Annotated in this window: 63 protein-coding genes and 1 pseudogene (1 of these 64 only partly in view); 12 read left to right on the plus strand and 52 right to left on the minus strand. The window is 57.3% G+C overall.

The window, feature by feature from the left end; translation table 11 throughout:
- Together LG294_RS12375 and LG294_RS12380 are read right to left on the minus strand one after the other, a co-directional pair.
- Positions 1 to 413, minus strand: the 5' portion of a protein-coding gene (locus LG294_RS12375) for a LacI family DNA-binding transcriptional regulator (protein WP_404286149.1). The gene continues 613 nt to the left of window position 1, outside the view; the window shows 413 of its 1,026 coding nt (coding positions 1-413); the start codon lies at positions 411 to 413; its stop codon lies beyond the left edge, outside the window.
- Between the two features lie 394 nt (positions 414 to 807).
- Positions 808 to 1,779: a LacI family DNA-binding transcriptional regulator gene (locus tag LG294_RS12380; protein ID WP_404286151.1), complete on the minus strand. Its 972-nt coding sequence runs from the start codon at positions 1,777 to 1,779 to the stop codon at positions 808 to 810.
- A gap of 178 nt (positions 1,780 to 1,957) precedes the next feature.
- Between LG294_RS12380 and LG294_RS12385 the strand changes: the two genes are divergently transcribed.
- From LG294_RS12385 to LG294_RS12400, 4 genes are all read left to right on the plus strand, one after another.
- Complete coding sequence (locus LG294_RS12385; protein WP_404286153.1) at positions 1,958 to 3,430, plus strand: glycoside hydrolase family 32 protein; 1,473 nt, start codon at positions 1,958 to 1,960, stop codon at positions 3,428 to 3,430.
- Entirely contained in the window at positions 3,427 to 4,332 is a 906-nt protein-coding gene (locus LG294_RS12390) for a carbohydrate kinase (protein ID WP_404286155.1), read from the plus strand. The genes LG294_RS12385 and LG294_RS12390 overlap by 4 nt, the downstream gene beginning before the upstream one ends.
- 93 nt (positions 4,333 to 4,425) lie before the next feature.
- Positions 4,426 to 5,664, plus strand: coding sequence for an MFS transporter (locus tag LG294_RS12395; protein WP_404286157.1), 1,239 nt, complete (start codon positions 4,426 to 4,428; stop codon positions 5,662 to 5,664).
- Positions 5,665 to 5,784: 120 nt separating this feature from the next.
- On the plus strand, positions 5,785 to 5,931 hold the full coding sequence (locus tag LG294_RS12400; protein ID WP_404286159.1) for a fumarylacetoacetate hydrolase family protein: 147 nt from the start codon (positions 5,785 to 5,787) through the stop codon (positions 5,929 to 5,931).
- 63 nt (positions 5,932 to 5,994) lie between these two features.
- Here the strand turns inward: LG294_RS12400 and tsaD are convergent, their stop codons facing one another.
- From tsaD to coaA, 7 genes are all read right to left on the minus strand, one after another.
- On the minus strand, positions 5,995 to 7,077 hold the full coding sequence (gene tsaD / locus LG294_RS12405) for a tRNA (adenosine(37)-N6)-threonylcarbamoyltransferase complex transferase subunit TsaD (protein WP_404286160.1): 1,083 nt from the start codon (positions 7,075 to 7,077) through the stop codon (positions 5,995 to 5,997).
- Positions 7,074 to 7,547 carry a ribosomal protein S18-alanine N-acetyltransferase gene (rimI, locus tag LG294_RS12410; protein ID WP_404286162.1) on the minus strand — a complete coding sequence of 158 codons (474 nt, stop codon included), beginning with the start codon at positions 7,545 to 7,547 and terminating at the stop codon, positions 7,074 to 7,076. Before rimI ends, tsaD begins: the two co-directional genes overlap by 4 nt.
- Complete coding sequence (tsaB, locus tag LG294_RS12415; protein ID WP_404286164.1) at positions 7,544 to 8,221, minus strand: tRNA (adenosine(37)-N6)-threonylcarbamoyltransferase complex dimerization subunit type 1 TsaB; 678 nt, start codon at positions 8,219 to 8,221, stop codon at positions 7,544 to 7,546. The genes rimI and tsaB overlap by 4 nt, the downstream gene beginning before the upstream one ends.
- A complete protein-coding gene (gene tsaE / locus LG294_RS12420) occupies positions 8,214 to 8,792 on the minus strand; it encodes a tRNA (adenosine(37)-N6)-threonylcarbamoyltransferase complex ATPase subunit type 1 TsaE (RefSeq protein WP_404286166.1) in 579 nt (192 codons plus the stop codon). The genes tsaB and tsaE overlap by 8 nt, the downstream gene beginning before the upstream one ends.
- Complete coding sequence (alr, locus tag LG294_RS12425) at positions 8,785 to 9,984, minus strand: alanine racemase (protein ID WP_404286168.1); 1,200 nt, start codon at positions 9,982 to 9,984, stop codon at positions 8,785 to 8,787. The genes tsaE and alr overlap by 8 nt, the downstream gene beginning before the upstream one ends.
- Before the next feature lie 145 nt (positions 9,985 to 10,129).
- Positions 10,130 to 10,495, minus strand: a complete 366-nt coding sequence (gene mscL / locus LG294_RS12430; protein ID WP_404286170.1) for a large conductance mechanosensitive channel protein MscL — start codon at positions 10,493 to 10,495, stop codon at positions 10,130 to 10,132.
- A gap of 122 nt (positions 10,496 to 10,617) precedes the next feature.
- Positions 10,618 to 11,595 (minus strand): type I pantothenate kinase, encoded by a 978-nt coding sequence (gene coaA / locus LG294_RS12435; protein WP_404286172.1) that lies wholly within the window; start codon positions 11,593 to 11,595, stop codon positions 10,618 to 10,620.
- Between the two features lie 149 nt (positions 11,596 to 11,744).
- Here coaA and glmS point away from each other — a divergent pair, with 149 nt between their 5' ends.
- The 5 genes from glmS to LG294_RS12460 all read left to right on the plus strand — a co-directional run bounded on the left by glmS (position 11,745) and on the right by LG294_RS12460 (position 20,296).
- Positions 11,745 to 13,616 carry a glutamine--fructose-6-phosphate transaminase (isomerizing) gene (gene glmS, locus LG294_RS12440; protein ID WP_404286174.1) on the plus strand — a complete coding sequence of 624 codons (1,872 nt, stop codon included), beginning with the start codon at positions 11,745 to 11,747 and terminating at the stop codon, positions 13,614 to 13,616.
- Positions 13,617 to 13,707: 91 nt separating this feature from the next.
- On the plus strand, positions 13,708 to 14,058 hold the full coding sequence (locus LG294_RS12445; RefSeq protein ID WP_404286176.1) for a holo-ACP synthase: 351 nt from the start codon (positions 13,708 to 13,710) through the stop codon (positions 14,056 to 14,058).
- A gap of 59 nt (positions 14,059 to 14,117) precedes the next feature.
- Entirely contained in the window at positions 14,118 to 15,644 is a 1,527-nt protein-coding gene (locus LG294_RS12450) for an NAD(P)H-hydrate dehydratase (protein WP_404286178.1), read from the plus strand.
- Between the two features lie 776 nt (positions 15,645 to 16,420).
- Positions 16,421 to 18,862 (plus strand): AAA family ATPase, encoded by a 2,442-nt coding sequence (locus LG294_RS12455; protein ID WP_404286180.1) that lies wholly within the window; start codon positions 16,421 to 16,423, stop codon positions 18,860 to 18,862.
- A gap of 153 nt (positions 18,863 to 19,015) precedes the next feature.
- Positions 19,016 to 20,296 carry a hypothetical protein gene (locus LG294_RS12460; RefSeq protein ID WP_404286182.1) on the plus strand — a complete coding sequence of 427 codons (1,281 nt, stop codon included), beginning with the start codon at positions 19,016 to 19,018 and terminating at the stop codon, positions 20,294 to 20,296.
- Positions 20,297 to 20,910: 614 nt separating this feature from the next.
- On the opposite strand, the gene LG294_RS12465 is transcribed toward LG294_RS12460, so the two are convergent.
- The 6 genes from LG294_RS12465 to truA all read right to left on the minus strand — a co-directional run bounded on the left by LG294_RS12465 (position 20,911) and on the right by truA (position 26,571).
- Positions 20,911 to 21,240 (minus strand): hypothetical protein, encoded by a 330-nt coding sequence (locus LG294_RS12465; RefSeq protein ID WP_404286183.1) that lies wholly within the window; start codon positions 21,238 to 21,240, stop codon positions 20,911 to 20,913.
- 208 nt (positions 21,241 to 21,448) lie between these two features.
- Entirely contained in the window at positions 21,449 to 22,786 is a 1,338-nt protein-coding gene (locus LG294_RS12470) for a UDP-glucose dehydrogenase family protein (protein WP_404286185.1), read from the minus strand.
- A gap of 126 nt (positions 22,787 to 22,912) precedes the next feature.
- On the minus strand, positions 22,913 to 24,259 hold the full coding sequence (glmM, locus tag LG294_RS12475) for a phosphoglucosamine mutase (protein ID WP_404286187.1): 1,347 nt from the start codon (positions 24,257 to 24,259) through the stop codon (positions 22,913 to 22,915).
- A gap of 162 nt (positions 24,260 to 24,421) precedes the next feature.
- Entirely contained in the window at positions 24,422 to 24,922 is a 501-nt protein-coding gene (rpsI, locus tag LG294_RS12480) for a 30S ribosomal protein S9 (RefSeq protein ID WP_404286189.1), read from the minus strand.
- Positions 24,923 to 24,960: 38 nt separating this feature from the next.
- Entirely contained in the window at positions 24,961 to 25,404 is a 444-nt protein-coding gene (rplM, locus tag LG294_RS12485) for a 50S ribosomal protein L13 (protein ID WP_404286191.1), read from the minus strand.
- Between the two features lie 309 nt (positions 25,405 to 25,713).
- Positions 25,714 to 26,571 carry a tRNA pseudouridine(38-40) synthase TruA gene (gene truA, locus LG294_RS12490; RefSeq protein ID WP_404291750.1) on the minus strand — a complete coding sequence of 286 codons (858 nt, stop codon included), beginning with the start codon at positions 26,569 to 26,571 and terminating at the stop codon, positions 25,714 to 25,716.
- A gap of 294 nt (positions 26,572 to 26,865) precedes the next feature.
- On the opposite strand from truA, the gene LG294_RS12495 reads away from it, so the two are divergent.
- The gene (locus tag LG294_RS12495) at positions 26,866 to 27,276 is read left to right on the plus strand and encodes a hypothetical protein (protein ID WP_404286193.1); all 411 of its coding nucleotides are present in this window, start codon (positions 26,866 to 26,868) and stop codon (positions 27,274 to 27,276) included.
- Positions 27,277 to 27,400: 124 nt separating this feature from the next.
- Here LG294_RS12495 and rplQ read toward each other — a convergent pair.
- The 20 genes and pseudogenes from rplQ to LG294_RS12595 all read right to left on the minus strand — a co-directional run.
- Positions 27,401 to 27,850 (minus strand): annotated as a pseudogene (gene rplQ / locus LG294_RS12500) (50S ribosomal protein L17); the annotation flags it as partial.
- Between the two features lie 84 nt (positions 27,851 to 27,934).
- A complete protein-coding gene (locus tag LG294_RS12505; protein WP_404286194.1) occupies positions 27,935 to 28,939 on the minus strand; it encodes a DNA-directed RNA polymerase subunit alpha in 1,005 nt (334 codons plus the stop codon).
- A 167-nt stretch (positions 28,940 to 29,106) separates the two neighbouring features.
- A complete protein-coding gene (rpsK, locus tag LG294_RS12510) occupies positions 29,107 to 29,508 on the minus strand; it encodes a 30S ribosomal protein S11 (RefSeq protein WP_404286196.1) in 402 nt (133 codons plus the stop codon).
- A 43-nt stretch (positions 29,509 to 29,551) separates the two neighbouring features.
- Positions 29,552 to 29,926 (minus strand): 30S ribosomal protein S13, encoded by a 375-nt coding sequence (rpsM, locus tag LG294_RS12515; RefSeq protein ID WP_096283639.1) that lies wholly within the window; start codon positions 29,924 to 29,926, stop codon positions 29,552 to 29,554.
- Positions 29,927 to 30,071: 145 nt separating this feature from the next.
- The gene (gene rpmJ / locus LG294_RS12520) at positions 30,072 to 30,185 is read right to left on the minus strand and encodes a 50S ribosomal protein L36 (protein ID WP_013349661.1); all 114 of its coding nucleotides are present in this window, start codon (positions 30,183 to 30,185) and stop codon (positions 30,072 to 30,074) included.
- Positions 30,186 to 30,320: 135 nt separating this feature from the next.
- A complete protein-coding gene (infA, locus tag LG294_RS12525) occupies positions 30,321 to 30,542 on the minus strand; it encodes a translation initiation factor IF-1 (protein ID WP_096256877.1) in 222 nt (73 codons plus the stop codon).
- 207 nt (positions 30,543 to 30,749) lie between these two features.
- Complete coding sequence (gene map / locus LG294_RS12530; RefSeq protein WP_404286199.1) at positions 30,750 to 31,580, minus strand: type I methionyl aminopeptidase; 831 nt, start codon at positions 31,578 to 31,580, stop codon at positions 30,750 to 30,752.
- A 135-nt stretch (positions 31,581 to 31,715) separates the two neighbouring features.
- On the minus strand, positions 31,716 to 32,288 hold the full coding sequence (locus tag LG294_RS12535; RefSeq protein WP_404286201.1) for an adenylate kinase: 573 nt from the start codon (positions 32,286 to 32,288) through the stop codon (positions 31,716 to 31,718).
- A complete protein-coding gene (secY, locus tag LG294_RS12540) occupies positions 32,285 to 33,589 on the minus strand; it encodes a preprotein translocase subunit SecY (protein ID WP_404286203.1) in 1,305 nt (434 codons plus the stop codon). The genes LG294_RS12535 and secY overlap by 4 nt, the downstream gene beginning before the upstream one ends.
- A 254-nt stretch (positions 33,590 to 33,843) precedes the next feature.
- Positions 33,844 to 34,296, minus strand: a complete 453-nt coding sequence (rplO, locus tag LG294_RS12545; protein WP_404286205.1) for a 50S ribosomal protein L15 — start codon at positions 34,294 to 34,296, stop codon at positions 33,844 to 33,846.
- A 2-nt stretch (positions 34,297 to 34,298) separates the two neighbouring features.
- Complete coding sequence (rpmD, locus tag LG294_RS12550) at positions 34,299 to 34,505, minus strand: 50S ribosomal protein L30 (RefSeq protein ID WP_404286207.1); 207 nt, start codon at positions 34,503 to 34,505, stop codon at positions 34,299 to 34,301.
- 3 nt (positions 34,506 to 34,508) lie between these two features.
- Positions 34,509 to 35,189 carry a 30S ribosomal protein S5 gene (rpsE, locus tag LG294_RS12555; protein WP_404286208.1) on the minus strand — a complete coding sequence of 227 codons (681 nt, stop codon included), beginning with the start codon at positions 35,187 to 35,189 and terminating at the stop codon, positions 34,509 to 34,511.
- Between the two features lie 29 nt (positions 35,190 to 35,218).
- Complete coding sequence (gene rplR / locus LG294_RS12560; protein ID WP_096283652.1) at positions 35,219 to 35,590, minus strand: 50S ribosomal protein L18; 372 nt, start codon at positions 35,588 to 35,590, stop codon at positions 35,219 to 35,221.
- A gap of 2 nt (positions 35,591 to 35,592) precedes the next feature.
- Positions 35,593 to 36,129 (minus strand): 50S ribosomal protein L6, encoded by a 537-nt coding sequence (rplF, locus tag LG294_RS12565; protein ID WP_404286211.1) that lies wholly within the window; start codon positions 36,127 to 36,129, stop codon positions 35,593 to 35,595.
- Positions 36,130 to 36,149: 20 nt separating this feature from the next.
- Positions 36,150 to 36,548, minus strand: coding sequence for a 30S ribosomal protein S8 (gene rpsH / locus LG294_RS12570; protein WP_096283656.1), 399 nt, complete (start codon positions 36,546 to 36,548; stop codon positions 36,150 to 36,152).
- A gap of 57 nt (positions 36,549 to 36,605) precedes the next feature.
- Positions 36,606 to 37,175: a 50S ribosomal protein L5 gene (gene rplE / locus LG294_RS12575; protein WP_404286213.1), complete on the minus strand. Its 570-nt coding sequence runs from the start codon at positions 37,173 to 37,175 to the stop codon at positions 36,606 to 36,608.
- Positions 37,175 to 37,519, minus strand: coding sequence for a 50S ribosomal protein L24 (gene rplX, locus LG294_RS12580; RefSeq protein ID WP_096256888.1), 345 nt, complete (start codon positions 37,517 to 37,519; stop codon positions 37,175 to 37,177). Before rplX ends, rplE begins: the two co-directional genes overlap by 1 nt.
- Before the next feature lie 2 nt (positions 37,520 to 37,521).
- Complete coding sequence (gene rplN, locus LG294_RS12585) at positions 37,522 to 37,893, minus strand: 50S ribosomal protein L14 (protein ID WP_096256889.1); 372 nt, start codon at positions 37,891 to 37,893, stop codon at positions 37,522 to 37,524.
- Positions 37,894 to 38,227: 334 nt separating this feature from the next.
- Entirely contained in the window at positions 38,228 to 39,169 is a 942-nt protein-coding gene (locus LG294_RS12590) for an endonuclease/exonuclease/phosphatase family protein (RefSeq protein ID WP_404286215.1), read from the minus strand.
- A gap of 27 nt (positions 39,170 to 39,196) precedes the next feature.
- Positions 39,197 to 39,706 (minus strand): VOC family protein, encoded by a 510-nt coding sequence (locus LG294_RS12595; protein ID WP_404286217.1) that lies wholly within the window; start codon positions 39,704 to 39,706, stop codon positions 39,197 to 39,199.
- Between the two features lie 68 nt (positions 39,707 to 39,774).
- On the opposite strand from LG294_RS12595, the gene LG294_RS12600 reads away from it, so the two are divergent.
- Both LG294_RS12600 and LG294_RS12605 read left to right on the plus strand, forming a co-directional pair.
- The gene (locus tag LG294_RS12600) at positions 39,775 to 40,614 is read left to right on the plus strand and encodes a helix-turn-helix domain-containing protein (RefSeq protein ID WP_404286219.1); all 840 of its coding nucleotides are present in this window, start codon (positions 39,775 to 39,777) and stop codon (positions 40,612 to 40,614) included.
- Between the two features lie 324 nt (positions 40,615 to 40,938).
- On the plus strand, positions 40,939 to 41,763 hold the full coding sequence (locus tag LG294_RS12605; protein ID WP_404286221.1) for an MBL fold metallo-hydrolase: 825 nt from the start codon (positions 40,939 to 40,941) through the stop codon (positions 41,761 to 41,763).
- A gap of 142 nt (positions 41,764 to 41,905) precedes the next feature.
- Here the strand turns inward: LG294_RS12605 and LG294_RS12610 are convergent, their stop codons facing one another.
- From LG294_RS12610 to rpsL, 17 genes are all read right to left on the minus strand, one after another.
- A complete protein-coding gene (locus LG294_RS12610; RefSeq protein WP_404286223.1) occupies positions 41,906 to 42,307 on the minus strand; it encodes a RidA family protein in 402 nt (133 codons plus the stop codon).
- Positions 42,308 to 42,455: 148 nt separating this feature from the next.
- Positions 42,456 to 42,743 carry a 30S ribosomal protein S17 gene (gene rpsQ, locus LG294_RS12615; protein ID WP_096256894.1) on the minus strand — a complete coding sequence of 96 codons (288 nt, stop codon included), beginning with the start codon at positions 42,741 to 42,743 and terminating at the stop codon, positions 42,456 to 42,458.
- A complete protein-coding gene (gene rpmC / locus LG294_RS12620; protein WP_404286226.1) occupies positions 42,743 to 43,012 on the minus strand; it encodes a 50S ribosomal protein L29 in 270 nt (89 codons plus the stop codon). Before rpmC ends, rpsQ begins: the two co-directional genes overlap by 1 nt.
- Before the next feature lie 2 nt (positions 43,013 to 43,014).
- On the minus strand, positions 43,015 to 43,431 hold the full coding sequence (gene rplP, locus LG294_RS12625; RefSeq protein WP_096283678.1) for a 50S ribosomal protein L16: 417 nt from the start codon (positions 43,429 to 43,431) through the stop codon (positions 43,015 to 43,017).
- Positions 43,432 to 44,223, minus strand: a complete 792-nt coding sequence (rpsC, locus tag LG294_RS12630) for a 30S ribosomal protein S3 (RefSeq protein WP_404286228.1) — start codon at positions 44,221 to 44,223, stop codon at positions 43,432 to 43,434.
- A complete protein-coding gene (gene rplV / locus LG294_RS12635; protein WP_096256898.1) occupies positions 44,224 to 44,589 on the minus strand; it encodes a 50S ribosomal protein L22 in 366 nt (121 codons plus the stop codon).
- Positions 44,590 to 44,647: 58 nt separating this feature from the next.
- Positions 44,648 to 44,929: a 30S ribosomal protein S19 gene (gene rpsS, locus LG294_RS12640; protein ID WP_096283683.1), complete on the minus strand. Its 282-nt coding sequence runs from the start codon at positions 44,927 to 44,929 to the stop codon at positions 44,648 to 44,650.
- Positions 44,930 to 44,941: 12 nt separating this feature from the next.
- Positions 44,942 to 45,781: a 50S ribosomal protein L2 gene (rplB, locus tag LG294_RS12645; RefSeq protein ID WP_404286231.1), complete on the minus strand. Its 840-nt coding sequence runs from the start codon at positions 45,779 to 45,781 to the stop codon at positions 44,942 to 44,944.
- A gap of 31 nt (positions 45,782 to 45,812) precedes the next feature.
- Positions 45,813 to 46,115 carry a 50S ribosomal protein L23 gene (rplW, locus tag LG294_RS12650; protein WP_096283687.1) on the minus strand — a complete coding sequence of 101 codons (303 nt, stop codon included), beginning with the start codon at positions 46,113 to 46,115 and terminating at the stop codon, positions 45,813 to 45,815.
- Positions 46,112 to 46,714: a 50S ribosomal protein L4 gene (gene rplD / locus LG294_RS12655; protein ID WP_404286233.1), complete on the minus strand. Its 603-nt coding sequence runs from the start codon at positions 46,712 to 46,714 to the stop codon at positions 46,112 to 46,114. The genes rplW and rplD overlap by 4 nt, the downstream gene beginning before the upstream one ends.
- Before the next feature lie 4 nt (positions 46,715 to 46,718).
- Positions 46,719 to 47,369, minus strand: a complete 651-nt coding sequence (gene rplC, locus LG294_RS12660) for a 50S ribosomal protein L3 (protein WP_404286235.1) — start codon at positions 47,367 to 47,369, stop codon at positions 46,719 to 46,721.
- 20 nt (positions 47,370 to 47,389) lie between these two features.
- Positions 47,390 to 47,698, minus strand: a complete 309-nt coding sequence (rpsJ, locus tag LG294_RS12665) for a 30S ribosomal protein S10 (protein ID WP_013349689.1) — start codon at positions 47,696 to 47,698, stop codon at positions 47,390 to 47,392.
- A gap of 398 nt (positions 47,699 to 48,096) precedes the next feature.
- Positions 48,097 to 51,798, minus strand: coding sequence for a hypothetical protein (locus tag LG294_RS12670; RefSeq protein ID WP_404286237.1), 3,702 nt, complete (start codon positions 51,796 to 51,798; stop codon positions 48,097 to 48,099).
- Positions 51,799 to 51,992: 194 nt separating this feature from the next.
- Positions 51,993 to 53,183 carry an elongation factor Tu gene (gene tuf, locus LG294_RS12675; RefSeq protein WP_404286239.1) on the minus strand — a complete coding sequence of 397 codons (1,191 nt, stop codon included), beginning with the start codon at positions 53,181 to 53,183 and terminating at the stop codon, positions 51,993 to 51,995.
- A gap of 243 nt (positions 53,184 to 53,426) precedes the next feature.
- The gene (gene fusA, locus LG294_RS12680; RefSeq protein WP_404286241.1) at positions 53,427 to 55,541 is read right to left on the minus strand and encodes an elongation factor G; all 2,115 of its coding nucleotides are present in this window, start codon (positions 55,539 to 55,541) and stop codon (positions 53,427 to 53,429) included.
- A gap of 70 nt (positions 55,542 to 55,611) precedes the next feature.
- Entirely contained in the window at positions 55,612 to 56,082 is a 471-nt protein-coding gene (rpsG, locus tag LG294_RS12685; RefSeq protein ID WP_404286243.1) for a 30S ribosomal protein S7, read from the minus strand.
- Complete coding sequence (gene rpsL / locus LG294_RS12690) at positions 56,082 to 56,456, minus strand: 30S ribosomal protein S12 (RefSeq protein ID WP_096283780.1); 375 nt, start codon at positions 56,454 to 56,456, stop codon at positions 56,082 to 56,084. The genes rpsG and rpsL overlap by 1 nt, the downstream gene beginning before the upstream one ends.
- Between the last annotated feature and the right edge of the window lie 267 nt (positions 56,457 to 56,723).

The raw sequence follows: 56,723 nt of genomic DNA on the forward strand, positions 1-56,723 counted from the left end.
GGCACGATGATTTCTCGGTGCCAGGTGGTTGCAATGATCAACCCGCCTACCTGTTGTTCAAGGAGCTTCTCCACCGCGAGCATTTCCATGCCGGGGTCATCATCGCTGGGTGCGATGAGCAGAAAGTTTCCATCTTTCCATGCCGAGCGTTGCGCTCCCTTGATCACGTCGGTAGCAAAGGGTGATGTAGCAATCTCGGTCACCAGACCGAACCAGGCGCTGCGTTTGCTAGCCAGAGTTCGTGCAGCCGCATTGGGGCGGTAGCCCAGCATGCGCGCCGTCTGGTTGATTCTCTCTCTCGTGGCTTCGGGGATATTTGCTTCCATCCGGCCATTGAGCACAAATGAGACGGTTGTTCGGCTTACGCCGGCCGCCTTGGCGACATCGGCCATGGTCACGGATTGCTGCGTCATTTCCCCTCCTCCCCGTGAGAACAATGCGAAACTGGCCGTATTGCAGATTTGCTAACACGATTCAGTAACGCGCGTTACTACGCTGAGAAATAAGGTAACGCACATCACTTACGGGTGTCAAGCAGTCAATTCTTATTTGCGCGTAAATGCAGAACCTTGCGAAGATCGCGCGCTTTCGACAGAACCGGCATCTCCCGCGGCAAGATATTTGGGCGCACGGAACTACCCAGAAACTATTCTGGGTATTCAGGAATTTGATGATCAGACGCGGTGAAGAGACTAGTCAATTCGACTCTTGGCAAAGAAGCTTCCTGAGTCACACCGGGAGGCAGTGATACTTCCTTACAGTTCGAGCCCTAAGAATATTTAGCTCCCAAGCTCGGTCAGCTTTGGTTCAGCGGGCCTTCATTGAATCGCGCTCAATCAGTGGCATCTCCACCTGATGTTCAACAGGATCCAGCTTTCCATCAAGAAGTAGCTCAACGGCGAGCGCTCCCATTTCTTCATAAGGAAGTCTGATCGATGTCAGCTGCGGACGCAGATAGCTAGCGATAATCTCATCGTCGAAGGAAAGAACCGAAAGATCCTTACCGGGAACTAGTCCTTGTTCGGCCAATGCCTGGAATACTCCCATGGCCACGCGGTCATTCGCGCAGATGACAGCATCAGGTTTGTGCCCATCGGTGAGCATTTGAGCAGTCGCCGCATAGCCGTCAGTGGGATTCCAGTCTTCGAGAACCCATTCGCCGAGTACTTCAAGTTTCGATTCTTGCAAGGCGTTGCGCAGCGAAGTGAAGCGGCGGGTGATACTTGGATAGCTCATCGGGTCATTCTCAGCATTTTGATGCGCCCCGATCAGCGCGACGCTTCTAGCACCAGTTTCCAGAACTCGCTGCACCGCACGGGCACCGGAATCCACCTCGTTCGGCAGCACCGCGGTGCAGGGGCTGTCATCAAGTCCGTTCACCAATATGGTGGGCAGACCAGTGGCTGGGATTTTTAAGTCACGTTTCCGTGAATCCATAAATCCCAGGATGAGACCATCAACGTCCCGATGAGCCATCTGCTTGATGGCTTCAGCTAGCTGATCTGGTTTCCCGAAGGTCTCTGCAATCAGCACCGTATGGCCGCGCTCCTCGGCCGCGCGGAGAATGCCGGTGATCATGCCGGACGCAAAACGTGTGACCGTGACCTGATCAGAAATCAGCCCTAGGGTTCGAGTCTTGCCACTGCGCAATGACTGAGCGGCAGCATTTGGACGGTAACCCAGTTCTTTGGCTGCCGCGCGAACTCTCTCGGTGGCCTCTACAGAAAGCCTGGTCCCAGGCTTGTTGTTCAGGATCAAACTGACTGCGGCCTTTGACATCCCTGAAGCTTCTGCGACGTCAGCTATTGTTACCCGCTTGGCTTTTTGCGTATTCACGTGTCCTTCTTGCGACTGGGTACCTGCAATTATTCGAGCCTAGCCTATTGCAGGGACGTCCCGACGCTGTTACAGTCTTATGCTAAATCCATTTAGCATATTTTGATTAAGGATGGCGACGTTGCCCGAACTACAACAACTCGCGGTCAGGCGACCTGAGCTTCACTTCGCCCCCAAGAAAAACTGGATCAATGATCCCAACGGTTTGTTCTTTGACGGCGAGCAATACCACCTGTACTTCCAGCACAACCCCAACGGAGTTGGCCACGGCTACATGTCCTGGGGACACGCGGTCAGCACCGATCTGGTGAGCTGGACCGAACTTCCCATCGCCATCCTGCACGGGGATGTCGCAGACATCTTCTCCGGCTCCATCGTTGTGGACCAGGAGAACACCAGCGGCCTCGGAGACGGAAGCACCGCGCCGATCATCGCGATGTACACCGCGGCAGCCAAGGACGAAAGCAACCAGTCCCAAGCGCTGGCCTACTCGCTGGACGGGGGCGCAACCTTCACCAAGTACGCACAGAACCCGGTATTGGACCGTGGTTCCAAGAACTTCCGTGATCCCAAGGTCTTCCGCTACGAATCCGCCCAGGGCTCGTGCTGGGTCATGGTGGCAGTAGAAGCCATCGAACGCCGCGTGCTGATCTACCGTTCGGAAAACCTCATCGACTGGACCGAGGCATCTAGCTTCGGCCCGCAAGCTGCCACCGCCGGCATCTGGGAATGCCCGGACCTCATCCAGCTGCCGGTCGCCGGAAGCGACCAGCTCAAGTGGGTCCTTCTCGTTTCGCTGAATCCCGGCGGCGTGGCAGGTGGCTCCGGAACCCAATACTTCGTGGGAGAATTTGACGGTTTCACATTCACCCCCGACAAGCAGCAGGAAGCCCATGATTCACTGGCCTTCGAGCAGCTAAGCCAGGGCAGCTGGCTGGACTGGGGCCGCGACTTCTACGCCGGCGTCAGCTTCCACGGCCTGCCGGTTCACCAGCAAACCATCATCGCTTGGATGAGCAACTGGGACTACGCCCGCGATCTGCCCCACGACGGCTGGCGCGGTTCCATGAGCGCAGCTCGCAACCTGGACTTGGTACAGCTTGGCGACGGCGGTTTTGAAATTCGTCAACGCCTTAGCGGCTTGCCCGAGTCCCCTGTACCAACCAGCGCGGTGATTACCGGCGATACGCGCATTGAACTTAGTGCACCGGCTCTTTTGGAACTGACCCTCCCCGCTGACTTCACCGGACAGGCACGGTTGATCCTGCACCGCGCAGATCACAGCGTGATCAGCGAGGTGAGCGTTGAACCAACTCTGATTCAGCACCACCGCGGCGCAGGCAAGGTTGCGCATGAGCTCTACGCTTCCAGCCAACGCATGCCGCTACCGGAGGATTCCACCGAGCTAGTCGTCCAGGTTCTTCTGGATCATGGTTCCATTGAGATTCTGGGCGCGGATGGCCGCCGCTCACTGACCGATCAGCTCACCGGCGAAGCTGCGCCAGCCTATGGGGTGCTCCAGTACTCCGGCAGCACGCGCGCAGTTGTTGGTGTGCTGCCATTGAGTGAAACGAGCTTGGAGCGCAGCGCATGAGCAGTATTACCGTCATGGGAGAATCGTTAGTAGACGTCGTCTCGGGTTTGGCCCACCCCGGTGGTTCACCACTGAACGTTGCCGTCGGTCTCGCGCGCCTAGGACATGTTGTGCAATTCCATACCGAATTTGGTCAAGATGCCCATGGGCAACAAATTGCCGAGCATCTGAAGCAAGCAGGTGTGAATGTCGCTTCCGGCTCGGTCACCGAGCGGGCCACCTCGGTGGCTCAGGTTCACGTTGACGAGCAATTAAACGCCCATTACACCTTTGATATCCACCAACAGATTCCACCAGTGGCAGCAGACGCCGTCACCGAACTATTGCATACTGGCTCCATTGCCGCGTGGATTGAACCCTCTGGGCAGAGCATCGTTGATGCCTTCTCTCATGCCGCAACTGGTTCACTGCGCAGTTACGACCCAAATCTTCGTCCAGATCTGGTGGAAGACCGCGAAGCAGCAATCGAAAGAATCGAATTGCTGATGAGACTGAGTCATATCGTTAAGCTCAGCGATGTAGACGCTCAGTGGCTCTACCCTGATCTGGATCTGTGGGACGTATTGGCGCATGTTTCCAGCCTCGGGCCAGCTTTCGCGGTGATGACTCAAGGCGGTGACGGCTGCCTAGCTGTTGCCCACGGAAATCGATATGACATCTCGGCCTTGCCGACAGACCTCAAAGACACCATCGGCGCCGGTGACGCGTTCATGTCCGGACTTCTTTACGGTGTGCTCTCGCTACCTGAACTAGCTCAAGCGCTACGCACCGGAACCGCCTCCGAACCAGCTGATATCAGGCAAGCGCTGCACCACGCGTTAACTTCGGCAGCATTAACCGTGGCACAGGCCGGTGCGAATCCGCCGTGGGTCAACGATTTCTCCCGCGCACTAGCTCACTAAGAACTTTCCAACGATTACAAAGAAACCAGGGCAAAGATGACTGGACTAAGCACAACTCTTAGAAACCCTACGTACCTTCACAGTTCCTTCTCGATGCTGCTGTTCTTCGCATCATGGGGAATTTGGTGGTCATTCTTCCAAATTTGGCTCACCAGCGAATCCAACGGTTTGGGGCTAAGTGGCGCACAGGTCGGTACCGTCTATTCGGTGAACTCGCTCGTGACGCTGTTCTTGATGTTCGGCTATGGTGCTCTGCAAGACCGACTGGGTCTGAGAAAGCACCTTGCGGTAGTGATTGCCGCGGTGACCGCGCTCACCGGACCATTCTGCATGTGGGTCTACCAGCCGCTGCTGCAGTCCCATTTCATGATGGGGGTTATTGTCGGCGCAGTCGTATTCTCCGTTGGATTCCTTGCAGGCGTAGGCCTCTTTGAAGCGCTTACCGAACGTTACAGCCGCCGCTTTAACTTCGAATACGGACAAGCGCGCATGTGGGGATCGTTCGGTTACGCCGTCGTGGCACTGGCTGCAGGCTTCCTGTTTACCATCAACCCAATGCTGAACTTCTGGATCGGCTCCGTACTCGGAGTGATTCACCTGCTGATGTTGTTGCTTTGGCGCTTCGAAGCCAAACCAGCAGCTCCTCTCCCAAGCAGCGGAAAACTGTCTCCAGCATCTACTCCGGGTTTTCGTGAAATGCTGGGCCTTTTCCGTTTACCAAGCCTGTGGCTCATCATCGTATTCGTGATGCTGTCCTGGACGTTCTACACGGTCTTTGATCAGCAAATGTTCCCCGACTTCTACACCGGGCTCTTTGAAGACCAAGAAACCGGTCAGCAAGTATATGGCATCCTCAACTCGGTGCAGGTCTTCGTTGAAGCCGCCATGCTGGGACTCGTACCTCTGCTAATGCGCCGCGTGGGCGTGCGTTCAGCACTGCTCTTGGGTGTCGCCATCATGTTCGTTCGTATCTTGGGCTGCGCGCTCGTTGATGATCCACTGCTCGTCTCCGCAATTAAGATGCTGCACGCCATCGAAACGCCGTTGTTCATTCTTCCGGTGTTCCGTTACTTCACCCTGCACTTCAACCCGGCGTTGTCTGCAACCTTGTACATGGTTGGGTTCCAAGTATCGTCGCAGATTGGAAACGTCTTGCTCTCCACACCGTTGGGCATGCTCCACGACCAGGTGGGCTACCGCCAGACCTTCATCACTATCTCGTTGGTAGTGCTGCTTGCTGGAGTCTATGGATTCTTTGCGCTGAAAAAGGACGATCAGCAAGTCATGGGTGACCCATTCATTCGTCACTCAAAAACTGCTGTTGACGCCTAACTGGGCGTTCGTTCAAGCGGGGCGGGTTGCTATGGAGACTCACAGCAGCCTGCTCCGTTAACGCGTTGTCAACCGTTCGCCAGAATCTCGCTCATGTTAATGCATCATCATCGTTCATTCATGACGCTGCGCCCGGGTACTGTCATTTTGACCGGCCTGCCTGCTAGATGTCGCCAGAACACCCCGGGCAATGAGGTCTTCTGCCGTGTTGAGGGAATTGGCGAACTCCGCAACCGGGTTATTGCAGGCTCCTACTCATCTACATGATCAACGTAATAAGCGTCCGCACCCCGAAGGGTACGGACGCTTATTGCGTCTCTAGCCAGATGCTTAGCCGCGTGGCTCCAGCACAATGTTAGTGACCGGTTGCGACGAATCGGTGGCAAAATCCAGGCCCGAAGGCTCGACGCCAGCGGCCACCAACTGAGCGCCGAGAGCCGCGACCATGCCACCGTTATCCGTGCACAGCGAGAACGGCGGAACCACCAGCGTGATGCCAGCCGAAGCGCAACGCGCAGCCAGCAGCTCGCGCAGACGCGTATTCGCCGCAACTCCCCCACCCAAGAGCAAAGTCTTCAATCCATGCTCCTGCATAGCGCGCACAGCCTTGGACGTAATCACGTCCACCACCGCCTCCTGGAAAGATGCGGAAATATCCGCTACCGGGATCGGTTCCCCCGCCGCTTCGAAATGCTCTACGCAGCGAGCCACGGCGGTCTTCAGTCCAGAGAAGGAGAAGTTGTTCCGGTGCTTGCCCGGTGTTTCGGCGGAGCCGACGAACTTCGGCAGCGACAGCCCGCGCGGGAAGCGGAAGGCCTTCCTGTCTCCGTCCTTGGCTGCCTTGTCAATGGCTGGCCCACCCGGGTATCCCAGACCCAGCAATCGCGCGGTCTTGTCGTAGGCTTCGCCGGCCGCGTCATCGATGGTCGCACCGAGCAGCTGCACGTCGTTGGTCAACGAGGTGACCTTCAGAATTTCGGTGTGACCACCGGAGACCAGTAGCGCTCCGAAGGTCGGTGGAAGCACGGTGCCTTCAAGCACTCCGACCCCCACGTGCGCCACCAAGTGGTTGATGCCGTACAGCGGCTTGCCGGTAGCAAGCGCCAGCGCCTTCGCCGCAGCCACACCCACCATCAGCGCACCAGCTAGCCCAGGACCGCTGGTGACGGCAATCGCGTCGATTTCTTCAAGAGTTACGTCAGCTTCGGCGAGCGCCTGCTCCAAGGTGGGCACAAACGCTTCGAGATGCGCGCGTGCGGCGATCTCCGGGATCACTCCCCCGAAGCGCACGTGCTCATCCATAGAGCTAGATACGGTGTTGGCCAGCAATTGGGTGCCGCGCACGATCCCGATTCCTGTTTCATCGCAAGAGGATTCGATGCCCAGTACTAGTGGGTGCTGTGGGGTGCTCATTCGCTGGCCTCCGGAGTGTCTAGCGCGTGCAGTGGAAGGCGCATGATCAGCGCATCGATACCGCCCTTGTAGTAGCGCGGGCGGCGATGGATGGTCTCAAATCCCATGGACTCATAGAGTCCAATAGCTGAGGGGTTGTCAAAGCGCACCTCGAGCATCAGATCCAAAGCGCGGTTGGCCCGTGCCGTGGTGACCAGTTCCGTCAGCAGCGCCCGGCCCAAACCCTGGCCTTGGTATTCGGGAATGATCGCGATGGTTTGCACGTCCGCAATGGGCAGCACGGTGCACAGTCCGGCGTAGCCGATGATGTTTCCTGCGTCCTCATAGACCCAGTATTTCCGGGTCTCCAACTGGGCCAGCTCGGCTTCAAATCCAGCCAGCGGCCACGCATCCTCGGGGAACAACTGGGTTTCCAGGATGTGGACTGCAGGAATGTCTTCGGTGGTCATTGCACGAAGGGTGATGCTCATGCCTTGGCCTTCTTCATGAACGCCGGTACTTGGGCATCTGATTCACGCAGGTACTGCGGTGCGGTGTCGCTCAAGTCCACGCCCTTGGCGAGATCTTTGATCCCGCGCCGGCCCAGCGGACCTGCCTGTGCGATCCAGTCAAGCGACTCTTCCACGCCGTGCGCTCCGGCGTCGACAAGTTGTTCGGGATAGAGCGAGGCACCCACTCCGTATACAGGCAAGGCAGGCAGGGTCGCGGCCGTTCCCACGTGGGGCCCGTCCAATAATTCACCCGCGGCATCGTATTTTGCCCAGTACACTTCCTTGCGGCGTGCATCAGCGGCCACCAGAAATTCTGCCGGTACCTGCTCGGTATCCAGTACCCGTTCGGCGAGCGCATGCAAGGACAAGACCCCATGCACCGGAACCTTCCAGACAAAGCCGAAGGTCCGTGCGGCGACGAGTCCCACGCGTAGTCCGGTATAGGGTCCAGGACCCACCCCGACAATGATGCCAGCAAGTTCTGCGCCAACTTGGCCGTGCTCGGCGAGCAGATCGCGGACAAACACGGCGAGGGTTTCGGTCTGGTCGTTGCCGCGCTGTGAGGTGCGTTCGCCCAGCACCTCACCGGTTTCGGAGTCTAGCAAAGCCACCGAGGCGTGCGCCGAGGTGTCAATGGACAGATAGTTAGGCATGTGGTTCTCCCGAGTGCTGCAGCCCGATGGCCTGCAACAACGCGTTTTTCAGTTCGGTGAAATTCTCTTGTGCCCAGCGCGGGCCTATGGCCTTGAGCGTAAATAGACGAGGCTCATCTAGCTCTTCGTCTGATTCTTCCCACGGATTGCTCGCCGGAACAGCCCAGACCTCGCGGTCCAGCTGGATTTCCAGCCGTGAATCGCTCAGATGCTCAACCTTGCCAAGACCCCACTCCACCACGGTGACCGAGTCGGCCAGGGTGGATTCCAGATCAAGGGTGTCTACGTCGTTGTCCCCGTTGAGCCTGTAGGCATCCACATGGATCAGCCCCGGCCCATCGGCAAGCGACGGATGCTGACGGGCCAGCACGAACGTGGGCGAGATGATTCCCTCGCGGACGTTCAGCCCTACCCCGAGCGATTGGGTCAAGGTGGTCTTGCCGGCCCCAAGGGAGCCGGTGAGGATCACCAAGTCCCCTGCGGACAGGTGACTGCCCAGTGCTTCGCCGAGTGCTTCGGTCGCGGTGAGGTCTTCGAGTTGGCAGCTGAATTCCAAAACTTCCTTAGTCACCGGCTTGGCCCCAGGTTCCCTCAACGTAGTAGCGCGGTACGCGCGGTGAAATGCGCGTGATCACTTCGTAGTTGATGGTGTTGGCCGCGTGCGCCCAAGTAGTCGCGGATTCTCCCCCTTCACCGAAGATAATCGCTTCGGCACCAAGGAATTCTGCCGGATCAATATCCAGCCCCAGATCAATGACGCACTGGTCCATGGCAATCGTGCCACGCACCGGGTAAGTCTTGCCGTGGATGGTGACCGGCGCACCGGTAGCCACGCGTGGCAGTCCATCGGCGTATCCCATCGGGATCAGCGCCAAGTAGGTTTCTTTCGCAGTAAGGTAGCGCAGCCCGTAGGAGACGCCCTGCCCGTTATTGACCTTCTTCACGTTGGCGACCTTGGTGACCAGCTTCATTGCCGGACGCAAACCATAGGTGGCAGGTGTTTCACCTTCGAACGGGCTCAACCCGTAGAGGCCAAGACCCAAACGCACCATTTCATGGTGGGAGTCCGGGCGGGAGAGAATCGCCGGTGTATTGGCAACGTGGCGCATTTCCAGATTGAATCCGGCAGCCTCCACCATTTCGATGGCTTGATCGAAGACCTCAAGCTGCAGATCCGTTTCTGGGCGATCTGGTTCATCAGCTACCGCAAGGTGGGAGAACACCCCAACAACTCGCAGCAGGCCCTCTGACTGGAACTTCGCTGCACGTTCCAGCAAGGAGGGAAGGTCCGCCATGGTGGACCCGTTGCGTCCCAGCCCGGTATCAACCTTCAGGTGAATGCGAGCCGGAGTCTGCACCGCCTGCGCGGCGGCCGCAATCATCTCAAGATCCCAGCCGGAGACTCCGAGATCAATACCCTCGGCGATGGCCTTCTCGAACGGGGTGTCATTGGTATGGAGCCACGCCAGCATGGGCGCCTCGATGCCCGCATCCCGCAGGGCAAGGGCCTCGGCCACATGAGCGCAGCCAATCCAGCGCGCTCCGGCTTCCAGTGCCGCGATGGCAACAGGCAAAGCTCCGTGCCCGTATCCGTCGGCTTTGACCACTGCCATGACTTTTGCCGGGGCCACCAGATCGGCGACTTGCTTGACGTTGCTGCGAATCGCGGACAGATCGATTACTGCACGGCGTTCCCAACCAATGTAAGGAGCGGTGTCGCCTGCTTCCGGCGCGTTTATTTCCTCAAGAGATTCAGAGTTCACCTAACTATCTTCCCACTTTTCCGCAGCCATTGCCGCGTCGCACCCCGCAGGCCGAGCCAACGACGGTCCACAGGTTAAAGGTAAAAGGACCCCCACTCTCAAATCCTGCTTGAGAGTAGAGGTCCTTGTGCGTTTGTAGGGGCTGTTAGCGGAGAGTTTTCAGTTCGTCGCGGATCTGCTCCAGCAGGGCCAGCTGTGGGTCGATAGGATCTTCTTCGTCGACAATGCCGCGGCGGCGGGCCATTGCTTCGTTGGCCTTCGTCATTGGCAGTACCAGTGCGAAGTAGACCGCTGCTGCGATCAACAGGAAGTTGACCAGTGCGGTCAGGAAGACACCGAACTTGATGTCAACTCCATTGATAGTCAGTAGCAGGAAGCCATCGAATGATGGCGAACCGACCAAGGCTGCGATCAATGGCATCAGCACATTGTCTACCAAGGCGGTAATTACGGCACCGAATGCGGCACCGATCACAACGGCAACCGCCAAATCGACGACGTTGCCCTTCATTATAAAATCGCGGAATCCCTTAAGCATGTTTTGAGCATACACAGGAAAAACACAGCGACACAGGACATTTTGCGCGAAAACTTAAATTTTGTAAGAAGTTCGGTTCTCGTTAGGAAAAATGTCTAGATTTTACGTAGAAGCATGCGGTGCACCGAATGATCCGCGCTTTTACGCAGGACAAGCTGCGCGCGGCCACGCGTCGGCAGCACGTTTTCCTTCAAGTTCGGCTCGTTAATGCTCTTCCAGATGCCATGTGCAGTTTCGCGCGCCGCTTCATCGGTCAACTGCGAATAGCGGTGGAAGTAGCTCGCCGGGTCAGCGAAGGCGCCCGAGCGGAGGTTCATGAAACGGCGGATGTACCACTCTTCAATGTCCTTGGTCCGCGCGTCGACATAAACGGAGAAGTCAAAGAAATCGCTCAGCGCAAGTCCCACGGTTCCATCCGAACGGGTCCGCGCCGGCTGCAGAACGTTCAGTCCCTCAACGATCAACACCTGTGGTGAGCGAATCACATTACGCTCTTCGGGAATGATGTCGTAGGTCAGGTGCGAGTACACCGGTGCACTGACTTCTGGAACGCCGGACTTCACCGCAGAGACAAAGCGCAGCAGGGCGCGCCGGTCATAGGACTCGGGGAAACCTTTGCGGTCCATGATGCCGCGGCGTGCAAGCTCCGCGTTGGGATAGAGGAACCCGTCGGTGGTAATCAGCTGCACGTCTGGAGTTTCCGGCCAGCGGCGCAGCATATCGCGAAGCACGCGGGCGGTGGTGGATTTGCCCACCGCCACCGATCCGGCGACGCCGATGACAAAGGGCGTTCGCCTCGTTTGCTCACCGAGGAACGTTGTCGTTGCCCGGTGCGTTGCCCCCGCACCTTGGACATAGAGGTACAGCAAACGGCTCAATGGCAGATATACGTCACGAATCTCATCGAGGTCCAGGGCGTCGCCTAAACCGCGTAGTCGTTCAATATCCTCTTCGTTGAGGGGTTGTTCCATCTTGTTAGATAGGCGTGCCCAGGTGTCGCGCTCTAGCTCGACGAATGGGGTAATCGGTGTCTCTAACGTTCCTTGTGGTTCCACGGAGCTAAATTCTGCCAAGGATTACCCCTACAACCCAAACTTTGGCATCGGTTTCTTTGCAAATGACCATTAATTGGCATTCCTTGGTGACCTATGACACGCAACTTTTTGAGTGATGCGCCACGATATCTCCCATCATTGGGGAATCACCCGGTACGCTTTTTCCTATGTGCGGAATTGTTGGATATGCGGGAGCGCCAAGCTCAGTCACCGATCACGGTGCACTTGACGTTCTAATTGAAGGTTTACGTCGGTTGGAGTACCGCGGTTATGACTCGGCCGGTGTTGCCGTGGTCGCCGATGGTGCTATCCACTCACGCAAGAAGGCTGGCAAACTTGTCAACCTGGAAAATGTTATCGCCGAGGAACCGTTGCCTGGGTCCCACACCGGAATTGGCCACACTCGTTGGGCCACTCACGGCGGACCGAGTGACAGCAACGCCCACCCTCACCTAGCCGATGGCGGCAAGCTTGCAATGATCCACAACGGAATCATTGAGAACTTCGCCGGCATCAAGGCGCAGCTGGTCGCCGAAGGCGTCGAGCTGCTCTCGGACACCGATACCGAAGTTGCAGCCGCTCTGCTGGGCAAGCTCTACAGCACCGAAGCCAATGGGGATCTCACCCTGGCCATGCAGCTGGCCGTGAAGCACCTCGAAGGCGCTTTCACCCTGCTTGCAGTTCACCAGGACCACCCGGGCGTCGTCGTGGCAGCTCGCCGCAACTCCCCGCTCGTTTTGGGCTTGGGCGACGGCGAGAACTTCCTGGGTTCGGATGTCTCGGGCTTCATCGACTTCACCCGCCGTGCGGTGGAACTGGGCCAGGACCAGATCGTCACCATTACCCCAGATACTCACAGCATCACCGACTTCGACGGCAACCCTGCCGAAGGCAAAGAATTCTACGTTGACTGGGATGCAGCCAGCGCAGAAAAGGGTGGCTTCCCTTCCTTCATGGAGAAGGAAATCTTTGACCAGCCAGCCGCCGTGGCCGACACCCTCTTGGGCCGCTCGGACGCCGATGGCCGCCTGACCCTGGATGAGCTTCGCATCGATCCGGAAGAACTTTCCAAGATCTCCAAGATCGTCGTGCTCGCCTGCGGTACCAGCGCCTACGCCGGTTCCGTCGCCAAGTACGCCATCGAATCCTGGTGCCGTATTCCGGTTGAGGTGGAGCTCTCCCACGAGTTCCGCTACCGCGAGCCAATCGTTGACGAGAACACTCTGATCGTTTCGATCTCGCAGTCCGGTGAAACCATGGACACCCTGATGGCTGTGCGTTACGCCAAGGAACAGGGCGCGAAGACCATGTCGATCTGTAACACCAACGGGTCGACCATCCCACGCGAATCCGACGCGGTGCTCTACACCCACGCCGGTCCGGAGATCGCGGTGGCTTCCACCAAGGCATTCCTGGCTCAGATCACCGCAACCTACCTGCTGGGCCTGTACCTGGCACAGCTGCGCGGCAATCTCTTCCAGGGCCAGATCAAGGACATCCTGGCCGACCTGGGCAAGATCCCAGCGAAGATCCAGGACATCTTGGATCGCTCGGACGAGATCAAGGAGCTTGCTCGCTCGATGTCCGACGCCAGCTCGGTGTTGTTCCTAGGCCGTCACGTGGGTTACCCAGTGGCCATGGAAGGCGCACTGAAGCTCAAGGAGATCGCTTACATCCACGCCGAGGGCTTCGCCGCCGGCGAGCTGAAGCACGGTCCGATCGCGTTGATCGACGACGGCCAGCCGGTCTTCGTTGTTGTTCCTTCCCCACGCGGCCGCGATTCGCTGCACTCGAAGGTTGTCTCGAACATCCAGGAGGTCCGCGCCCGTGGCGCCAAGACCTTGGTGATCGCCGAAGACGGCGACAACGATGTGAAGGATTACTCCGAGTGGGTCTTCTACGTCCCGGAGACTCCAACGCTGCTGATGCCGTTGCTCTCCACCGTGCCGCTGCAGATCTTCGCTTGCGAACTTGCTTCGGCTAAGGGCTTCGACGTGGATCAGCCTCGAAACCTGGCCAAGTCGGTAACCGTGGAGTAATCCACGCTCTTCCATCGATTGCGGGCACCCTTTGCATACAAAGGGTGCCCGCAATTTTTTGTCTTCAATGCCACTGGATAGACTGGAACCCATGATTGCAGGTATCGGTGTCGACATTGTCGACGTGCCACGCTTTGGCCGACAGCTCGAACGCACCCCACGCCTGCGTGAACGTCTTTTCACTTCCATGGAACGTGATCTGCCGTTGCGTTCCCTGGCCGCACGATTCGCTGCGAAAGAGGCCATTGCCAAGGCCCTCGGCGCACCGGCGGGGATGAACTGGCAGGACTGCACCATCGCCAAAGACGAAGCCGGAGACCCACAGGTGCTCATTCGAGGATCCGTTGCCGCTGCCAGTGAACTACGTGGCATTACTTCCTGGCATCTGACCCTGTCACATGATGGCGATATGGCCGTGGCCATGGTCGTCGCGGAACGATAAAACGACACGTAGGTAGTTAAAACGGGCGTATCACCGCTTAGGTGAGTAAAGTTTGTCTTATGATCCCTGTCTACAGTGTTGCGCAAGTACGTGCGGTCGAGGCCCAAGAGATCTCCAAACGTGGAAGTGAATCGCTGATGCGCGCCGCCGCCAGTGAACTCGCAGCCGCCGCCGAGCGAATGCTGGCGCAAGCGCCAACGGCCACCGACGCTCTGGTGGTCGGTCTGATCGGCCCGGGCAACAACGGTGGAGACGGGCTTTACGCTTTAGCCGAACTTGCCCAGCGCGGCCACAAGACGCTCGCACTGCAGTGCACCGACGCTTGCCACGCCGCCGCCTTGAACGCCTATCGCTCGGCTTCCGGCACCGTGAAGCAGCTGGCCGACGGCCAGCCCGAATTAGCTTCGGCGGCATTGGTCATCGACGCGATCTACGGAATTGGCTACCGTCCCGGGGCACAACTGCCTAAGCTGCCTGCCGGCGCTCGCGTCTTGGCCTGCGACGTTCCGTCGGGGCTGAACAGCGAAACCGGCGTTGCCGATGACCGGGTGCTGCTTGCCGAGCGCACCGTGACCTTCGGGGCGCTGAAGAGCGGATTGATCTCCAGGGATGCACCTTTGGTGACAGGTGAGATTCAAGTAGCCAACTTGGACTTTGATTTTTCCGCGCTGAGCCCGGAAACTACTTTGGTCGACGAATCTTCGGCACGGGAGCTGCTGGACCAGCACCGCAGCTGGCGGGACGCCGGACGCCATAAGTACGAACGTGGAGTCCTCGGCCTCATCGCAGGCTCCGCCCTCTACCCCGGTGCAGCGCTGCTGACTGCACGAGCCGCGGTAGCCTGCGGCGCAGGATTGCTGCGCACCCACGTCCCCGATGAAGTGCAGCCATTGCTGTCCATCGCAGCCCCGGAAACCGTTCCGCTGGATGACCAGCAGATCTCCGAGGCGCTGTCCTTGGCTCGCCGCCACCTCCACGGGCGCGGCGCGAAGATTTCGGCTTGGGCCATTGGCCCGGGCATTGACAGCCGCACTCCCCCAACCGGAGTTATCGCCAACGTGTTCGACAGCCGCCAGCCGGCGGTCATCGATGCCAGCGGACTGGATGTGGTTCCTGCCGGGCCCAGCGAGCAGCCGCGTGTGCTGACTCCGCATGCCAAGGAACTTCGCATGCTGCTGCGCCGCGCCGGCGTGAGCGTCACCACCGAGGAAATTGCCCAGGATCCGATCCGCTGGACCCGTTGGGCCGCGCTTTCCTATAACGCGGTGGTGCTGCTGAAGGGACCGACCAGCTATGTGGTCGCCCCGGACGGCACCAACCTCGTGGTCTGCCATGCGGCGGCTCAGCTGGCGACTGCGGGCTCCGGAGACGTGCTCACGGGCATCCTCGGCTATTTGCTCTCCGACAGCTCGCTGACCGGTATCCAGGGCCTGGAGACCGTCAGCAATGTCCGCCTGATGGAGCTCACCGCCTGCGCTGCGGTCATCCATGGCCATCTGGGCCGAGTCAGCTCCGCAGAAGGCACCGTCAGCGCCTCGCGTCTGATTGAAAACCTGCCTGCGGTCATGAAGGAATTCGGCTTCTAAGAATCCGACTGAGTCGATGATAGCCTCCGGCAATCAACGCCTATTTTGCCTTTCTTCGGCTGTACAAGGGTGACTACCCAAAGCAGTCCTTCAAGAATTGTTCTTTCGAAATTTGGGCGACGCAGAATACCAACCTTTTCCGCTCTGAAGGCCAGCTCATTGAAGTCATCTGAGTTTGTGTGCACCTCAAGCTATGAAACAGCTTGTTGAAAGGACACACCTTGAGACAATCGCGATCGCAGAAAATTAGGGAATCTCGACTTTACGTACCGAATTAGCATGGGAGAAAAGTTGCTACTGGGTTTTAGCCGTCGGAAAATGAAAGATCCCTAAGGCGAGAATCCTTCACAAGAGGAAATTGCCGATCAGACCGTTTCAGAGTACGAAAGCTACTGGGGTAACATCGGCACCCAGCTCTTAGTAGGCTCCGGTTTTGCGGCCTTCGTTTACCTCATATTGAGATTCGTCGAATGGGGCAGCAACCTACCCGGCACCGTTGGCACAGACAACGTTCAGGCACTCTTGGTTCCTATACCGGCTGTCGTTACAGCAATAAATCGTATTCGAACATACGATCAGATTTGGTGTCCTTCATTCTGAAGCTGAGGCTTGTTTATCTAACAAGTTATTGCTTACAGCACTCACGTTCGACGCAAATGAGTAATACTCCGTTCGCCCATACACGCCGAACAAAGCAGTCGGATAGGCTGAGCGACAGGCAGGGAAGCCGCTCCTTGCGTCACAGTCATTACAAGCTGCGTAGGAGTGCCACCGCAATGATCACGGGGATTCGCCTCAATGGCAGAGGTTTGATCGATGAAACTAACCTCACATTCTTCACGAAGAACACTCAGCGTGTTTCGGTGGTCTTTGGCAGGAATGGGTCTGGAAAGACAACCGTCGGCGACGGATTCGCACGGTACTCAGCGGAGCAACAGGTCGAGGAGAGAGAAAACGCCGACGATGATCTGACTTCAACACTTTTGATTCATGGCACTCGCGAAGATAGTGTGCCACCTCAAGTGAAACTATCGACTCTAGTGTTCAACGAGCAATTCATCGAGAACAACGTCCGCATTAGTGATGACGGGATCCGTGCGCTTGTATTGTTTGGCAAGTCAGGCACTACGCAGGCTGATCTAGACCGAGCTATCCAGGCCGCGAAAAGTGCTCGGGAGACTCACATGGGTCAGGCTACTGTAGTCGACGACGCAGCGGAAGCATGTAAGACAGACACAGAACTGGCCTTTGACGCTCTGCGCAAAGGATGGGCGGATCGCGAACGAGTGATCAAAGGAAACAAGAGCAACTCTCGCGTAAATCAGCAAGTACTCGACACATTCCTCTCTATGCCTGTTCCCCAAAAAGACCTGGAGACACTCAGAACTGAACTCGATGAAGCCAAGGACCGCTTGGCGCGCAGCCGGGGAGGCGAGGAGATTCTCGAGCCGGTCTCGATGGACGATGTCGACGACTTGCTGACGAAGTTTAACACAGACATCTTTGAAAGGACCATTGAGGCTCCGACAGGAGAAGGTCTCGCAGGGCTCGTTGCAGCGGCCCTCGAAGCTCACAGTTCTCTAGTCGCGACAGCAAGCTCAATATTCGACACTCCAGAACTCAACCGCTGCCCGTTGTGCCTGCAGGCGGTCAGCGAGGAACACAAGAGTGAATTACTTGAGGCAATCAAGAATGCGGTAGACAGAACAGCGAGAGAGTTCACCGACGAACTTGACAGTTCGCTCCTGCCCCGCCTGGTCGTTCAGCTAGATAATCGACTCGTGGACCTTGACCCTACTAATGCTGAAGTGGTCAAACACCTAACGGACAATCTGAACACTCAAATCACCCGGTGGAATGATGCCGTGGCCGCGAAGAAAGCATCACTCTACGCGCCAATCACCGTTGATTTTGAATTAGCCGGCCAGCAGATCCACGATCTTCAGCAAGCCATAAAGACCATCGAGCAAACGAGGCTGGACTGGAATGATGGAATCAAAGGCATTAAACAACTTCTCAGCCAAACGCTCGTCCTAAACAACGATGTAAGTCGTCTTGAAATTGAAGCTCGGATAGACAACTACCGATCTGCCCTGGCTTCGTTGCGGAGTGCCGAGGCTACATTAGTTGAGCAATCTGAGGCCCTGGATAAACTTGACGCGCAAGTGAGAGACTTAAAGAGTGCTTTGAGAGATGAGGACGTTGCTGCGGATGACGTCAACCGCGGGTTAGCGACGGTCTTTGCCGATCCCAATCGATTGAGAATCGTCGTTGCGGATGAAGCGCAACGCGGAGGTCGATTTATGCTGCAAAGCAGAGGTCGCTACCTGAAACCACATCGCCTATCTGTGGGAGAACGGAACGTACTATCCCTTTGCTACTTCTTCACACTTCTCAGGCAGTGCATCAATGACGGCCTCGATCCAAACAAGTCGCTCATCGTCCTAGATGACCCCATTTCCAGTGTTGACATCGACTGCCGTATCGGAATACTCAGCTTTCTCGAGAGTCAACTGAAAGAGCTTCTCACCGATTCTTCATCCGCAAAGACCCTGTTTCTCACGCATGATGTCGGCATCTTCCAGGACCTAGGAAAGACTTCAAAGGCCGTTCTCGAATCCCTAGAGCCACCCAGCCAGGGCACATGGGAAACGGCCCCCTGGGTGCTCCGAAATGTTGGCTCGGACGAATCTGTCCGAGTAAGCCTAGTCAAGCACTCGGGAGGAGTCGATGAGCCGCTTCATGAGTACAAGACGCTTCTGGGGTTTGTTTTTCAATATGCAGTGGATGGCGCATCAACTCAAGAAAATGATGTCGCTTCCGTCGGCATTGGAAACGCGCTCCGGCGCGTGTATGAAGCCTTTGGAGTATTCATCTATGGACAAAAAAGCATCACTTCACTGAGGGTTGTTGAGGCATACGAGTCGCTCGGTAGAGGCCCACTCGGCCAGCCCATTCGTCACGCCCTTGTAACCGTCCTTCACGGTGGCAGCCACAGCAAGGATCGTATGATGATGCTAAGCGACTTCGGAATGGGAGCTTCAGTTGATCCCGCGGAAAGGGTTGTAGTTGTCCGAAGAGTTCTGGCATTGATGCACGCGGTTCAGCCGATTCATATGCGTCATTACCTGTCAGATGAAGCTACGACAATCCTTGAAGAATGGGAAGAGAGCTATCTGCTAGTTGCGGACTCACAGCAGATCACGTTGCATAAATAAGAGCGCGTCTCAGTGGGAGAGCTCTATCACTGTTCGGTGAAAGATACGCCCTAAAAGCGAATCAGCCCGGACCGCAAGAACCTTTTGGAAGAATCTACTCAGTGCAGCCTTGTTGCACATCCTGGCTCGCTCTAACATAGATACACTCAACGCATGATGATTCGGATGGGTATTCGATGCCCTGGCTGCGAACAGCCGGTAGCCATTCGCATGGCGACTGACTCCACTAGTGGAACCCGCTTCTACTTTCCTTGTCCGAACTGCCGACTGCCAATTCGTGGGTCTGCTGTCGGTCAAGATATCAGCGACTACGCGGTTTCCTTTGAAGCTGAACGTCTTTCAGACCATGACGTTTCGCTCGCTCCCAAAGTGGTGACAATTAATCCATACGTTCCCAACAATTTTTCTGCGGATAGCCATGACGCAGTCGGTGGATTCAGCATGATGGCCCTGAACAGACTCACTGGTGAGCGCGTTCTTGATTTTATGAAGGAACGGGACACCGCGCTTGGAATAATCAAGCAATTGTGGCCACAAGTGCGGCGACTGTATGAGTACTACCTCGATGAGCAATGGGATGCCTTCGAGTCGACCCTTGCTCGTGAGTTTTCAGAGTGGGATTTTCCGACCGGACACACGACGCATGAGCGAGCGAGCGCCGCACATTCAGCAATGCTAGCCGTGACCGTCAACGTTGTTCCGCCGAGTGCCGCAACGGCAGGTTTCCTTCGGTCTTACATCACGAAACATGTGATAGCCGCTGCAGATGGCAGGTACAGTTCGATGCTCAAAGAGGACGCGTCGATCGCCGAAATCAAGATACTTCAGCGCTCGCTTTTCGACGTCGTAGATCGTTTCCTACTTAGGCATGAAATGTGGCTCATGGGTGGTATCAAGCGCTATTTGAGCGCCACCGGTGCCGAAAATGTAGATCATATGACTCTCGCCCGAGATGAGTTCGGTGAGACCCGGGACCTCTACCAACAGGGATTCGAGGTCCTCGGCAAGGTCCTTAAATATCCGATCGCTGCGCGAAACACGATCGAACATGGACATCCAGAGAACTTCGGCGACCAGCATCCGTCGAATCTGCCTACCAAGGATCGTGTGGATTCCTTCGCGAAGTTCAACAAGCTTTCAAACGCCTACAAACTAAGGTACTTTCAACTTGATCCGGGGTGGGTCGACTTTGCCAAGACCATGAACAGCAAGACCCGTAATCTGATCGGCCACGGAGTGGTGCGCCATGATCTTAGGTCCGGGCGCATCGTAACTCCGTCTGACACAAACGGAGTTAATTACTTGGTCTTTTTGGGTAACCTCCACGACCTCTTCGACTCGTTGTCGGTCACGTTGCAAGTTCTCCAAGCAGTGCGCATTACGTCATCAACTGACTGGCCCGAAAGCAACAGAACAAAGAGTCGACAGTGCTAAGACGTTGCACGCAAATCGCGAAGGTAGGCGCACATCCTGGCGCTACTGTGACCTCGTGCAAGTTGGGGGACACGTTGTATCAGAACGGGTGCTTACCGTCTTCGAGCGAGAAAATCGCCGCATAGTCAGTTTACGGTTGCGTCGCGGTCTTATTCCACTCCGTTCGGATCGCAACAATCAGTTCTCAGTTCTTACCCAGGGTTTCCATAACCTCCATGAAGGCCTTGGTTCGCCCTCGACCTGTGCCTGTGAAACCACGGGTCACAAGCTCAGCGAAGGTCGTGTGGCCGACATATTTGGTGTTGCTGTAGGTGAACCCTGAATCCACCCTTCTTCCCCGTGTTAAGGGCATTCTCTTGGATCGCTCGGCGCAGCCAGTCTGCCGAGACATACATGCCTTTGAGTGACTTCTCGTCAAGTTTCTTGGCGGCCTCACCTCTCACGAACTTGAACCAGAAAGGTGTCCTGAACGCTCGCCAATCCTCGATAGTCAAGACTTCTTCAACACCGGCAGGCATCAGTTCATGCTGCTTGGTGAACTCGCTTTTGCGGAGATAGACCCACTCGTAAGGCATGTCGTCGTTGCCAGATTCATCCTTCTCGAGTCGCTTGTACTAGACGAATGTAAAAGCGTCGTGAACTTGGTCCCAATACAGCAGATCGATGCCAAGTTCCTCTTCCAGAGGCTTCTTATTGACGGACATGACAAGCAACCGCCGGTTTCGAGTGCTGTCTTTGAAAACCGTAAGGCTTGCGGCACGTTGATGGGGGACGAGTTTTCCATCAAAGCGTAGAAGATCCAACGGCATAAGTTCTTCTTCGAGATCACGCTCGAAAGCTCTGTTGATTGCCGTGTCCAAGATGGTTTCTTTGACATTCTCCGGCTGCGAACTAACGAAAGCATTCGCAGGAAGATCGACTTTAGTGATCTGCGCGGCCAGCACTACGGCATCTCGGCAGTCTTGGTCGGTTCAATTTACCGCCGATGATTCCCAGCGTCGCTTTGTTTGGTCAGATCGCCAGCGAGAGGCTCGATGCCGACGGCCCCGACGATTGTTTGTACAGGGAAAGTGAGAGTTAAACCAGAACGCGGGCAACATTGAACTATTCTCGCTCTCCTGAACGCTCGGGAAGCTAAAACTTGTTCAGATGCTAGTTTTCGCCCAGCTCGAACTTTTCGCCAGGCCCGGTGATAACCCAGCCCTGCTCTCGCCACAGCGGGCGGTCAAGCACATTGCGTCCATCGATCAGGGCCCGAGTGCCAACGACCTCGCCGAGCTCTTGCGGGTCCAGCTCGCGGAATTCTTTCCACTCGGTCAGCAGCAGCACCAGGTCCGCGGACTTGGCCGCTTCTCGCCAGGAGTCCACGTAGTTCAGCCGCGGGAAACGACCGGCAGCGTTCTTATTGCCCTCGGGGTCATAGACCGAAACCTCGGCCCCTGAGTTATACAGGCGCACCGCGATGTCCAGCGCCGGCGAGTCACGCACGTCGTCGCTGTCTGGCTTGAAGGTCACCCCGAGCACGCAGATGCGCTTGCCCGCCAGCTGCTCCCCCAGGATCGAGGAGGCCAGCGAAACCACACGGTCGCGGCGGCGCAGGTTGATCTGGTCCACCTCGGCGAGGAAGCCCATGGTTTGGCTCAGGCCCAACTCGCTGACTCGGGCCTGGAGCGCGCGGATGTCCTTGGGCAGGCAGCCGCCGCCGAATCCGACGCCGGCGTTGAGGAACTTCCGGCCGATGCGCGCATCGTGGCCAATCGCGTCCGCCAGCGTCTTGATGTCGCCGCCTACGTTCTCGGTGACTTCGGCGAAGGCGTTGATGAAGGAGATCTTGGTGGCGAGGAACGCGTTGGCTGCAACCTTGACCAGCTCCGCGGTTTCCAGGTCGGTGACGACCTCTGGGGTGCCGGCGGCGAGGATCGGTGCGTAGACTTCGCGCAGCTTGCCCAGCGCGCTCTCATCCGCTAGGCCGTAGACCAAGCGGTCTGGTGTCAGTGTGTCCTTGACGGCGAAGCCTTCACGAAGGAACTCGGGATTCCAGGCCAGGGTGATCTTGCTGTCCGGGCTGGCGGTGGCCTCGATGCGTTCGACCAGCCGGCGGGCGGTGCCCACGGGCACCGTGGATTTGCCCACGATGAGCGCCTCACCGGTGATGTGCTCCACCAGTGAGTCCACCGCCGCATCGACGTAGCTCATGTCCGCGGATTGGGAGTCCGCGCGCTGCGGGGTGCCGACGGTGACAAAGTGGATGTCTGCAAGTTCGGCCACCTGCGCGTAGGAGTCGGTGAACCGCAACCGTCCGCTGGAGACATGCTTCCGCAGCAGCTCGGGCAGGCCCGGCTCGTGGAAAGGAAGGATCCCGGCACCCAGTGCCTGGAGCTTCTCCGCGTTGACATCCAGGCCAATGACCTCATAGCCCAGTTCTGCCATGCACGCTGCATGAGTTGCACCAAGATAGCCGGTGCCGATGACGCTGATACGCAAAGTCACGAAGTACTACTCCCCAGATATCTAACCCAATAACTACTAGTTAGCATGCCACACCCCCGCACCATGACCCTTGCGGGAACGCGGTACGGGGGTGTGAGTTTTCTTGATGTTTACTAGGTGGTTGCTTTAAAGCGCCAGGTGGGTCGCCACGGCGCCGGCCAGCAGCTCTGCCTCAAGCTGAGCCTGCTCGTGAGTAGCTGCCTCGACCATTACACGAACCACTGGTTCGGTGCCCGATGGACGCAAGAGCACGCGTCCGGTGGAACCCAGACGTGCCTCGGCGAGGGCGATCTCGTTGAGCAGCGGTTCGCACTCTGGAACCCCTGCCTTGTTCACGCCGCGCACGTTGATCAGCACCTGCGGCAAGACGGTGAGTACGGAGGCAAGCTCCTTCAGGGTCTTTCCGGTAGCCTTCACGCGGGCTGCGAGCAGCAGGCCGGTGAGGACACCGTCACCTGTGGTGGCGTACTTGCTGAAGATGACGTGGCCGGACTGCTCTCCGCCCAGCGAGTAGTTGCCTTCGCGCATGCCTTCGAGCACGTAGCGGTCTCCGACACCGGTCTGCTTCAGGGTGATGCCGGCTTCTTCCATGGCGATCTTCAAACCGAGGTTGCTCATGACGGTGGCAACAAGGGTGTTGTCCACTAGTTCGCCGCGTGCCTTCAGGTCGATGGCCATGACGGCCATGATCTGATCCCCGTCCACAACGTTGCCCTCATGGTCCACTGCAAGGCAGCGGTCCGCGTCGCCGTCGTGGGCGATGCCCAGGTCTGCGCCGTGCTCAAGCACGGTGGCCTGGAGCTTCTCCAGGTGGGTCGAGCCGTACCCGTCATTGATGTTGATGCCATCTGGCTCGGCGCCGATGACGATAACTTCTGCGCCTGCATTCTTGAATACCTCTGGCGAGCAGCCCGAAGCTGCGCCGTGGGCACAGTCCAAAACCACTTTGACGCCATCGAGACGGTTTGGCATTGCTGCCAGCAGGTGCATGATGTAGCGGTCCTCGGCGTCGGCGAAGCGCGAGATCCGTCCTACGGCGCCACCTGTTGGGCGCGGGTTTGGCATGTCGAGGCAGGCTTCGATCGCGTCTTCCAACGCGTCATCGAGCTTCTTGCCTCCCCGTGCCAGGAACTTGATGCCGTTATCCGGCGCGGCATTATGCGAGGCGGAGATCATCACGCCGAAGTCGGCATTGAGATCACCTACCAAGAATGCAGCGGCCGGAGTCGGCAACGTGCCCGCATCCTTAACGTCAACACCGGAAGCAGCCAGACCAGCCTCGATCGCGGCGGAGAGGAAGTCGCCGCTGATACGCGGATCCTTCGCCACCACGGCAACCGGCTTGCGTCCGTCTTCCGACTGACTTAAACCAAGAACCACCGAAGCTGCTTGCGCGAGATCCAGCGCCAGTTCGGGGGTTAATAACTCGTTTGCTTTTCCTCGGACCCCATCGGTCCCAAATAACCTTGCCATCATCGTCAATCATAAGCCCTACGCATCGATTTACCCGTGAGTATGTGAGCTTTGGAACGTTATGTGAGAAAAGTTTAATGACCAAACGGTCACAAACCGACGTTTAACGGCCAAAGGCCCACATCCGAAGATGTGAGCCTTTGGGAAACCTGTGGGTAAGGTTTAGCGCTTCGAGAACTGCGAAGCCTTACGGGCCTTCTTAAGACCAGCCTTCTTGCGCTCGATGACGCGTGCGTCACGAGTCAAGTAGCCAGCCTTCTTGAGGGTCGCGCGGTTTGCATCGCGGTCGATCTCGTTCAGCGAGCGGGCAATGCCAAGACGCAATGCGCCGGCCTGGCCCGAGATGCCGCCACCGTGGATACGGGCGATAACATCGTAAGCGCCTTCCAGACCCAGAACCTTGAATGGCTCGTTAACATCCTGCTGGTGCAGCTTGTTAGGGAAGAAGTTCTCCAGGGTGCGGCCGTTGACGACCCAGTTGCCGGAGCCTGGGATCAAACGCACGCGGGCAATTGCCTGCTTGCGGCGGCCTACTGCGCCACCTGGAACGGTTAGTGGAGCGCGCTCGGTGTCGGCTACGACAGTCGATGCAGCGGTCTCGGTGGTGTAAGTCGAAGGGGTTTCGCCTTCGAATTCAGTGGTCTCTTCAGTGTTCTCAGCCACGATAATCTCCTATTAAGTCTTTGTTCTCGAGGCCAGTACTACTGAGCGACCTGGGTGATTTCCAGTGCCTTTGGAGCCTGAGCAGCGTGTGGGTGCTCGGCGCCGCGGTATACCTTCAGCTTCGACAGCTGGGCATCGGAAAGCTTGTTCTTTGGAAGCATGCCCTTGATGGCCTTCTCGACGGCCAGAACTGGGTTCTTTTCAAGGAGCTCGGCGTAGTTAACGCTCTTCAGACCGCCCGGGAAACCCGAGTGACGGTAGGCGCGCTTGTCCTGCAGCTTCTTGCCGGTCAGTGCGACCTTCTCGGCGTTGATGATGATGACATGGTCGCCCATGTCCATGTGAGCTGCAAAGGTTGGCTTATGCTTGCCGCGCAGCAAGGTTGCGGCCTGAACGGCGAGACGGCCGAGTACTACGTCGGTGGCGTCAATGACAAACCACTGACGAGTCTGGTCAGCCGGCTTTGGGGTGTACGTACGCACAGTAATTGCCTTACGTTGATTCGTTTCTGGTCAAACAGTCGCAGGTGTCGAGGCGTGAGATCCTCCAGTGACGAGCACTGTCGTGTTGTTCTTGTGCTTAGACCAGTACGTCAGGTGAGGACTGATGATGACCGGCCGTCCATATATTGTTCGCACACCCAGCAGACCAGCGACTATGCAACTAAGCCGTCACGCTTGGGCGTGTAGTGTCGAACGTGGACATACACAACTCATAAAAGTTTAGCCGATTAACACTCAGACGACCAAAACAAAGGTACCTCTAGGTGAGCAATGACACCCAAAGGGTCATTAATCGATGTCTTTTAATGAATCCGTCTGCGAAACGTCGCGTCTTGCCCTCGTGAGCGCCGCTCGCGCGGCGAGCTCGTGGTCGTCAGGATAGTAGACCTCTTCAAGCACCAGCGGGTGCGGGTGGGCAAGAATCGACTTCGAGTCACGGACCATCAGCGCCAGACGTTCGGCCAAGAATCCTGGTTCCTCTCTTCCGCTAGCTACACGTAGCGCGGCACCGATGAGCGAGCGCACCATATTGTGGCAAAACGCGTCGGCTTTCAAGTGCACCACGATATTTCCATCCTCGGCCCGGCTGAATTCAAATTCCTGCAGCGTCCGGATAGTGGTTGCCCTCGGCTTCGGCTTGCAGTAGGAGAGAAAATCGTGTCGTCCGAGAACCGACCGGGCTTCGGCGTTCAACAAATCAATGTCGATGTCTTCGCGGTACCACATGGTCAGCTGCCGGCTCAGTGGATCCCAGCGGTGGATGCCATCGGCAATGCGGTACGAATAACGCCGCGCCAAGGCGGAGAATCGTGCGTCGAAACCATCTTCGGCTCGAACTACCTCATGAACCCACACGGCCTTTTCCTGGCGACCCAAGAGGCCGTTGATGCGACGCAAGAGCGCCGGGCCAGGCTCCAGGTCCGAGTTTCTCGGCAAGCCCAGATATTCTTCCTCGGTCAGATCAAAGTGAACTACCTGACGTCGTGCATGCACCCCTGCATCGGTTCGTCCGGCGACAACTACGCGGATCAGGCGGCGGATGAGAGTTTCAAGTGCCTCTTCGACCAACTGCTGCACGCCAACAACATTGGGCTGCCGTGCCCAGCCGTTGTAAGCTGCACCGTCATAGCCCAGAACCATGCGCATGCGAATCAACGCTGGCGAGCTGCTGGTACCCAGAGCAGTGGTACCGAACGGATCAATGATCTCTGACTGCGAATTCATGCTTTCAATTATCCTCTGAGATTGCCCCCGAATTCCAACTGGGAATTATTCGCAATGAACTTAGCAGCAGGACTGGCTGAAAGTCACTGCAAGGGGGTGAACGCTTCATGTCCGCTTAATAAGGCTAACGACTCGCTATAATTGACGGCAGTGGCTCGGCACGGGTTTTTCGTGGTGAGCCTAACGATCATCGAACACCAATGGCTTGGAGCATCCATGAATTTCACCCGCATGACTGCAATAAGCGCTATCGCCCTGGCTGCCACCTTCAGCTTGGGCGCATGCGCCGAGAAACCTCTTTCAACTGAGGAAGCCTGCCAAGAAATCATCAACCAGGTCAAAGAGCAGAATCTCGAAACTGACGCCTCAAGCAGTCTCGGCGATACGGTGGAGCAGGGCAAAAAAATATCTGCAATCTTCCGCAGTGTCGCAAATCAAGCCGAAGCTGAGTTCTCCGCTGATTTGGTTGCCCTCGCTGATAATACAGACGAGGTCATTGCCGTGGTCTCCGATGGCTCGCTAAGTACGCAGCAGATGCAAGTGAAGATGTCGTTGCTGGATACCGAGGAGAATCGCGCGCTTTCCGACAAGTTGGAAACGACTTGTCCAGGACTTAGCGACTTGTAGGCCCTGACGCTCTAGTTTCAGTTCTTTGAAATTCTGCGATTAAAGAGAAATCCCCGGACATCCTTGCGGATGTCCGGGGATAACTTGACCGTTTTACCGGTGAAGATTCAAAAGCTTAAGCTTAGGCTTCTTCGGTGGTGGCTTCGGTTGCCTTCTCGGTAGCCTTGGTGGCTTCCTTGACGACTGCCTGCTTTGGCGAAACCGGTTCCATTACCAGTTCGATAACTGCCATAGGAGCGTTGTCGCCCTTGCGGTTACCAATCTTGGTGATGCGGGTGTAGCCACCCGGGCGATCGGCCATAGCAGGTGCGATGTTCGCGAAAAGCTCGTGAACGATCGACTTGTTGGTGCGCGAGCGCGAAGCGATAACCGACTGGACGCGACGACGCGAGGCCAGATCTCCACGCTTTGCGAAGGTGATCAGGCGCTCTGCGTGTGGACGCAGACGCTTGGCGCGGGTCAGGGTGGTGGTGATCTTCTTGTTCTCGAAGAGCTGTGCGGACATGTTAGCGAAGATCAATCGCTCATGTGCTGCACTGCCGCCGAGACGCGGACCCTTTGTAGGGGTAGGCATGGTAATTCTCCTAGATGAATGACCGAGCCTGTCGGTATGTGACCGACAGGTCGGGTGAAGTAGTGTGTCGCGAGACTAAGGTCTTTACAGGCCTTCGTCGTAGACGTCGTCGCCATCTTCGATGGCACTACGAGCGGCAAGATCGAACCCTGGAGGGGAATCCTTCAGTGCTAGACCCAGTTCAACAAGCTTTGCCTTGACTTCGTCAATGGACTTCGCACCGAAGTTACGGATGTCCATCAGGTCGGCCTCGGAGCGAGTAACGAGTTCACCCACGGAGTGGATGCCCTCACGCTTCAAGCAGTTGTAAGAGCGAACGGTCAGTTCCAGATCCTCGATCGGCAACGCCATGTCTGCAGCCAAAGCTGCATCCGTTGGCGATGGGCCGATTTCGATACCTTCTGCTGCGGTGTTCAGTTCGCGGAACAAACCGAACAGCTCAACCAGAGTGGTACCTGCGGATGCGACAGCATCACGCGGGGTGATCGAAGGCTTTGCTTCAACGTCAACGATCAAGCGATCGAAGTCGGTGCGCTGCTCAACACGGGTAGCTTCCACGCGGAAAGTTACCTTAAGCACCGGCGAGTAGATCGAATCAACTGGGATTCGGCCAATCTCGGTGTCGGCACTCTTGTTCTGAGCAGCTGACACATAGCCACGGCCACGCTCAATGGTCAGTTCCAAATCGAACTTGCCATTGGCATTCAAGGTAGCGATGTGCAGCTCAGGGTTGTGGAACTCTACACCCGCTGGTGGGGTGATATCCGCTGCGGTAACGACGCCTGGGCCCTGCTTGCGCAGGTAGGCGACGACCGGCTCGTCGTGCTCGGAAGAGACCGACAGGTTCTTGATGTTAAGAACCAGTTCGGTGACGTCTTCCTTGACACCGGCTACGGTAGAGAACTCATGCAATACACCGTCGAGTCGAACACTGGTGACAGCTGCACCAGGGATCGAGGACAACAAAGTACGGCGGAGTGAGTTACCTAGGGTGTAACCAAAGCCTGGCTCCAACGGTTCAATGACGAACCGGGAGCGATTCTCGGAAACTACTTCTTCGGTCAGGGTTGGGCGCTGCGTAATGAGCACTTACATTTCCTTTCAGCGAGCGTCCGCTATATGACGCCTCACGGGGGTGGAAACGACGGTAGCCTGTTGGCCGTTCGTCTGTTGCAGGCATGAGAGTCCAAGAACGTCACCGACCCATTCCTTACGAATGGCTCGGTGACTTCTTTAGGCTCGGCCTAGCGAATCAATTAGACGCGGCGACGCTTTGATGGGCGGCAACCGTTGTGGGCGCTTGGGGAAACATCCGAGATGGATCCAACCTCAAGGCCAGCAGCCTGCAGCGAACGGATCGCGGTTTCGCGTCCCGAGCCCGGGCCCTTGACGAAAACGTCAACCTTGCGCATGCCGTGCTCCTGCGCGCGCTTAGCGGCAGATTCAGCGGCCATCTGAGCAGCGTACGGGGTCGACTTACGCGAACCCTTCATGCCTACCTCGCCGGCCGAAGCCCACGAGATAACAGCACCAGACGGATCGGTAATCGATACGATGGTGTTGTTGAAGGTGCTCTTGATATGCGCCTGACCCTGCGCGATATTCTTTTTGTCCTTGCGACGCGGCTTACGTACCGCTCCACGAGTCTTTGGGGGCATTTCTTCTCCTACGAAAAAAGTATTTGAACTAGACCGCTAAGATTTAGCGAGTCTTCTTCTTACCTGCGACGGTACGCTTCGGGCCCTTACGGGTACGAGCGTTGGTCTTGGTGCGCTGACCGTGGACCGGCAGGCCCTTACGGTGACGAATACCTTCGTAGGATCCGATCTCAACCTTGCGGCGGATATCAGCCTGAACCTCACGGCGCAGGTCACCTTCTACCTTGTAAGTGCCTTCAACGAAGTCACGCAGCTGAACAAGGTCAGCGTCGCTGAGATCCTTGACGCGAGTGTCCGGGTTGGTCCCGGTCGCTGCGATGATCTCTTCTGCACGGGTCTTGCCCACGCCGTAGATGTAAGTCAGCGCGATAATTACGCGCTTTTCGCGTGGAATGTCCACGCCTGCTAAACGAGCCAAGTGGCTACCTTTCAACCAACGGAGGTCTGGAGCAGTACCACCCAGGATGTCTCCTGGCCCCGGCCTCCGAACCCGGGGGTGTGCATCGATTGCTCGATACGGTACTGCCTAAATGACTACGCGTGGGAAATTCCGAAGAACGGAATTAGCCCTGACGCTGCTTGTGGCGTGGGTTTTCGCAGATCACCATGACCACGCCATTACGACGGATCACCTTGCACTTATCGCAGATCGGCTTCACGCTAGGGTTAACCTTCAAGGCTCTGTCCTTTTGCGGTTGCAGTTATTGTGTGGAGCAGTGAAAAAGCAGCTTGTCCCAAGAACATTCCTCAGACGGGCGTTCAAACGATCGCTCGTTCAACGTCCGTCAGGTTAATGTCTATGGACTGCAGTTTTACTTGTAGCGGTAAACGATACGGCCTCTGTTGAGGTCGTATGGGCTCATTTCAACCTGCACTCGATCCTCTGGGAGGATACGAATGTAGTGCTGACGCATCTTACCCGAGATAGTGGCGAGCACCACGTGACCGTTTGGCAGCTCTACGCGAAACATCGCGTTCGGCAGCGCTTCGGATACGGAGCCCTCTACCTGGATGACGCCTTCCTTCTTGCCCATTTTCCCCGCTAACTTTTGTTGTTGATGATTTTCCATCAACAAGTAATTGGTTCTGACTGTTATTGACCTTGCCGAGCTCAAAGAGTTTTAGGCTCAGTCAAATAGACAACCAAAAATTAAGAATACGCCATTGGCAGACTCTAGGACAAATCCAAGGACGCACTTAAAGTGTTAGCTCCGGCACGGTTACCATGCTGGAGCCAGAATCTAAGGCTTGATTGGCGATGGAGTCACACCGAATGGTGCCAATCCGGCTTCGCCGCCGTCGTGCGCCGAAAGCACCCAGATGCCGCCCATGTGGATGGCTACGGTGTGCTCCCACTGCGAAGCGTTGGCCTTATCGTCGGTGACTACCGTCCAGTCATCCTCCAGCACCGAGGTCGCGATCTTTCCGCGGACCAGCATCGGTTCGATGGCCAGGGCCATGCCGGGCTTGATCCGTGATCCGCGGTGGCCGGTGTTGTAGTTCAGCACATCCGGAGCCATATGCATGGCCGAGCCGATGCCGTGGCCGCAGTAGTCCTCCAAGATGCCCAGCGGTGCGCCCGGCTGCGAGTTGACGAAGTCGTCAATCGCTTCGCCGATCTGCCCGATGTAGCGAGCCTTGGAGAAGGCGGCGATGCCGGCCCACATGGCCTGTTCGGTGATCTCGCTCAACCGCTGGTCTGCCGGGTCCACCTTGCCGATAAGCAAGGTGCGCGCGGAGTCGGAGTGCCAGCCGTCGATGATCGCTCCACCATCGACCTTCAGCACGTCGCCGTCCTTCAGTTCGTAATCGCTGGGGAAGCCGTGGACGACCTCGTGGTTGACCGAGGCGCAGATGCTCGCCGGGAAGCCGTGGTAGCCAAGGAAGTTGCTGGTGGCACCGTGGCGTTCCAGAACTTTCGCGAAGACCTCGTTCACCTGCATGGTGGTGACACCCGGACGGGCGAAGTCGCTGGCCTCGTCGAGTGCTTCGGCGAGCACCAGTCCGGCCTCGCGCATCTTCAAAATTTGCGAATTGGTTTTGTACTCAATTCGTGGCTGACCTAGAGCCAATGTCTTGCCCCTTAATTCTTTCGGGTCGCAAAACCCAAACAATCGGATGGAAATGTCTAGCTAAACTACGCAGGGACCGCACCACGGCCCTCAGGGGCTGATCGCGGCACGGTCCCTACGTGTCAGTGCAAATACTTAGGCGGTAACGTTCAACGCCGAGAGCACACGCTCAGTGACCTCATCGATAGCGCCAATGCCATCGACCTTGCGCACGATGCCACGCTCTTCGTAGCGATCAACGACAATCCGCGTCTCTTCGTTGTACAGCCCCAGACGGTGGCGGATGACCTCTTCGGTGTCATCTGCGCGGCCTTCGATTTCTGCACGCTTGAGCAGACGCGCTACCAGCTCTTCGTCATCGGCGGTCAGCTGCAACACTGCATCCAACTCGACTCCCTGAGCGGCAAGCATGGCGTCCAAGGCATCTACCTGCGCGCTGGTGCGCGGGTAGCCATCAAGCAGGAATCCGTTGGCGACGTCTTCCTGGCCCAGACGATCATCAACCATATTGTTGGTGACCGAGTCTGGCACGAAGTTACCGGCGTCGATGTACTTCTTTGCCTCGACACCCAGTGGGGTGCCGCCCTTGACGTTGGCGCGGAAGATGTCACCGGTGGAGATCGCGACGATCTCCAGACGCTCGGAAATCTTCACTGCTTGGGTGCCTTTGCCGGCACCCGGTGGACCAATAATTAACAGTCGACTCATCGCAGTAGCCCTTCATAGTTTCGTTGCTGCATTTGAGCATTTATTTGCTTGACGGTTTCCAGACCCACACCAACCATGATGAGGATCGAGGTGCCGCCAAATGGGAAGTTCTGGTCTGCGTTGAACAGCACGAAGGCGATGAGCGGGATCAACGCGACGAACGCCAGGTAGAGGGCGCCCGCGAAAGTGATTCGGGAAATCACGTACTGCAGGTACTCGGCAGTTGGCTTGCCGGCGCGAATGCCTGGAATGAAGCCACCGTACTTCTTCATATTGTCCGAGACTTCAATCGGGTTGAAGGTAATCGCGACATAGAAGTAGGTGAAGCCGATGATCAGCAGAGTGTAGACGAGCATGTACCAAGGCGAAGAGGAAGCCGAGTGCTCCTGCAGCCACATGGCCCACTCCGGCAGGGTTCCGTCATCGTTCTGGTTGAACGAGACGATCATCTGCGGCAAGGCGAGGATCGAGCTGGCGAAGATCACTGGGATCACGTTCGCCATGTTGACCTTCAGCGGGATGTAGGTGGAGGTGCCGCCTACGGTGCGTCGCCCGATGGTGCGCTTGGCGTACTGCACCGGAACGCGTCGCTGGGACTGCTCCACGAACACGACAAGTGCGATCACCAGGAAGCCGACGGCGATGACACCGATGAAGGTGCCCCAACCCTGCGACTGCTGGATGGCGCCCATGGCTGATGGGAAGCCCGAAGCGATCGAGATGAAGATCAGGATGGACATGCCGTTGCCGATACCGCGTTCGGTGATCAATTCGCCCATCCACATGATCAGGCCGGTGCCTGCGGTCAGTGCGAAGATCATCAGCAGAATCACCATGAGCGAGTCATCGGGAATCAGCGGGAGGGTACAGCTCGGGAAGAGTCCGCCGGTACGCGCCAGAGTGATCAGCGTAGTGCCCTGCAAGAGCGCCAACGCGATGGTCAGGTAACGGGTGTACTGGGTCAGCTTGCCTTGGCCGGCTTGGCCTTCCTTATGCAGTGCTTCGAAGTGCGGGATCACCACACGCAGTAGCTGCACAATAATGGCTGCCGTAATGTACGGCATGATTCCCATGGCAAAGATCGAAACTTGCAACAGGGCGCCGCCGCTGAAGAGGTTTACGAACTGATATAGACCACCGGTGGTTGAACCCAAAGCCAGACACTGCTGAACGTTGCTGTAATCTACGCCCGGGGCCGGAATGAAAACGCCGACTCGATAGATCGCAATGATCCCGAGGGTGAAAAGCAGTTTGTTGCGCAGGTCAGGCGTCCGAAAAACTCGGGCTATGGCGCTGAACAAGCGTCCTCCTGAAGTATGTGCTTGAGTCTAGGTAAAGACTCTTGCTATGACCTAATGATTCTAGCCGTCTTAGGCACTATCTCGCCAAATACGCCACACAGTCATGGCTCCATTTTTTAGCGCAACTAGCCAAAAGACGGCGGTTTGCTTGGGAATTCGCAGCGTAACACTAAGAGTCACGGGAGATAGGAAAATCCCCGGCGAGCTTGTCGGAACAAGCTCACCGGGGATTTAGCTTTAGCGCAAACCCTGGATTAGAGGGTTTCTGCCGAGCCGCCAGCGGCAGCGATCTTCTCGGACGCGGATGCCGAGAAAGCGTTAACCTTCACGTCAACCTTGACCGTAAGGTCGCCGGTGCCTAGCACCTTGACAGGCTCGTTCTTGCGAACGGCGCCCTTGGCAACTAGTGCCTCGATGGTAACTTCGCCACCTTCTGGGAACAATTCCGAGATCTTGTCCAGGTTTACAACCTGGTACTCGACGCGGAATGGGTTCTTGAAGCCGCGCAGCTTAGGCAGACGCATGTGCAGTGGAAGCTGTCCACCTGCGAAACCTGCCTTGATCTGGTAACGAGCCTTCGTACCCTTGGTACCACGGCCTGCAGTCTTACCCTTGGATGCCTCGCCACGACCAACGCGGGTCTTGGCAGTCTTGGCACCATGGGCTGGACGCAGGTGGTGAACCTTAAGTGCTTTTTCTTCAGCCATCTTTACTTCGCCTCCTCAACCTTCAACAGGTGTGGAACCTTGTTGACCATACCTACGGTCACAGGGTCAGCGGAGCGGACAACGGTGTGTCCGATGCGCTTCAGACCCAGCGAGCGAACGATGTCGCGCTGAACCTGGCTACCACCAATGATGGACTTAATCTGGGTGATTTCCAGAGTGGCTTCGCTTACAGCAATGTTCTTAGCCATTGATTAAGCACCTGCCTTCTGGGTCTGGATGTGACGCAACATTGCTGCTGGTGCAACTTCGTCCAGCGGAAGACCGCGGCGAGCTGCAACTGCTGCTGGCTCTTCAAGAGCCTTCAGTGCTGCAATGGTGCCCTTAACGATGTTGATCTGGTTGCTAGAACCCATCGACTTCGAAAGGATGTCCTGGATACCAGCGCATTCCAATACCGCACGCACCGGGCCGCCGGCGATAACGCCGGTACCTGGAGCAGCTGGACGAAGCAAGACGACGCCAGCGGCGGCCTCACCCTTGACCAGGTGCGGGATGGTGCCGCCAACGCGTGGAACGCGGAAGAAGGACTTCTTGGCCTCTTCAACGCCCTTGGCGATAGCTGCTGGAACTTCCTTGGCCTTACCGTAGCCAACGCCAACCATTCCGTTGCCGTCGCCCACGACGACAAGTGCGGTGAAGCTAAAGCGACGACCACCCTTGACGACCTTGGATACGCGGTTGATAGCTACAACGCGCTCAAGGAACTTGTCCTTGTCGTCATTGCGGCTGTCCTTCGAATCGCGGCCTCGGCCACGACCCTCGCCACGTCCACGGCCTTCTCCACCACGGCCACGACCTTCGCCGCGAGCGGCGCCGGTCTTCTCCGTGGCAGGAGCTGCAGTAGTCGAGGCTGCTTCAGTAGCTTCAGACACCTGAGTTTCCTTCTTGTTAGTAGCTTCGCTCACAGTGCCAGCCCACCTTCACGTGCGCCGTCGGCAATAGCTGCCACGCGACCGTGGTAGCGGTTACCGCCGCGGTCGAAGACAACTGCTTCGATGCCTGCAGCCTTGGCGCGCTCTGCGACGAGCTCACCAACGCGCTTGGACTTTGCGGTCTTGTCGGCATCGCTTGCGCGAAGATCTGCTTCCATGGTCGAAGCGCTGGCCAGGGTCAGACCCTGTGAGTCGTCCACGATCTGTACGAACATGTGACGAGCCGAGCGGTTGATGACCAGGCGTGGGCGTACCGAGGTACCAACGATGCGCTTGCGCACACGTAGGTGGCGACGACCGCGCGATGCGGACCTGCTCTTGCCCTTGATTCCGATAGCCATAATTATTTACCAGCCTTTCCGACCTTGCGGCGGATGATCTCGCCAGCGTAGCGAATGCCCTTGCCCTTGTAAGGCTCGGTCTTGCGCAGCTTGCGGATGTTAGCGGCAACTTCACCGACGTGCTGCTTGTCAATACCAGCGATGGTGATTTTGTTGTTGCCCTCGACGGTAAAGGTGATGCCGTCAGGAGCTGTGACGCTAACTGGGTGCGAGTAGCCAAGAGCGAACTCAAGGCCGGCGCCCTTAGCGACGACACGGTAACCGGTACCGTGGATTTCCAGCTTCTTTTCGTATCCCGCAGTCACACCGATGATCAGGTTATTGATCAGGGTGCGGCTCAGGCCGTGCAACGAACGCGAATCGCGGTTGTCGTTCGGGCGGGAAACGGTAACGGTGTTCTCATCCTTGGCAACGGTGATTGGAGCCGAAATGGTGACCGAAAGCTCACCCTTCGGGCCCTTTGCGGTGACCTTCTGGCCATCCACAGTCATCTCAACGTTAGCCGGGACGGTGATCGGAAGACGTCCAATACGTGACATTGTATGTTTCTCCCTTCCCGTTACCAGACGTAGGCGAGGACTTCCCCACCTACGCCCTTCTTTGCAGCCTGACGGTCAGTAAGCAGACCGGAGGAGGTGGACAGGATTGCGATACCAAGGCCACCGAGCACGTGAGGCAAGTTGGTGGACTTTGCGTATACACGCAAGCCTGGCTTGGAGATACGGCGTACGCCAGCGATTGAACGCTCACGCGATGGGCCGTACTTCAGGGTGATGGTCAGCGTCTTGCCGACTTCTGCTGCTTCTTCCTCGAAGGAGGCAATGTAGCCCTGGTCCTTCAAGATGTTGGCAATGCGCACTTTGAGCTTGCTCGACGGCATCGACACGGAGTCGTGGTGAGCCGAGTTGGCGTTGCGCAGTCGAGTCAGCATATCTGCGACTGGATCTGTCATAGACATGTGGGCTTCAGCCCTTCCTCGTTACGGTTTCCGCTAGGGACCTGTAACGTAGCGAGTTTAGTTGTTGGTCTTGAACGGGAAGCCCAGAGCCTTGAGCAAGGCACGGCCTTCATCGTCAGTCTTGGCGGTGGTCACCACAGTGATGTCCATACCGCGCACGCGATCGATCTTGTCCTGATTGATTTCGTGGAACATCGACTGTTCGGTCAGACCGAAAGTGTAGTTGCCATTGCCATCAAACTGACGGTCGCTCAGACCGCGGAAGTCGCGGATACGAGGCAGTGCCAGGGTGATCAAACGATCGACGAATTCCCACATGCGATCGTTACGCAAGGTGGTGTGGGTACCAATTGGCATGCCTTCGCGCAGCTTGAACTGAGCGATCGACTTGCGAGCCTTGGTGACCACTGGCTTCTGACCGGTAATTGCGGTCAGATCGCGCACGGCGCCTTCGATGAGCTTCGAGTCCTTAGCGGCCTCGCCGACACCCATGTTCACGACGACCTTGGTCAGGGTTGGTACCTGCATCGGGTTGCCGTAGCTGAACTGCTCCTGCAATGCAGGGCGGATGTCTGCGGCGTACTTAGCCTTCAGACGTGGCTGGATCTTGGTGGCTGTCTCAGTCATTACAGATCCTTTCCGGAAGCCTTGGCGTAACGGACGCGCACAGTCTTGGACACACCGTTCTTTTCGACGGTTTCCTCGCGGAAACCAACGCGGGTTGGCTTCTTGGTCTCTGGGTCAACCACTGCAACGTTAGAAACGTGCACTGGAGCCTCAACAACCTCGATGCCACCGGACGTGGTTCCGTTTTCGGACTGTCCAGCCTTGGTGTGCTTGGTGACGCGGTTAACGCCCTCAACCAGCACGCGCGAAGTGGCGGTGATGACAGTCAGGACCTTGCCCTGCTTGCCACGTTCCTTGCCTGAGATGATCTGAACCAGGTCACCCTTTTTAATCTTTGCACCCATGCTTACAGCACCTCCGGAGCCAGGGAAACGATCTTCATGAACTTCTTGTCACGAAGCTCGCGACCCACTGGGCCGAAAATACGAGTTCCGCGAGGATCTGCGGCGTCACCCTTGAGGATCACTGCAGCGTTCTCGTCGAACTTGATGTAGGAACCGTCTGCACGACGGATTTCCTTCTTGGTACGAACGATGACAGCCTTGACGACGTCACCCTTCTTTACGTTGCCGCCTGGGATTGCATCCTTGACGGTAGCGACAATAGTGTCGCCAATGCTTGCGTAGCGACGCTTGGAGCCACCGAGCACGTTGATGGTAAGGATTTCCTTAGCACCAGTGTTATCGGCAACCTTAAGTCGCGACTCTTTCTGAATCACTGCTTACTCCTGTCGTCTCGCTGGTTCTCATAAATGAGCCTTGCGGAACGGATATGGTCTCCACGATACATATTGCTTACCCCCACCGACGCGGGCGCACCGAATGCTGATCCCAAATGTTGGCAGGGCCGAGGCATAAAATATCGAGGCTGTACTGCGCGGCAAGACGGTGTCAGGCCGCACTGCGCTACATCGAAGGTGGATAGTCCCCGCATGAAACGCGCACAGAACCTTAAGTCTAGCCTAGATTCACGTCATTCCGAAATGGTGTGGTAGGAGAAAAGCTAGCGTCGTTGGTCACATCAACCCGTCGGACACCGCGTGATTTCAAGGATTAAAAGACTGCTGTTGAGTGCACGGCTAGATGGTCCGAACCTTCAATTGACGCCGTGCGTGTTTCGGTGAACGTCATACCCCGCCCGAGTATGTGATCTATCTCTATGAGTGCCATCGGGAGATCGGTTCGCGGCCAGGTGCGGTTTGGAAGTATTCCGGTCGCTTCGCTGAATCCGGTTGCCGCTTCGCGGTAGCGTGCGTGGGCACGAGTTGCGTTGAAGTCCCCCGCCATGATCATGGGCCCATCGGGATGGGCTCTGGCCCAGTCCCCGATTGCATCCAGCCCTTGGCCCCACCGTTTTGAATCAGCTAAGGGCGGGAAGACATGCACTGCGGCGACCAAGATCTGCTGATCATTGATCTCAATTTCGACGGTCGGCATGTTTAGCCATCCGGTGTTCTGCGAGTTCAGTCCTTGATCCAGCTCGGTCATTGCATACTTGGAGAAAATCACCGTGTCCCTTGCTCCTCCGGCGGGAACCGTGGCCGTACGGTACGAGTAGTCGTTTAGCGCGTCTAAGTTTTCCAACGCACGGTGCAACGGTTCACTCGTTTCCACCAACACCAACAGGTCCGGATCCTCCGCATCAATGAGCCGTGCCAACGGCACAGGGCTTGCTTCAGCGCGATGTGCATTAAACGTGAGCACGCGAACCTCGGTGTGAGCCTCCACGGCGGCATTCGGTAATTGCAGTTGCGGCATTGCGCCAAAGACCAGCACTGCCGCAAGGATCAGCGTGGGCCAAAGCTTTCGAGTTGCGAGTCCGGTGAAGAAGCCAGCCAGCGGTATCAGCAGCAACCATCCGGCGAACGCCTGGACCTTCGGAATGCTCCCGCCGGCTAACCACGGCAGATAGGGCAAAGCAGCAATCGGCGCTGCGATAATGATCAAGGAAAGCCAGAACAGCCGATGCCGGATGCGGGATTCGTCTGCTGCCATGATTCGAGCCTACTGGAACCGCCTGGCTTAGGACTGTTGCTCGGCCGCCCATTGGGCTACGCGTTCCCGGCTTTGCTCTTCGGAGAGATCCTCAACCCTGGACATCAGCGACCACCGGACACCAAAGGGGTCAATGATCGAAGCAAAACGGTCGCCCGACACAAAGGTGGCCAACGGTTCGCGGATTGTGCCACCCGCAGCTTCGGCTTTTGCTACCAGCTCATCGACATTCTGGCAGTACAAGCCCATGGAGTAGCAGGCTTCTGGTGGGACGGGCGGCTCGACCAGTCCGTAGTCAGGGTGCGGCTCCCCCAATTGCAGCTTTCCGTTGCCAAAGTCCAGTTCTGCATGAACCATCACTCCCCCGATTTCTGTGGAGTCTACGATTCTGGCGCCGAATATGTCCCGGTAGAACTCCACTGCGCGTACCGCATTCTTGATCGCCAAAAATGGCGTTAACGACGTTGCTCCGCGAGGAAGCCCGGCCACGGTGAATTCCCCGGTCACTCCTGTTTTGTTTTCTTCGCTCTTTTCCATGTCTTCACTCTAGGAGCTTGTGGCACTCTGGGACTTGTAGATTCGCGCCAATCTTGGAGGCAGCACCGATGGACAGCTCAGCCGATCGTCGTGGTGTGCTCTATCCTGCGAAACTGCCAGAATTCATCCGGGTTCAAGCTCCCGAGCCATTACGTGACCGAGTTGGCTGGTTTTGGATGGCCCGCTGGAATATTTCCCCGGGCCGCACCTCGCGCCAGGAATTGCTTCCCTTTCCCTGTATGAACCTGGATATTCAACGACAGGGCGTCACGCTCTCAGGTGCTGCGCGCGGTGCTTCTCACCGTGATTTGACCGGAACGGGGTGGGTGCTGGCAGCCATGCTGCTTCCGGCATCAACCCCGGCCTTCGGATTCGATCCGCGCGCCTTGCTCGGCACCGAGGTCAGCATCCCGGGCTCTGAGCTGCACGCTCCAGTCTGTGAATTGATGACCGGAGCTGCGAACAGCGAAAGCCTCGAAGCGGCAATCAAGCTGCTCGCCGCTTGGCTCGAAGAGAAAGTACCACATGCCAAATCCCAAGGTCTGCTCGCGAACCAACTGCTTGAACTCGCCGCCGGGCAAAGGGACATCGTCAATGTCCCCCAGCTTGCCAACATGCTGGGAATATCGGTGCGTAGCGTGCAGCGTCTGGCAAGAGACTATGTGGGTCTCACACCGCTGAGCATCATCCGCCGGTATCGGCTGCAAGAGGCCGCTCAGCGACTGCGTGAAAACCCAGAAATAACGATCACCCAGATTGCCTCCGAACTCGAATACGCAGACCATGCGCATTTCACCACCGATTTTCGACAGGTACTCGGTTTTACCCCCAGTGCATACCGAGCAAACTCGCAGCCCCTGCACGAAGCTCTTCGCGCGTCTCGCCACGTAGCGCAGCCACCACACTGATTTCGAGGACCGCATCCTTCATGCGCAGACCGGAGACAAAACTTGCGGTAGGCAGCGGCGGATTCGGAGTGCTCAATTCGCAAGCATTAGTCCCGTAGGCGAGAGAAAGATTTGGGCCCTTCGCGAGCAGTAGATTCCATGAGATGGCGTTTGCCAGATCTGCGCCATTGAGCTGATCCTGCTCGGAACCATCCAAAGAGATCCCAGAAAATCTGGCCGACCCGGCAATTTGCACAGCAGGAATTTCCAGTCATTCCTCGCTGATTACATCTTGCTGACGCCTCAGCCACTATTTCGGCTGCTGGCGGCTGTACCGTTGAGAACATGTCTTGGATTGAGGTCGCCAATAACGTATTCGTGAAATCCTATGGAGCAGACCAGGTCAACATTGCAGCGATCATTGGATCTAGCGGCATAACGGTCGTCGACACCGGCGGGTCACCGGCTGAAGCCAGAGCCATCGTGGATGAGCTGACGCAAAGATTCGGCAAACCTATCGTTGGTGCGATCAATACCCATTCTCACTACGATCACTGCTTCGGAAATTCAGTCTTTGCCGATCTGGGCATGCCGATCATTGGCCACCATCAAATCCCTGCTCACTTTGAATCCTTTGAAGCGCCCCGTTTGCAGGCTTGGCGCAAGGACCCCAGCCGGGAACCGGATAAAGCATGGGACCAGGTCGTCTTGGTGCACCCTTCTGTCCTTGTGGAACAACCAACTACTTTGGCCGCTGGCGGACGCGAGATTCTCTGCCTCCCGATATCGCGTGGCCACACGGACACAGATCTTGCCGTCTTCGTGCCAGATGCCCGAGCATGGATGCTCGGGGACGTTATCGAAGAAGTCGGGCCGCCCATGTTCGGTTCGGGAAGCTGGCCGCTTCATTGGCCCGAATCGTTGCGTACACTTCTGCTTGAGATCAGCGCAGCGGATGTGATTGTTCCAGGACATGGGAAGGCGGTAGATCTTCTTTTTGCCACCACGCAGGCCGCCTCGCTCCAAGCAGTCGCAGATGCCGTTCGAAAAGCTTGGAGCGCAGGCAGCGGCATTGACGAGGCCATCGCCGAGTCTGAGCTTCCTTGGCCCCATTGGATGCTGCGTTCTGCATTTGAACGAGGATATTCGGAGCTATCGGCAGAACACTGAAGTCGGAAAATAATGGCTTGCCACATCCGATCCGTTGTATCGAGCCCATGCTCATCTCTTAATCCGCTATCGGCAGGTCCGCGGAACAATCCTCGGTACCGTCCGTGCCGGCTCGCACCCATAGAAAAGCTCCTTCGCGAACCTAGTCGAATAGGGCGGCAACCGCGCTGATTTCAACGAGCGCACCCGGCACGCCCAGGCCAAAGACGAAGCTTGCGCTGACTAGCGGCGGATTCGGGGAACTCAATTCACCGGCGATAGCCCCGTAAGCCCGAGGAACATCTACTCCCTGTGCCAGCAATACGTTCCACGAGATGACATCAGCCAGATCTGCGCCGGCGGCGTTCAATGCGAGGCGTGCGTTGTGCAAGGCCCGGACGGACTGCGCGGCAACATCATCCGCACCGATGAGCTGTCCTTGCTCGTCAACCGAGTTCTGACCGCCTAGATAAATCATTTTCGCCCCCGGAGGTACCACCGCCACGTGGCTAAAGGCCGGTGAATGGACGAGGCCAGCGGGCCTGATGAATTCTATGGAAGCCATAATTTATATTGGCAGTGCTGCACCGCGACATCAAGAGCTTGGGGAACCGCGTTCGCCCCGGGGCACACAAAAACGCCCCGAACTCTTCTTGCGAAGTGTTCGGGGCGTTTTCAGTTATTCACGTAATCCGTGAAATCAGCAAGAAAGCTTACTTAGCCTTCTCAACGATCTCAACGAGACGCCAGTTCTTGTCTGCTGACAATGGGCGAGTCTCTGCGATTACAACCAAGTCGCCAATGCCGGCTTCGTTGTTCTCGTCGTGAGCCTTCACGTTCTTGTTGCGACGCATGACCTTGCCGTAAAGGGCGTGCTTAACACGGTCCTCAACGTCAACGACGATGGTCTTCTGCATCTTGTCGGAAACCACGTAACCACGGAGGGTCTTGCGGTCGTTGCGCTCTACAGCTGCGTCCACGACGTTATCCTTCTCGCTCATTACTTGGTTTCCTTGCCCTTCTTGGTCTCTTCAACCGGGACAACGACTTCCTGACGAAGACCCAGCTCGCGCTCACGCATTACGGTGTAGATGCGTGCGATATCGCGCTTGATAGCCTTCAGGTTGCCGTGGGTTTCTAGCTGGCCGGTAGCCGACTGGAAACGCAGGTTGAACAGTTCTGCCTTGGCCTTCTTCAATTCCTCGTTCAAACGAGTATTATCGAAGCCGTCCAGGGACTCGACGCTTAGATCCTTAGAACCAATAGTCATCCCTATTCACCACCCTCACGACGCACGATGCGTGCCTTCAATGGCAGCTTGTGGATTGCGAGACGCAATGCTTCCTTAGCTACCTCTTCTGAAACGCCATCAAGTTCGAACAAGATGCGTCCTGGCTTTACGTTTGCAACCCACCACTCCGGGGAACCCTTACCGGAACCCATGCGGGTTTCGGCTGGCTTCTTGGTCAGTGGACGGTCTGGGTAAATGTTGATCCAGACCTTACCGCCACGCTTGATGTGACGGGTCATCGCGATACGAGCTGCCTCGATCTGACGGTTAGTCACGTAAGCAGGAGTAAGAGCCTGAATGCCGTATTCACCGAAAGCAACAGTGGTTCCGCCCTTGGCAGCGCCGGAGCGCTTCGGGTGGTGCTGCTTACGGAACTTCACTCGACGTGGGATAAGCATTTAAGCCTGTCCTCCTTCCGCAGCCGGAGCTGCAGCGCCCTTGCTACGTTCTGGACGACGACGACGCTCGCCACCACGTGGGCGATCGTTGCCAGCGCCACCACGGCCACCGCGAGCAGGAGCTGCTGCGGCCTGCTGTGCTGCGAGTTCCTTGGCGGTTACGTCACCCTTGTAGATCCAAACCTTCACGCCGATACGGCCGAAGGTGGTCTTGGCTTCGAACTTGCCGAAGTCGATGTTCGCACGCAGGGTGTGCAGCGGCACACGGCCTTCGCGGTAGAACTCCTTGCGGGACATTTCTGCACCGCCAAGTCGACCGGAGCACTGAACGCGGATGCCCTTGGCACCAGCGCGCATTGCCGACTGCATTGCCTTCTTCATCGCGCGGCGGAAAGCCACACGTGAAGCAAGCTGCTCGGCGATGCCCTGGGCGACCAACTGGGCCTCCATGTCAGGGTTCTTGACCTCAAGGATGTTCAGCTGAACCTGCTTAGCTGTCATCTTCTCGAGCGCACCACGGATGCGATCTGCTTCGGCGCCGCGGCGGCCGATCACGATGCCCGGACGTGCGGTGTGGATATCCACACGAACACGGTCACGAGTACGCTCGATCTCGACGCGGGCGATGCCTGCACGATCCATTCCGGTGGACAGCAGCGTACGGATTTTTACGTCTTCTTTTACGTAATCTGCGTAGCGCTGTCCTGGCTTGCTGCTATCGGCGAACCAGTGCGAAACGTGGTCAGTGGTGATGCCGAGACGGAAACCGTTCGGGTTTACCTTCTGTCCCATTTAGTTCTCCCCACCCTTCTCCGGGGTTGAAACAACCACGGTGACGTGGCTGGTGCGCTTCTTGATCTGGAATGCGCGACCCTGAGCTCGCGGCTGGAACCGCTTCATGGTCGGTCCTTCGTCAACAAACGCTTCGCTGATGATCAGCTCGTCCTCATTGAATGCTTCACCTGCGCGGTCCGCGGCGGCACGGGCGTTAGCCACTGCCGATGCGACAACCTTGTACACTGGCTCCGAAGCTGCCTGTGGGGCAAACTTCAAGATAGCCAGCGCTTCGTTCGTCTGTAGACCACGAACAAGGTTGACGACGCGCCGGGCCTTCATAGGCGTCACGCGGATATGGCGCGCAATTGCCTTGGCTTCCATTGCTTTCCTTCTCTCGTCTTTCGAAGAGGGGTAAGCATCTCTAGATCCCTAACGGGACCTAGCGACGCTTGCCCTTCTTGTCGTCCTTCACGTGGCCACGGAACGTGCGGGTGGCTGCAAACTCTCCGAGCTTGTGACCGACCATTGATTCGGTAACAAACACAGGAATGTGCTTACGACCGTCGTGCACGGCGATGGTGTGTCCCAGCATGTCCGGGATGATCATCGAACGGCGGGACCACGTCTTGATGACGTTCTTGGTGCCCTTTTCGTTCTCAGCTTCGACCTTTAGGAAGAGGTGCTGATCGACGAAGGGGCCTTTCTTCAGGCTGCGTGGCATGTCTCCAGGCTCCTATCGCTTGTTCTTGCCGGTCTTGCGACGACGCACAATGAGCTTGTCGCTTTCCTTATTCGGACGGCGGGTACGACCCTCGCGCTTACCGTTCGGGTTGACTGGGTGACGTCCACCGGACGTCTTACCCTCGCCACCACCGTGCGGGTGATCAATTGGGTTCATGGCAACGCCACGCACGGTTGGGCGAACGCCCTTCCAGCGCATGCGGCCGGCCTTGCCCCAGTTGATGTTGATCTGCTCAGCGTTGCCAACTTCGCCGATGGTTGCGCGGCAGCGCACATCAACGTTGCGGATTTCGCCGGAAGGCAGACGCAGCTGCGCGAAGCGGCCCTCACGAGCAACCAGCTGGATCGAAGCGCCAGCGGAACGTGCCATCTTGGCACCGCCGCCCGGACGCAACTCGACCGCGTGGATTACGGAACCAACCGGGATGTTACGAAGCGGCAGGTTGTTACCTGGCTTGATATCCGCGTTTGGACCGGCTTCAACCTGGTCGCCCTGCTGGAGCTTGTTTGGAGCAACAATGTAGCGCTTGGTTCCATCAATGTAGTGGAGCAAAGCGATACGTGCGGTGCGGTTCGGATCGTACTCGATGTGAGCAACGGTTGCCGGAACGCCATCTTTGTCATGACGACGGAAGTCGATGACGCGGTAGGCACGCTTGTGTCCGCCACCCTTGTGTCGGGTGGTGATCTTACCGGAGTTGTTACGGCCGCCGCTCTTGGTGAGTGGACGAACCAGTGACTTTTCCGGAGTCGATCGGGTGATTTCTGCGAAGTCAGCTACCGACGAGCCGCGAAGGCCCGGAGTAGTTGGCTTGTACTTACGAATTCCCATTTTTCTTATTCCTCGTTAAAGTGGTCTCCGCTTAGGAAAGCGGACCGCCGAAGATGTCAATCGATCCTTCTTTCAAGGTGATGATTGCGCGCTTGGTATCCTTGCGTGCACCCCACCCGAACTTGGTGCGCTTGCGCTTACCGGATCGATTCATGGTGTTTACGGACTCAACCTTGACGTTGAAGATAGCTTCAACGGCATTCTTGATTTCCGACTTGTTCGAACGTGGGTCGACCAAGAAGGTGTACTGACCTTCATCGATCAGGCCGTAGCTCTTTTCCGAAACGACTGGTGCGATGACCACGTCGTGCGGAGCCTTTGAGAAGACGCTCACTTGGCTTCCTCCTTCTGGACCAGTGCTTCGAAGGCAGCCTTGGTGAAGACTACGTCATCCGAAACCAGAACATCGTAGGTGTTCAACTGGTCGACGTATAGGACGTGCACAGCAACAAGGTTGCGCACCGAAAGCGCTGCAACATCGTTCGCGCGATCAATTACGACGAGCAGGTTCTTACGCTCGGTGAGCGAGCGCAAGGTTGCCAGAGCTTCCTTGGTCGACGGGGTTTCACCGGTAACCAAGTTCTCGATCACGTGGACGCGATCGAAGCGTGCGCGATCAGACAGGGCGCCGCGCAGTGCAGCAGCCTTCATCTTCTTCGGGGTACGCTGCGAGTAGTCACGTGGGGTCGGACCGTGGACAATGCCACCGCCGGTCATGTGTGGAGCACGGATCGAACCCTGACGGGCGCGGCCGGTACCCTTCTGCTTGAACGGCTTGCGACCTGCACCGGAAACTTCCGAGCGGTCCTTGGTCTTGTGGGTACCCTGGCGGGCAGCAGCAAGCTGTGCAACGACAACCTGGTGCAGCAGTGGGACGTTGGTCTGTACGTCGAAGATACCTGCAGGCAGGTCGACGGTAAGTGCCTTAGTCATTTACTTATGCTCCCTTCACGGCGGTGCGTACGAGAACGACGCGACCGCGAGCGCCTGGAACGGCACCCTTGATCAGCAGAAGGTTCTTCTCAGCGTCGATGGCGTGAATGGTCAGGTTCTGAGTGGTTACGCGCTCAGCACCCATGCGACCGGCCATCTTCTGTCCACGGAATACGCGACCTGGGGTCGATGCGCCGCCGATGGAACCTGGCTTACGGTGGTTCTTGTGAGCACCGTGGGAAGCCGGAGCGCCCTTGAAGTTGTGACGCTTCATGACGCCGGCAAAGCCCTTACCCTTCGAGGTGCCAACAACATCGACCTTCTGGCCAGCGTTGAACAACTCGACGGACAGTTCCTGTCCAGCGGTGTACTCTGCTACATCTTCAGTGCGCAGTTCCACCAGGTGACGACGTGGGGTCACGCCGGCAGCTTCAAAGTGACCAGCCAGTGGCTTGGTGACCTTGCGTGGGTCGATCTGGCCGTAGCCGATCTGAACTGCGGTGTAGCCATCACGTTCTGCATTAACTAGCTTGGTGACAACGTTGCTGTCAGCCTGCACGACGGTGACTGGGATCAGAATGTTGTTTTCATCCCAAACCTGGGTCATGCCGAGCTTCGTGCCCAACAGTCCCTTTACATTGCGGGTTGCGGTCATAGTTTTCTCGCCACCTCCCCTTAAAGCTTGATTTCGATGTTGACATCCGCTGGCAGATCGAGACGCATCAGCGAATCAACGGCCTTCGGGGTCGGATCGACAATGTCGATCAGACGCTTGTGCGTGCGCATTTCGAAGTGCTCACGGCTGTCTTTGTACTTGTGTGGCGAACGGATAACGCAGTACACGTTCTTCTCCGTTGGCAGCGGCACTGGGCCGACTACGGTTGCGCCTGCGCGCGTGACCGTCTCAACGATCTTCCGGGCCGAAACGTCAATGACCTCGTGGTCATACGACTTCAGCCGGATGCGGATTTTCTGTCCCGCCATGGCGTCATGCCTCTTCCTGTTAGCACTATCAAAAATTACTGTGCCTATATACGGGCCCTTGCGGACCGGCACGCCTTACGCTGCGACTGAATCCGGATCAGATCCGGGTTCCTCACCCGCAGGTGGCTCCGACCCCCGCGGTCGGGCGTGTCGTGAAATTTTTAGTCACGACAATTCCGACATAGTTTTCACTTTGTGCGAAGGTCTTTTGATTTGCAACGGTTGTATCGATCCCGAACCCCAGGCATTATCCTGAGTGAGAGTCAATCCCGGTCGTGCAAACCACTACCGATTACCCCTCGCGGGGATCGGGTTGCAAACAAGCAACTTATCCAGTCTGACAGGTCGACCGCCGAGGCGCAAATCTTTTGCCCGGATTCATGCCAGTGATCTTGACCTCACGGGCCCGGGGTGCCGCGATCTTGGTACTTCGTCTCATCGTTGCGGACATCAGGCTCCGCTTGCGCCGGTTCTTGATCGCTTCGTGGTTTGCGTTCCACGCGCACCAGTTTCAGCACTGCGGCGACGATCAGTGAAATGCCTGCCAGAACCAGCCACAAGAAGGCCAAATACCGAAGGAACCAGAGTACCGCCACGGTAATGGCAATCGCGCCCCACCAGATGTACCGTTTTTGCCCCAGCTTCAGGCCGAGAACGATTAATGCGGCAAAGAAGAACAGGCTGAAGACCTGTGCCGCCGAATTGCCGTCGGCAAGGGTGCTCAGCTGGGTCAGCGAGGCAAGAACCGCGGCCGCTAGCAGATAGCCATGGGCCACCGACAAGCGTTTGCCCAAAAAGTGGCGAACCGCCAGGATGCCGGCAACGAGCGTGAAGTACAGGAAGAAGATGCTGATATCTGGCAGCCGAAGGATCTGGGTGTAGCTGCTGAAGCCCAACAGTGCACCGAGCACTATCAGCGCATCGCTCCCCCACCGAAGTAAGCGTGTCGGCAATTCGTACAACCGGACCAAGGCGCCGGCGCCAAGGATCAGCACCGCACCGGCAATAATCCACACTGCCCTCTGGTCGTTGAAATGGACCAACGCCCCGGCGACCACGGCGCCAAGAATCATTGCCGCGAAATAGATACGCGCAGCGCCTCCGCTGGCCCCGCGAGAGGTCACCAGTTCGCGGGGATAATGTGGAACCGGCTCGGCGAACCGGCCATGCAAGAGCGAAATGATCAAGAGCACAATTGCCGCGAATAGCAGCTGCCACGTTAGGTCCATCCAGGGCTGCAGGCCCGATGGCCTGGTCCTCCGCCAGAACTCGACGCCTTGGCCAATGGCTCCCAGCAACGCAAGGCTCGCACCGGCGGCCAACCACGGGATCTTCCGGGTGTGCACCAAGAGCCCGAGCTGCACCGCGGCAACCAGGAAGATTAGCGCGAACCACCCGGCTGCGGGAGCTACGAGCGCAATGCAGAACAACGCGAAGACCGTGCCAAAGATCGGCGAGAAGCGCAGTGCGGCCGAATCGCGCAATCGCCACTGCACCGCCAGCGTGATCAGTGCCAGTGCCATGAGCAGAACCTGGATCATCTGCACAGACCACCACGGTCCGTGAATCCAGCCGGTGGTTGAGAAGCTTTGCACGCCTTGGATGTAGAACAGTGCGCACAGTCCCATGATGGCGGCGAAGAGCAGGAACTCTGCATGCTTGGACTGCCCCCTGATGGCCAAGTACCCCGCCACCGAATGAATGATCCACAAGCACAAACCCAACAGCATGGTGCCACGGTCATTGAGCCCAAAGCCCGCATCACCCACAAGCAGGACTAGCGGGAGCAGACAGACCAGCCCGACAGTAATCCACAGCATCTCCCTGCTCAAACGGCGTCCGGTTCGCATGACAAGGAATAAGCGCACCAATTGCGGGACCATAACCGATACCAGCAGCAGGGCGAAGCGTCCATGAGAATCAAAGTTCATCAAGTCCACAAACCACCAGGTGCTCAGGGTGAAGGTGACTTGTGCAGCGCCTGCGTAGCTCATCTTCCAGCGTGGTGAGTGAACCAGGCGCGCGCCACGTAGATAGAAAACTAGATTCACTAGTCCCACGAGGGGCAATGTGGCTTGTGGCGCCTGGAAGCTGAGCAGGAAGAGACCACCGCTAGCTACCAGAACCATGGTGCGCAGTAGTTGCACCTCGCGTTCCTCACCGAAGCCGTCGTTGCGCCATCCGGCCAGAATCACATTCGCCAGCGCCAGTCCGATCCCTATGAAGCCCCAGGTGCCGGCATGTAGACCAAGGAAGCTTGCAGTACCTGCCGCCACGCCAGAAAACAGGTTCAGCATATAACCGGTGTACCCGAGGGTGATCAATGCCAGCAGCGCGGAACCACCGAAACGAATGAGTTGCTCACGCGTCGGCTCGGCTAGCCGCGCACCTTTGAGCGTCGATACAAGCCACAGTGCAAACAGCGGTACCCACAGGCCCACAACCCACGCTAGCTGCAGGGAAACATTCTCCGCCACGGACATCGCGTACCAGCTTGACCTACCCGTCTGATGATCAAAACCGCTGAGCATCTGCTGCACCGTGCAACCCACAAATCCGCCAAAGACCAGGAACCCGATCCATCGGGTCTGGTCTAGCCCCAGATGCCAGCGGCGATCCGTTTCACTGCGCAACGCGAGTGTGAGTCCCACAAGAGCCACGGCTACCCCCGGCAACGCCCGCCAGGCAAACCAGTCACTCGCGGTGATGGCAAGCAGGGCCAGCGCCACGATGGCGGCTGCTTCAATCTTTCCCCGCTTGACCAAGGCTGGAACCGCGAAGAGCTGGAGCACGGGAATCAGCAGCACCGCATACCACCAAGGAATGAGTCCTCCGGTGGTATTGAGCATTGCCGCCAGAGTTGAGGCGCAGACAAGCACCCAGAGGAGCACCCGTTCGGTCCGCCACCAGTTGGCAGGCACTTTGAAAAGCCGGCGGTAGCCCTGGGCGTAATGCGTGATCGCTAAGGCTTGCGCCGCCCAAAGCACCGCGATGAGCACCCACGTGGTCCTTGGTTCCCAAGCCAGGTAATTTGAGGTGGAGAAAATCAGCAGCATGAAGCTCACGCGTGCCGCGTAGAGCCGATACAACCGGAACCTCACCATCAACCTGATGGAGAGTAACAGGTGGGCGGTCACCAAGAAGAACACCCACACCAAGTCGCGAGCATGCAAGGTGGTGAACATGACCAATGCCAGGGCGAGGATCAACAGCGGCAGCAACTGCGCGGTCGCGGACACGGCCGAATAAAACAGTGAGGAGCGAACCTTTGCGCTGCGCACGGCCAGGACAAGCAGCACCAGTGAGAGCAGCAGCAAGAAGAGCAGGTAGAACAAGATGCCGCGCTGCACCGTGGCCGCGCAGGCCATGGTGGTGGAGACCAATACGAAGACCGCGATCCAGGCTAGTACCCGGGAGCGCAATCGGAGGGTGGCAAAACCTACGGCAAGGGTGCCCAGCACCGAAAAGACCAGCCACACCACTGCCGCTGGCACCGAGAGCGTCAGATAGGTCGCGATTCCCGATAAGGGCAATAAGGCCAATCCGGTTCCGGCGAAGGCACTGGCGGCAGGTTTGAGATTCTTCTTTGCGCCGTGCACATAGAGTCCACCCCCGTAAAAAGCCGCGGCCAGTGCGAATAAGGCGATGAGCTTAGGCAGCGGCGGCAGTGCGAAGCTGAGGAAAAGTGCCCCGGCGGCCACGATCAGCAGGGCTGCCACGTAGAGGGTGACGTTGATATTGCGTAGTTCACGTTCGCGCGCGGTCAATTGCTTGACTGGCTTGCCAGGTGGAAGCGGTGGAGCCGGTGGCCGGGGAGGGACTTGCGCGGGTGCGCCCACCGGTTGCTGCACGTAGGGTGCGTTCGAGTTGACCGCCGGCCGGTAGGTAGGTGCCGGTTCATAAACCGTCGGCTGGAATGGTTGCCTGGCCGGTGGAGCGGCAGGTTCCCGCGCGGACAGGTAATGCATCGCCGCGTTGTAGCCTTCTTGCCAGGCCTGCTGTTTGGCGTTGGCCTCGCCGGCGTGCTTTCTCGCGCCGCGGCGGAACCCTAAAGCGAAGCTCAACACCAGCAACCCAATGACGATGAAGAACCAGACCATGCTTCGCGCCTCCCTGTATGAACCCGTATCCGAGAACTGCGGATGCGGGTGTCCGCATGCTCTAATTAGACCACTGTCTTGACATACTAGGCTCTCAACGCGCAGATATTAAGCAAAAAGATCTCCACCCCTTCCGAAGAAGTGGTGGAGATCTTTTTTGTCAGACCAAATGGCCTAGATCATTAAGTAGCGAACTACTTGGTGATCTTGGTGACCTTGCCCGAACCAACGGTGCGGCCGCCTTCGCGGATAGCGAAGCCGAGGCCATCTTCCATGGCGATTGGCTGAATCAGCTCAACCGACATTTCGGTGTTATCGCCTGGCATGACCATCTCGGTGCCCTCTGGGAGGGTGATGACGCCGGTCACGTCGGTGGTGCGGAAGTAGAACTGCGGACGGTAGTTCGAGTAGAACGGGTTGTGACGTCCGCCTTCGTCCTTCGACAGGATGTAGACGTTGGCATCGAAGCCGGTGTGTGGGGTGATCGAGCCTGGGGCTACGATAACCTGTCCACGCTCGACATCGTCGCGCTTCAGACCGCGAAGCAGAAGGCCACAGTTCTCGCCGGCCCATGCTTCGTCAAGCTGCTTGTGGAACATCTCGATACCGGTAACGGTGGTCTTCTGGATCGGACGGATGCCGACAACTTCGACTTCCGAGTTGATCTTCAGGGTTCCACGCTCGGCGCGGCCGGTTACAACGGTACCGCGACCGGTGATGGTGAAGACGTCTTCAATTGGCATCAGGAATGGCTTGTCGCGATCACGAACTGGGTTCGGGATGTAGGTATCGACAGCATCCATCAGTTCCTCGATGGACTTGGTCCATACTGGATCGCCTTCCAGAGCCTTCAGGCCCGAAACGCGGATCACTGGTGCGTCATCGCCATCGAAGCCCTGCGAGGAAAGAAGTTCGCGAACTTCCATCTCGACGAGCTCAAGGAGCTCCTCGTCCTCAACCATGTCCGACTTGTTCAGTGCAACCATCAAGGTTGGAACACCAACCTGGCGGGCCAGCAGAACGTGCTCGCGGGTCTGAGCCATTGGACCGTCAGTAGCGGCAACCACGAGGATTGCGCCGTCCATCTGAGCAGCACCGGTGATCATGTTCTTGACATAGTCAGCGTGGCCTGGAGCGTCAACGTGTGCGTAGTGACGGCTCGGGGTCTGGTACTCAACGTGCGAGATATTGATGGTAATACCGCGCTGGCGCTCTTCTGGAGCGGAGTCAACCGACGCGAAGTCGCGCTGCTCATTGACATCCGGGTACTTGTCAGCAAGTACCTTGGAGATGGCAGCGGTCAACGTGGTCTTACCGTGGTCAACGTGACCAATGGTGCCGATGTTGACGTGCGGCTTGGTCCGCTCGAACTTTGCCTTTGCCACAGGTTCCTCCTAGAAACATTTACAGAAGACTTACTTTCGTTTGCGCGGTTCGCAAACGAACTGAAATCAGTCTACTGGGGGCTTGGATAATTACGAAAATTTCGGTCCTGCGCGGGCCCTGCATGTGATGCAAATCCCTCGTTGGCCGTTTGCGAGGCCGGCTTCATTGGCAATAAAGCCGGCTTCGCGATCGGCCACTCCCCCACACGGGCGGGGTCACGGCCAAGTTTGGTTCCTAGACGATTACTCGCCGCGGGCCTTCTGGATGATCTCTTCGGCAACTGCCTTCGGGACCTCAGAGTAGCTGTGGAAGGTCATCGAGTACACTGCGCGACCCTGGGTCTTCGACCGCAGGTCACCAATGTAGCCGAACATCTCCGACAGTGGCACGTGGGCATTGATAACCTTCACGCCAGCCGCATCGGACATCTCGGTGATCGAGCCACGGCGGGAGTTCAGGTCGCCGATAACGTCGCCCATGTACTCTTCCGGGGTACGAACTTCGACGCTCATCAGTGGTTCAAGCAGGATTGGGCTAGCGCGGCGTGCGCCTTCCTTGAATACCTGTGAGCCAGCGATCTTGAACGCCATTTCCGAGGAGTCAACGTCGTGGTAGGCACCGTCGATGACGGTAGCCTTCACGCCGACCATCTGGTAGCCAGCAAGGATGCCGTACTGCATGGCGTCCTGGATACCGGCGTCGATGGATGGGATGTACTCACGAGGGATACGACCACCGGTGACGGCGTTCTTGAACTCGTAGGTAACTCCGTCGACAACCTCAAGAGGTTCGAACGATACCTGGACCTTTGCGAACTGGCCCGAACCACCGGTCTGCTTCTTGTGGGTGAAGTCAACCTTCTCCACAGCCTTCTTGATGGTTTCGCGGTATGCGACCTGTGGCTTGCCGACGTTGGCTTCCACGCGGAATTCGCGCTTCATGCGGTCCACCAGGATATCCAGGTGAAGCTCGCCCATGCCGCCGATTTCGGTCTGGCCGGTGTCGTCATTCAACGAAACGGTGAAGGTTGGATCTTCTGCGGACAGCTTCTGGATAGCGGTCGACAGCTTCTCCTGGTCACCCTTGGTCTTAGGCTCGATGGCCACGAAGATCACTGGTGCTGGGAACGACATCGACTCAAGCACGATCGGGTTCGCTGGATCGCAAAGGGTATCACCGGTGGTGGTATCCTTCAGGCCGATCACGGCGTAGATGTGACCTGCGTGGATCTCTTCAACAGGCTGTTCCTTGTTGGCGTGCATCTGGAAGAGCTTGCCAACGCGTTCCTTCTTCTGCTTCGTCGAGTTCAGCAGCTGGGTACCCGAAACTGCCTTGCCCGAGTAAACGCGGATGAAGTTCAGCTGACCGAAGAATGGGTGAGCGGCAATCTTGAAAGCCAGTGCCGAGAATGGAGCATCCTCGGTAGGCTCGCGAGTGAGCTCAACTTCTTCGTTCTTTGGATCGTGGCCGATGGTCACGCCAACATCCATTGGGTTTGGCAGGAAGTCAATCACTGCGTCGAGCATTGGCTGCACGCCGCGGTTCTTGAAGGCCGAACCACAGTAGACCGGGTAGATCTCCGAGTTGACGACCATCTTGCGAATGCCGGCCTTGAGCTCAGCAATGCTGATCTCTTCGCCTTCGAGGAACTTCTCCATGAGCTCGTCAGAGCCCTCGGCGACATCCTCAACCAGCTTGGCGCGGTATTCCTCGGCCTTTTCCAGCATATCTGCAGGAATTTCGCGAGTTTCGTAGGCGGCACCCATGGTGACGTCACCCTTGGAGTCGCCTTCCCAGATGAATGCCTTCATGGTCATCAAGTCGACGACGCCGATGAATTCATGCTCGGAACCGATAGGCAGCTGCATCACCAATGGCTTGGCACCCAAGCGCTTGACGATGGTGTCGATGGTGAAGTAGAAGTCTGCACCCATCTTGTCCATCTTATTGACGAAGCAGATGCGTGGAACGTTGTACTTGTCAGCCTGACGCCAAACGGTCTCAGACTGAGGCTCAACGCCTTCCTTGCCATCGAACACGGCAACGGCGCCATCGAGCACGCGCAGCGAGCGCTCCACCTCAACGGTGAAGTCAACGTGGCCAGGGGTGTCGATGATGTTGATCTGGTTGTTGTTCCAGAAGCAAGTCACGGCCGCGGAGGTAATGGTGATACCGCGTTCCTTTTCCTGCTCCATCCAGTCGGTGGTCGACGCACCGTCGTGGGTCTCACCGAGTTTGTGATTCACACCCGTGTAGAACAGGATGCGCTCAGTAGTAGTGGTCTTACCAGCATCGATGTGTGCCATGATGCCGATATTTCGGACCTTATTCAGGTCAGTAAGCACGTCCTGTGCCACGTTGTCTCCCTAAAAGGTGAGGCTAGGATTGGCTGGGTGCCTTTTGACACCCAGCAATTCCAAGCGTTTCTTACCAGCGGTAGTGGGCGAAGGCCTTGTTGGACTCGGCCATCTTGTGAGTGTCTTCGCGACGCTTCACAGCGGCACCCAGACCGTTCGATGCATCCAAGATCTCGTTCATCAAACGCTCGATCATGGTCTTCTCGCGGCGAGCCTTCGAGTAGCCAACCAACCAGCGCAGTGCAAGTGCGGTTGCGCGGCCTGGCTTGACCTCAACAGGAACCTGGTAAGTAGCGCCACCAACACGGCGGGAACGAACCTCGAGGGCCGGGCGGATGTTATCCATGGCCTTCTTGAGGGTCGTGACAGCGTCGGTGTCAGACTTTGCGGCTGCGCCTTTGAGTGCACCGTAAACAATGCGCTCTGCAGTGGACTTCTTGCCGTCGACGAGAACCTTGTTGATCAGCTGAGTGACCAATGGGGATTCGAAGACCGGATCAGAAACTAGTGGGCGCTTTGGCGCCGGACCCTTACGAGGCATTACTTACCATCCTTCTTCGCGCCGTAGCTGGAACGAGCCTGCTTACGACCCTTAACACCCTGAGTATCAAGAGCACCACGTACAATCTTGTAACGAACACCTGGGAGGTCCTTCACACGACCACCGCGAACGAGCACGATGGAGTGTTCCTGCAGGTTGTGTCCGACACCTGGAATGTAAGCGGTAACTTCGATGCCGCCGGCAAGGCGCACACGTGCGACCTTACGCAGAGCCGAGTTTGGCTTCTTCGGGGTGGTGGTGTACACACGGGTGCATACGCCACGACGCATTGGGTTGCCCTTTAGGGCAGGAGCCTTGGTCTTGACGACCTTAGGCGAGCGGCCCTTACGGACCAGCTGCTGAATAGTAGGCACTTTCGTGTCCTTCCATTGTCTAAGTTTGTCGGCACCACAACCGAACAGAATCTGCGAAGTTGTGGAGCTAGCTGCTTGCTTTGCGGCCATCCGGAACAGAAAGTCCCTAGGCGTGCGAAAGTGTGGCATTTGTTGCGCAACCTGCCCGCAACCCGGACCGAGTCCATTTTGCCACACCTAAAACAATTGATCTCAGTCTAGCATTAATCCGCCATCGCTCTAGTTTCCGTAAGCTATCTCACCAATGCACTGAGCCTATCGAGCCAA

It is taken from the genome of Glutamicibacter arilaitensis (assembly GCF_044793945.1).
Classification (GTDB): domain Bacteria; phylum Actinomycetota; class Actinomycetes; order Actinomycetales; family Micrococcaceae; genus Glutamicibacter; species Glutamicibacter arilaitensis_B.

Coding starts and splice junctions, on each gene's coding strand:
- LG294_RS12380 (WP_404286151.1), bottom strand. CDS start 1,779: ATGTCAAAGGCCGCAGTCAGTTTGATCCTGAACAACAAGCCTGGGACC.
- LG294_RS12390 (WP_404286155.1), top strand. CDS start 3,427: ATGAGCAGTATTACCGTCATGGGAGAATCGTTAGTAGACGTCGTCTCG.
- LG294_RS12395 (WP_404286157.1), top strand. CDS start 4,426: ATGCTGCTGTTCTTCGCATCATGGGGAATTTGGTGGTCATTCTTCCAA.
- LG294_RS12400 (WP_404286159.1), top strand. CDS start 5,785: ATGACGCTGCGCCCGGGTACTGTCATTTTGACCGGCCTGCCTGCTAGA.
- tsaD (WP_404286160.1), bottom strand. CDS start 7,077: ATGAGCACCCCACAGCACCCACTAGTACTGGGCATCGAATCCTCTTGC.
- rimI (WP_404286162.1), bottom strand. CDS start 7,547: ATGAGCATCACCCTTCGTGCAATGACCACCGAAGACATTCCTGCAGTC.
- tsaB (WP_404286164.1), bottom strand. CDS start 8,221: ATGCCTAACTATCTGTCCATTGACACCTCGGCGCACGCCTCGGTGGCT.
- mscL (WP_404286170.1), bottom strand. CDS start 10,495: ATGAAGGGCAACGTCGTCGATTTGGCGGTTGCCGTTGTGATCGGTGCC.
- glmS (WP_404286174.1), top strand. CDS start 11,745: ATGTGCGGAATTGTTGGATATGCGGGAGCGCCAAGCTCAGTCACCGAT.
- LG294_RS12445 (WP_404286176.1), top strand. CDS start 13,708: ATGATTGCAGGTATCGGTGTCGACATTGTCGACGTGCCACGCTTTGGC.
- LG294_RS12450 (WP_404286178.1), top strand. CDS start 14,118: ATGATCCCTGTCTACAGTGTTGCGCAAGTACGTGCGGTCGAGGCCCAA.
- LG294_RS12455 (WP_404286180.1), top strand. CDS start 16,421: ATGATCACGGGGATTCGCCTCAATGGCAGAGGTTTGATCGATGAAACT.
- LG294_RS12460 (WP_404286182.1), top strand. CDS start 19,016: ATGATGATTCGGATGGGTATTCGATGCCCTGGCTGCGAACAGCCGGTA.
- glmM (WP_404286187.1), bottom strand. CDS start 24,259: ATGGCAAGGTTATTTGGGACCGATGGGGTCCGAGGAAAAGCAAACGAG.
- truA (WP_404291750.1), bottom strand. CDS start 26,571: ATGCGCATGGTTCTGGGCTATGACGGTGCAGCTTACAACGGCTGGGCA.
- LG294_RS12495 (WP_404286193.1), top strand. CDS start 26,866: ATGAATTTCACCCGCATGACTGCAATAAGCGCTATCGCCCTGGCTGCC.
- rpsK (WP_404286196.1), bottom strand. CDS start 29,508: ATGCCCCCAAAGACTCGTGGAGCGGTACGTAAGCCGCGTCGCAAGGAC.
- infA (WP_096256877.1), bottom strand. CDS start 30,542: ATGGGCAAGAAGGAAGGCGTCATCCAGGTAGAGGGCTCCGTATCCGAA.
- LG294_RS12535 (WP_404286201.1), bottom strand. CDS start 32,288: ATGAGTCGACTGTTAATTATTGGTCCACCGGGTGCCGGCAAAGGCACC.
- rplO (WP_404286205.1), bottom strand. CDS start 34,296: ATGGCTGAAGAAAAAGCACTTAAGGTTCACCACCTGCGTCCAGCCCAT.
- rpmD (WP_404286207.1), bottom strand. CDS start 34,505: ATGGCTAAGAACATTGCTGTAAGCGAAGCCACTCTGGAAATCACCCAG.
- rplR (WP_096283652.1), bottom strand. CDS start 35,590: ATGGCTATCGGAATCAAGGGCAAGAGCAGGTCCGCATCGCGCGGTCGT.
- rplF (WP_404286211.1), bottom strand. CDS start 36,129: ATGTCACGTATTGGACGTCTTCCGATCACCGTCCCGGCTAACGTTGAG.
- rpsH (WP_096283656.1), bottom strand. CDS start 36,548: ATGTCTATGACAGATCCAGTCGCAGATATGCTGACTCGACTGCGCAAC.
- rplE (WP_404286213.1), bottom strand. CDS start 37,175: ATGACTGAGACAGCCACCAAGATCCAGCCACGTCTGAAGGCTAAGTAC.
- rplX (WP_096256888.1), bottom strand. CDS start 37,519: ATGGGTGCAAAGATTAAAAAGGGTGACCTGGTTCAGATCATCTCAGGC.
- LG294_RS12590 (WP_404286215.1), bottom strand. CDS start 39,169: ATGGCAGCAGACGAATCCCGCATCCGGCATCGGCTGTTCTGGCTTTCC.
- LG294_RS12595 (WP_404286217.1), bottom strand. CDS start 39,706: ATGGAAAAGAGCGAAGAAAACAAAACAGGAGTGACCGGGGAATTCACC.
- LG294_RS12600 (WP_404286219.1), top strand. CDS start 39,775: ATGGACAGCTCAGCCGATCGTCGTGGTGTGCTCTATCCTGCGAAACTG.
- LG294_RS12605 (WP_404286221.1), top strand. CDS start 40,939: ATGTCTTGGATTGAGGTCGCCAATAACGTATTCGTGAAATCCTATGGA.
- LG294_RS12610 (WP_404286223.1), bottom strand. CDS start 42,307: ATGGCTTCCATAGAATTCATCAGGCCCGCTGGCCTCGTCCATTCACCG.
- rpsQ (WP_096256894.1), bottom strand. CDS start 42,743: ATGAGCGAGAAGGATAACGTCGTGGACGCAGCTGTAGAGCGCAACGAC.
- rpmC (WP_404286226.1), bottom strand. CDS start 43,012: ATGACTATTGGTTCTAAGGATCTAAGCGTCGAGTCCCTGGACGGCTTC.
- rplP (WP_096283678.1), bottom strand. CDS start 43,431: ATGCTTATCCCACGTCGAGTGAAGTTCCGTAAGCAGCACCACCCGAAG.
- rpsC (WP_404286228.1), bottom strand. CDS start 44,223: ATGGGACAGAAGGTAAACCCGAACGGTTTCCGTCTCGGCATCACCACT.
- rplV (WP_096256898.1), bottom strand. CDS start 44,589: ATGGAAGCCAAGGCAATTGCGCGCCATATCCGCGTGACGCCTATGAAG.
- rpsS (WP_096283683.1), bottom strand. CDS start 44,929: ATGCCACGCAGCCTGAAGAAAGGCCCCTTCGTCGATCAGCACCTCTTC.
- rplB (WP_404286231.1), bottom strand. CDS start 45,781: ATGGGAATTCGTAAGTACAAGCCAACTACTCCGGGCCTTCGCGGCTCG.
- rplD (WP_404286233.1), bottom strand. CDS start 46,714: ATGACTAAGGCACTTACCGTCGACCTGCCTGCAGGTATCTTCGACGTA.
- rplC (WP_404286235.1), bottom strand. CDS start 47,369: ATGACCGCAACCCGCAATGTAAAGGGACTGTTGGGCACGAAGCTCGGC.
- rpsJ (WP_013349689.1), bottom strand. CDS start 47,698: ATGGCGGGACAGAAAATCCGCATCCGGCTGAAGTCGTATGACCACGAG.
- LG294_RS12670 (WP_404286237.1), bottom strand. CDS start 51,798: ATGGTCTGGTTCTTCATCGTCATTGGGTTGCTGGTGTTGAGCTTCGCT.
- rpsG (WP_404286243.1), bottom strand. CDS start 56,082: ATGCCTCGTAAGGGTCCGGCGCCAAAGCGCCCACTAGTTTCTGATCCG.